Source organism: Streptomyces sp. NPDC047061 (genome assembly GCF_040643955.1).
GTDB lineage: Bacteria > Actinomycetota > Actinomycetes > Streptomycetales > Streptomycetaceae > Streptomyces.
Window position 1 is genome coordinate 57672 of the sequence record NZ_JBEYVI010000037.1, and the last position, 56680, is coordinate 114351.

A 56680-nucleotide genomic window follows, 5' to 3' on the forward strand; every position below is an offset into this window, starting at 1 on the left:
TCACCGCGCCGGCCGCGGAGGCGATGGCCTCGCCGACCCGCGCCACCGCGTTGACCATGGCCTCCTTGGGTTCGTCACCCGCACGCAGGCGTTCGCGGTACCGGAACATCAGGAACAGGAAGTAGTCCGTGCCCACGCCGAACAGCACGACGATCAGGATCGACGACACGGAACTGTTGGCCTGCAGACCGAACAGCTTGGTGGCGTACGCGATGAGCCCGTTGGCGATCGCGGACACCACGCCGATCACGACCAGCGGCAGGAACGCGAGGATCGGCGCCCGGAAGATGATCAGCAGGGTCACCAGGATGATCACGAAGGTGCCGATGCCGATCAGCGCCTCACCGCGCTTGGACGAGTCCTGCTGGTCGAGTGCCTGCGCGGCCGAACCGCCCAGCTTGACCTCCAGGTTCGTCCCCTTGGCCAGTTGCCTGACGTCGTCGCGCAGCACCTTGGCCGCGTCCGCCTGCACGGGCTGGCCGGCGTTCTTGCTGTCCATCTGCACCAGGATCAGGTCGTACCTGCCGTCCTTCGACGGCTGGCCGGGGACGACCTTCTGGACCTGGTCGATGTGCTTGCCGCCCAGCTCGGTGGCGAACCGGGCGACGTCCTTCTTGTCCTCGGCGGTGAGCCTGCCGCCGTCGGTGCGCTGGTAGAGCGCGATCGCGGAGGGGGTGAAGGCGCTGGGGAACGCCTTCGCCTGGAGATCGGCCGCTTTGATGGACTCGTAACTCTTGGGCAGGAAGCTGCTCTCGTCGCTGTTCGAGGGCAGGCTCGGGGCGGTGGCGACGATCGCCACCGCCGCGATCAGCCATGCCACGATCGTCCAGACTGGATGTCGGACGACGGCACTGCCAATTCGTCGGAACATGCGGAAGGTCCTCCTGGGTAGGAAGATCACCGCAGCCCGGGGAGCGGACCCTGGCATCGGCGACCCCGGCCGGCGCGCGTTCCGACGCGTCGGCCGCATGGTTGTCTTGACGCCATATGTTAGGGATCACCTGTGAAGATCGGTCCACTGGGTTTTCCGCGCCGCGCGCACCTGCGCCTTTCCCGGCGCCCGCCGGCGGCCCTGTCATCTGTACGGCGGCCGCCCGGTCGGCGACCATCGAAGACGTGATCGTGGCACCGTCGCCCGTCCCCGAAAGGGCCGAACCATGTCGATGATCGGTCAATGGCAGCTGCGGGCCGCGTTCGCGGTCCGGCTGTCGGAGATGTACGGCCGGGAGGTGCCCGCCTACACGACGCTGGTGGACGTCTCCCGCGAGGTCAACGAGGACGTCCTGCACGCCCGCGGAGCCGACGCCGAACGCCTCGGCTCCATCGGCAGGGTCACCGCCGAACGGCACGGCGCCATCCGCGTCGGCACACCGCGCGAACTGCGGCAGGTCGCCCGGGTCTTCGGCGCCCTCGGCATGCACCCGGTCGGCTTCTACGACCTGCGGGACGCCGCGGCCAGCGCCGTCCCCGTCGTCTCCACCGCCTTCCGGCCGGTCGACGGCGAGGAACTCGCCCGCAACCCCTTCCGGGTGTTCACCTCCCTGCTCACCCCGGCCGACCCCCGCTTCTTCGACGCGGACCTGCGCGCCCGCCTGGAGGCCTTCCTGGCCGCCCGCGAACTCTTCCCTCCGGAAGTGCTCGCACTGGCCGACCGCGCCACGGCCGACCGCGGACTGCCCGCGGACGACGCCGAACGCTTCCTCCAACTGGCCGTAAATGCCTTCGAGTTGTCGGCCGAACCGGTGGACCGGGCCTGGTACCGCACCCTGGAGAAGGTCTCCGCCGTCGCCGCCGACATCGGCGGTGTCCGCAGCACCCACGTCAACCACCTCACGCCACGCGTCCTGGACATCGACGAGCTGTACCGCCGGATGACCGACCGCGGCATCGAGATGATCGACACCATCCAGGGCCCGCCGGCCTGGAAGGGCCCCGACGTCCTGCTGCGCCAGACCTCCTTCCGCGCCCTGGCCGAACCCCGCGCGATGCGCACCGAGGACGGCGGCGTCGTCAGCGGCGCCCTGCGGGTGCGCTTCGGCGAGGTCGAGGCCCGCGGCATCGCCCTCACCCGGGCGGGGCGTGCCCTCTACGACGAACTCCTCGGCCGCGTCGACGAGCAGGCGGCCCGGCAGCCCGCGGCGGCCCGCGACGACATCGCGCGCGCCGTCTGGGAGCGGCACCTGCCCGGCAGCGAGGAGGAACTCGCGGCCCAGGGGCTGGCGTACTTCACCTACCGGCTCGCCGACGACCGGCCGCGCGACGGCCGCACACCGCCCACCGGTGTCAGCGAGCTGGTGCGGCAGGGCTGGGTACGCGCCGAACCCGTCGTCTACGAGGACTTCCTGCCCCGCTCCGCCGCCGGCATCTTCCAGTCCAACCTCAGCGGCGAGGGCACCCGCGACAACGACCGGCAGGGCACCGCCTACGACGCCGACTGGCTCTCCGGAGCCATCGGCCGCGAGGTCCTCGACCCCTTCGCCCTCTACGAGCAGCAGCAGAACGGCTCCCTCGCCCAGGTCGCCCGGGCCCTCGGCCTCACCGACCCCGTCCGCTGACCCCGCACCCCTCCGGAGGACCAGGATGACCAGCACCGCGCTGCCCACCACGGACGAGCTGCGCGCCCGCGCCCGGGCCTGCCTGCGCAGCATCGGCGCCGAGGTGGCCGAGGGCGACGACCTCGCGGCCCGCACCCCCGTCACCGGCGAGGACCTCTTCGGCCTGCGGGCGGCCACCGCCACCGACGTCGACGCGGCCCTCATGGCCGCCCGGAACGCCTTCCTCACCTGGCGTACCACCCCGGCCCCGCGCCGTGGTGACCTGGTGCGCCGCCTCGGCGAGCTGCTGCGCGAGCACAAGAGCGACCTGGCCGACCTCGTCACCGTCGAGGCGGGCAAGATCCGCTCCGAGGCGCTCGGCGAGGTCCAGGAGATGATCGACATCTGCGACTTCGCGGTCGGCCTGTCCCGCCAGCTCTACGGCCGTACGATCGCCTCCGAACGCCCCGGCCACCGGCTGGCCGAGACCTGGCACCCGCTCGGCGTGGTCGGCGTCGTCTCCGCCTTCAACTTCCCCGTCGCCGTCTGGTCCTGGAACACCGCCGTAGCCCTGGTCTGCGGCGACACCGTGGTCTGGAAGCCCTCCGAACTCACCCCGCTGACCGCCCTGGCCTGCCACCACCTGCTGGCCCGGGCCGCCGAGGAGACCGGCGCCCCGTGCGACGTGCACCGCCTCCTGCCCGGCGACCGCGCGGTCGGCGAGCGGCTCGTCGACGACCCGCGGGTGGCCCTCGTCAGCGCCACGGGCTCGACCCGCATGGGCCGCGAGGTCGGTCCGCGCGTCGCCGCCCGCTTCGGCCGCAGCCTGCTGGAGCTCGGCGGCAACAACGCCGCGATCGTCGCCCCCTCCGCCGACCTCGACCTCGCCGTCCAGAGCATCGTCTTCGCCGCGGCCGGTACGGCCGGCCAGCGCTGCACCACACTCCGACGGCTCATCGTCCACCGCGACATCGCCGACACCCTCGTCGAGCGCCTGACCGCCGTCTACGGAAAGCTCCCCGTCGGCGACCCGTTCGACGCCACGACCCTGGTCGGCCCGCTCATCACCACCGGCGCCCTCGACCGCATGCAGCACACGCTCACCCGCGTCCAGGCCGAGGGCGGCAAGCTCCTGGCCGGCGGGAACCGCTGCCTGGCCGAGGCGGCACCCGCGGCGGCCTACACCGAGCCCGCCCTGGTCCGCGTCCCCGAACAGAGCGACGTCGTACGGGAGGAGACCTTCGCACCGATCCTGTACGTCCTCGGCTACGACACCCTCGACGAGGCGATCGCACTCCACAACGACGTCCCGCAGGGCCTGTCGTCCAGCATCTTCACCCGCGACCAGCGGGAGGCCGAGCTCTTCCTGTCCGCCGCCGGCTCCGACTGCGGCATCGCCAACGTCAACATCGGCACCTCCGGAGCCGAGATCGGCGGCGCCTTCGGCGGCGAGAAGGACACCGGCGGCGGCCGCGAGTCCGGCTCCGACGCCTGGAAGGCGTACATGCGCTCCGCCACCAACACGGTCAACTACTCCGGCGAACTCACCCTGGCCCAGGGCGTCAGCTTCCTCTGACCACCTGTCAGGCATCCTCCCGGCCCGGTCCCCTGCACCGCCGACGACATCGCCTCCACGGCCGAGCCCGAACCGGTCCTCGCCCCGGGCCCGTCGGCGGACGGCTCCGGCCGCGGCGACCCGTACCGGGGCACCGTCGTCCCCGTCCAGTGCGTTGTCCCGGCTGAACTGGACCTCGACGTCCCGGTTGCCGTCGTCGCTCGACCAGTCGCAGTCCCATCCGGCGAACCCCCGGTCCTCGTCGCCGGCGTCGACACCGGGCACGCGGGCGAGGGCCGTCGCGTCGAGCAGGGTGCAGGCGTCGACGCACGCCAGGGAGTTCGCGGCCGGCGCCGAGGTGCGGCGGGGCACCGGGCCGTCGTCCAGGACGCCGACGACGTGCCCGCCAGACGACTCCCATCCCGCCCCGGCCGATCGCCTCCTGCAGAACGTACCGGCCGGAGATCCTGTCCCCGGCCTCCGGTTCCCAACGCCCCTCACGCCAGCGGGTCGTCGAACGCCCCGGCGTCCGAGTCGTCGCGCTCGTCCCCGGGCGCCTCGGCCGCTCCTTCGGGCAGCAGGAAGGCGGTGAGCGCGGCCGTGTCGTCCTGCAACTGGTCGTGGCTGTACTCCAGCAGGTCCTGATGGAGCCGTTCCAGCAGCTCCGGGGGCGGCATCGGGCCCCATGAACGCAGCCGCTGGAGCAGCGGGTAGAAGTCGCCGGCGGGATCCCGGGTCTCCGTGACGCCGTCCGTGTACAGCAGCAGCTGGTCGCCGGGGCCGAAGAGGTAGGTCTCGACGCGGTAGGGATCCCCGACGAGCATGCCGAGGTTCAGCGGCGGACCCGGCTGCCCCTGGTCCAGCTCGCTCACCTCGCCGGGGCGGATGAGCAGCGGCGGCGGATGGCCGCAGTTGACAATGCGGACGATCCTCCTGTCCTCGGGGATCTCGGCGAAGACGGCGGTGACGAACCGCTCGCCGAGCTCGGTCCCGCCCAGCCGGTCGGCCCGGCGGGTCATGCTGATGTCCACCCGGTCCACCAGCGCGTGCAGGTCGGGTTCGTCGTGCGCGGCCTCGCGGAACGCGCCCAGCATCGCCGCCGCGGTCTCCACCGCGAGCAGCCCCTTGCCGCGCACGTCACCGATGAGCAGCCGTACCCCGTACGCGGTGGGGACGGCCTCGAAGAGGTCGCCGCCGATGCGTGCCTCCGCGGCGGCGGACAGGTAGAAGCTCTCCAGCAGCAGGTTCCCGATCCGGTGCGGAACCGGTCTGAGCAGGACGCGTTGCGCGATCTCGGCCACGAACCGGACGTCGGCCAGGGTGCGTTCCCGGCGGGTCCGGTGGGCCGCCAGAATCGTGCCCAGGGCGCCCACCAGGGCCGTACACGCGTAGGCGGCCACGTAGTGCCGTTCCCAGATGTAGCCGACGGAGCGCCCCGCGCAGCACGGGGTTCCGGCCAGTAAAAGTTCCAGACCGATGGCGAAGACGGTGGCGACGGCGACGACGACGGGCGGGTGCGCGAAGGCGGTCACCAAGGGCAGGGCGATCAGTACGAAACTCACCGGCCACTCCACCGGGGTCACCGGTTCGATCAGCAGTACGGCGGCGACGTACAGGACCGGTAGCCAGCGCATCCACGCGGGGGGCGCGGGCAGTGGTGGGTTGGGACCGTCGTGCCTCACCCGGGACTCCTGGCATACGAATCTAGACAAGACACCCAGCCTCCCGGGCCGACGCCCGGCATGCCGGTGATTGCTCCACTCAGCGGCATGTTCCGATGCGCGCAGCAGCATTCGAGCCATCTATCGAAACATTCGGGATTTCTGGCCGCGCCAATGGATCTCTTCTGCGCCCCTCTCAGGGGTATTTGATCTTCAGCTCCCTTGATGCGTGCACAACCTGGGGTTATATTCCGCCGGGTTAACCGAAGGTTTCGAAATAATCACCGAAACTGTTGACAGCTGACATGGGCAGACCAAAACTCCCCACCAGGCCACACCCGCACAGGCCATACGAGGAGGCATCCCATGAACCCGCTCGACCACGCCCTGACCCGCAGGAGCGCCGGCGCGCTGCTGCTGGGCGCAGCCGCCGGACTGGTTCTGCCCGGCACCGCCCGCGCCGCCACGGTCGTCACCACGAACCAGACCGGCACCAACAACGGCTACTACTACTCGTTCTGGACCGACGCACAGGGCACGGTCTCCATGACCCTCGGCTCCGGCGGCACCTACAGCACCAGCTGGAGCAACACCGGCAACTTCGTCTGCGGCAAGGGCTGGAGCACCGGCGCCCGCCGGAACGTCACCTACTCGGGCGGCTTCAGCCCCTCCGGCAACGGCTACCTGTCCCTCTACGGCTGGACCTCGAACCCGCTCGTCGAGTACTACATCGTCGACAACTGGGGCACCTACCGGCCCACCGGCACGTACAAGGGCAGCGTCACCAGCGACGGCGGCACCTACGACATCTACCTGACGACGCGGTACAACGCCCCGTCCGTCGAAGGCACCAGGACCTTCAACCAGTACTGGAGCGTCCGCCAGGCCAAGCGGACCGGCGGCACCATCACCACCGGCAACCACTTCGACGCCTGGGCCAGGGCCGGCATGTCCCTCGGTAGCTTCAGCTACTACCAGATCCTCGCGACCGAGGGCTACCAGAGCAGCGGCAGCTCCACCATCACGGTCGCCTGATGCGCGCCGCAGCGGAACGCTCCTTACGTCCCCTGGCCGCGACCGCAGCCGCGGTCGCGCTGACCGCCGCGGGCACCCTCGCGGTCGGCGCCGTCCCCGCCCGCGCCGCCACCTGCACCGGCTACGTCGGCCTGACCTTCGACGACGGGCCGTCCATCGCCCACACACCCGGCCTGCTCGGCGCCCTGAAGGCGAACGGCCTGCGGGCCACCATGTTCAACGAGGGCCAGTACGCGGCCGCCTACCCGGCCCAGGTCAAGGCCCAGGCCGGCGCGGGCATGTGGATCGGCAACCACAGCTACACCCACCCGCACCTGACCCAGGAGACCCAGGCGCAGATCGACTCGGAGATCTCCCGCACCCAGTCGGCGATCGCCGCCGCCGGCGGCGGGACCCCGGTCCTGTTCCGGCCGCCGTACGGCGAGACCAACGCGACGGTGCGCGCGGTCGAGGCCAAGTACGGGCTCACCGAGATCATCTGGGACGTCGACTCGCAGGACTGGAACGGCGCGAGCACCGACGCGATCGTGCAGGCCGTCTCCCGGCTCACCGGCGGCCAGATCATCCTCATGCACGAGTGGCCGGCCAACACCCTGGCCGCGATCCCGCGCATCGCACAGACCCTCGCGGCCAAGGGGCTCTGCTCCGGCCGGATCTCCCCGCAGACCGGACGCGCGGTCGCGCCCTGAGCACCGACGGCACGCCTGGTCGCAGGCGGCCACGGGTGGCGCGGCGGTGTCCGTCAACCGCCGCGCCCCTCTCATGACTTCGGATGAACGGGAATCGTCCGTCCGGTCCGCGTCGGTAGGTTCGTCGCCGTGGACTACTACGACCTGGGCGGTCACAGCCGACGCGTGACGACGTCGTCCCCCGAGGCGCAGACCTGGTTCGACCGGGGCCTCAACTGGACCTACGCCTTCAACCACGAGGAGGCCGTCCGCTGCTTCGAGACGGCCGGCGCGGCGGACCCGGACTGCGCCATGGCCGACTGGGGCCTGGCCTACGCCCTCGGTCCCAACTACAACAAACCCTGGGAGTTCTTCGACCGGGAGGAGCTGACGCACACGGTGCGGCGGACGCACGCCGCCGTGGAACGTGCGCACGCCAAGGCCGCGCACGCGACGCCCGTCGAACGCGCCCTGATCGAGGCGCTGCGCGCCCGCTACCCGCAGGCCGCGGCCCCGGACGCGGCGGCCTGCTCGGTGTGGAACACCGGCTACGCCGACAGCATGCGCACCGCGTACGAACTGGCACCCGACGACCTCGACGTCGCCACCCTCCACGCGGACGCCCAGATGAACCTCACCCCCTGGCAGCTCTGGGACATCCGCAGCGGCCGGCCGGCCGACGGGGCCCGCACGGAGGAGGCCAGGGCCGTGCTGGAGCGGGGACTCGGGACCGACGCCGGCACCAGGCACCCCGGACTGCTGCACATGTACATCCACCTCATGGAGATGTCGCCCACGCCCGAGACCGCCCTGCCGGTCGCCGACCGGCTGCGCGACCTGGTGCCCGACGCCGGGCACCTCCAGCACATGCCCTCGCACCTGGAAGTCCTCTGCGGCGACTACCGGCGCGTCGTCTCCGACAACGCCGCGGCCGTCGCCGCCGACGAGAAGTACCACGCCCGCGCCGGCGCGATGAATTTCTACACCCTCTACCGCTGCCACAACCTGCACTTCGGGATCTACGGCGCGATGTTCCTCGGCCGCCTCCAGGACGCCCTCGCCACGGCCGAACGGCTCGAGGCCGCCGTTCCGGAGGACCTGCTGCGGGTGCAGAGCCCGCCGATGGCCGACTGGCTGGAGGGCTTCCTGGCCATGCGGGTGCACGTCCTGGTCCGCTTCGGCCGCTGGGACGACATCCTGCGCCTGCCGCTGCCCGCCGACCCCCTGCTGTACTGCGTGACCACCGCGATGCTGCACTACGCACGCGGTGTCGCCCACGCGGCCACCGGCCGGATCCCCGAGGCCGAGACCGACCGGGCCCGCTTCCGGGACGCGGTCGCCACGGTCCCGGAGACCCGCATGCTCTTCAACAACACCTGCGCCGACATCCTGGCGATCGCCTCCGCCATGCTCGACGGCGAACTCGCCTACCGCAAGGGCGACTTCGACAGCGCCTTCGCCGCCCTGCGCCGCTCCGTCGACCTGGACGACAACCTTCCGTACGACGAACCCTGGGGCTGGATGCAGCCCACCCGGCACGCCTACGGCGCCCTGCTCCTCGAACGCGGCCGGGTCGAGGAGGCCGAGGTGGTCTACTGCGCCGACCTCGGCCTGGACGACACCCTGCCCCGGCCGTTGCAGCACCCGGGCAACGTCTGGGCCCTGCACGGATTCCACGAGTGCCTCCGGCGGCTCGGCAAGGACGGCGAGGCCCGGATCGTGGCCCAGCAGCTGAAGCTCGCCGCGGCCACCGCGGACGTGCCGATCACGGCGTCCTGCTTCTGCCGCACGGAGTGCTGCGGCACGCGGTAAGCACCCGTTTCCGAGCTGTCCGCGCCCGTCGGACCGTCGGTTAGGGTCGTGGCAGTATCGATCTTGGCCGCGGTCGGGGAGGGTGCCGGTGTCGATGACGACGTTCGACAGGAGTGAGCGGCTGATGTGGGCGGGGCAGGGCGCCGCCTATGCCGGAAGCTTCGCCAAGCTGTGTGCGTATCCGGTGCCGCAGTTGCTCGACGCCGCCGGAGTCGGGCCGGGCGTGCGGATGCTCGATGTCGGGACCGGACCCGGGACGGTCGCCGCCGCCGCGGGTGCCCGGGGCGCGACGGTGACGGCCGTGGACGCGGAGCCGACCATGGTCGAGTTGGCCGGGCAGGCCGCACCCACGGCCCACGTGAGCGTGGCAGCTCTTCCCGAACTCCCCTTCGCCGACGGAGAGTTCGACGCCGTCGTCGCCAATTTCGTGCTGAACCACGTGGGCCGGCCCAAGGTGGCCCTGGCCGAGCTGCGCCGTGTCGTGAGGCCCGGCGGCCGGATCGCGTTGACGATCTGGGCGATGCCGCCGGCCGCGGGACAGGCCTTGATCGGCCGCGCGATTCAAGCCGGAGGCGCGGTGCGTCCACCACACCTGCCCGCGGGACTGGACCCCGACGACGAGTTTCCCCGTGACGAGAGCGGTCTCACGGAGTTGCTGGACGCGGCAGGGTTCCGCGAGGCGGAGTGCGAGACCCTGCGCTGGGACCACCGCGCGAGCGCTGACGAGTGGTGGAGCGGTCCTGCGAGCGGAGTGGCCTTCGGGGGGCGGATGCTGCTGAGCCAGACGCCCCGGATCCGGGCCGAGATCAAGCGCCACTTCGATCTCCTCAGCTCCGAGTTCGCGGGCGAGGACGGTCTGCTGTCGTTGCCGCACGCCGCCCTGCTCGCACGTGCGCGTCGCGGCCCGGGCTCCTGACGGGGCGCTAGAGCGCCCGGGCCACCAGCAGTGCCACGTCGTCGTGGTCGTCGGGGTGGCGCAGGCCGTGCAGGAGCAGGTCGCAGGTCTCCTCCAGCGGGCGGTGGGGTTCGTCGAGGAAGCCGAGGAGGACGTCCAGGCGGTCGTCGATGGGGTGGCGGCGGGTCTCGACCAGGCCGTCGGTGTACAGCACCAGCAGGTCACCCGCGTCGAGGCCGACGGTCGTGGTCTCGAAGGGAATGCCGCCCACGCCGAGCGGGGCGGCCGGCGGCAGCTCCAGCAGGGTCGGGGGCCGGCCGGCGTGCACCAGCGCGGGCGGCATGTGGCCCGCGTTGGCCATCTCGCAGCTCCTGGTGTGCGGGTCGTACACCGCGTACAGGCAGGTGACGATGTAGTGCTCCAGATCGCAGGTGATCCGGTCCAGGTGCCGCAGCACCGCGGCCGGGGGCAGCTCCAGGTCCGCGTAGGCGCAGGTGGCGGTGCGCAGCCGGCCCATGGTGGCGGCCGCGTCGATGCCGTTGCCCATCACGTCTCCGACGACCAGTGCGGTCCTGTCCTGCGACAGTGGGATCACGTCGTACCAGTCGCCGCCCACTTCGCTGGTCGCCTGGGCCGGTTCGTAGCGGGAGGCCAGTTCCAGACCGGTGTGCTCGGGCGGATGGTCGGGCAGGAGGCTGCGCTGGAGGGTGAGGGCGGTGTTGCGGACGCTCTGGAACCAGCGGGCGTTGTCGATGGCCACGGCCGCCCGGCCGGCCAGCTCGGTGGCGAGGACGACGTCGTCCTCGTCGAAGGGGAGCGGATTGCGGGTCCGTTTCAGGTCGAGGGCGCCCAGCACCTCGCCGTGCGCGATCAGCGGCACCACGAGGTACGAGTGCACGCCCGCCTGCTCCAGCAGGGCGCCGGCCTCCGGGCTGCGGGCGATGCGCGGGAGGTCGTGCTTGCCCACCCGCGGCACCAGCACCGGGCGGGCGGTGTGCACGCACAGCGTGACCAGCCGGTCGCCGTCGTAGGCGGCGAGGTCGCCGGGCGGGTCGGCGGCCCGCAGCGCGACCGTGGGATGGTCCGCCTTGAGGGCGAGGGCGCGGAACAGCTCCGGGCCGTTGTCCGGACGGCGCGAGCGGCGCAGGGCCAGCGCCGCGTCCAGCACGTCCACCGCGACCACGTCCGCGAGCACCGGGGTGGCGACCTCGGCCAGCTCGTGCGCCGTGCGCTCCACCTCCAGCGAGGTGCCCACCCGCGCCGAGGCGTCGGCGATCAGTGCGAGGCGGCGCCGGGCCCGGTCGGCCTCGGCGGCCGCGCGGTGCCGTTCCGTGACGTCCACGACCGACGTCGCGGCGCCCAGGACCCGGCCGCCGGGATCCTCAAGCCGGTAGAACGACAGCGACCAGGCGTGCTCGTTCTCCGGATCGGCCGGCGGACGGCCCACGTGGTACTGGTCCAGCAGCGGCGTGCCCGTGGTGAGCACCTGGCGCAGCGCCGACTCCACGGTGTCGATGTCCGGCAGCGGCAGCGTCTCGCGCAGGTGCCGTCCGATGTGCTCCTCGGCGGGAACGCCGTCGATCCGCTCCAGCGCGGGGTTCACCAGGAGGTAGCGCAGATCCGGGTCGAGCAGGGCCAGACCGATGGGGGACTGGCTGATCAGCCGCTCGCACAGCGCCAGGTCGGTCTCCACCCGCTGCAGCAGGGTGTGGTCGGCGACGATGCCCAGGGCGTAGACGTCGCCGAGATCGTCCAGCAGCCGCATGGTGCGGAACTCCATCAGCCGGCTGCTGCCGTCCTTGTGCCGGACCGGGAAGGCACCGGCCCAGCTGTGCCCGGTCTCCAGTACCTCCGTGAAGACGTTCACCGCGGCCTTCAGGTGCTCCGGGTGAACGAGCAGTCGCGCCGCGTTCTTGGTGAGGGCCTCCTCGGACGTGTACCCGAAGAGCTCCTCGGCCTGGGGGGTCCAGAACACGATCCGGCCCTGCGAGTCCAGCGCCACCGCGGCCACGCTCAGCACGTCCAGCAGACTGGTCGGACGCGGTCTGCCGGGGCCGCCGGCGTCACCGGACCGCAGGGAGTCCATTGCCATCCCTCAACCACCTCCACCGGCCGCCGGACCGATGCCGCTGCCACGGCCCTTCCATGCTGCCCCCGCCCGCCCGTCCCGGCAGCGTGTGGGCCGTGCGCAACGGGTGGACAAGCAGGAACATGGGGGTACGTACAGGATGTAGTCAATGGATTCTCCGCGAAAAGACCGAAAAGACCGAAAAGACCGAGAAGACCGAGAAGAGCGAGAAGGCCGAGAAGACTTCGCCGTGCCGACCACCGTGGGGCCGCACGACCTCCTGGACGCCTCCAGCGACGCCGCGGCGGTGCTGTCGGCTGAGGGCGACGTGATCGGCTGGACCCGGGGCGCCGAGACCCTGCTCGGCCATCCGGCCGCCGCGGTGCTGGGCCGCCCCGCGGCGCGGCTGCTCGCCATGCGCGTCGACCCGGCCCGGGCCGCCGGTGTCGCCGAGCGCTGCCGCTCCGGCATGGGATGGAGCGGGCTCGTCCCGGTACGGCACCACGACGGCCGCGGTGTCGTCGTGGACCTGCGGGTCTCCGCGTCCTTCCGGATCGCCGGCGAGGAGTGCTTCCTGCTCTCGGCGCGGGAGCAGCGCCCGCAGTGGACGGTGGGACAGTCCGTCCTCGACGGGTTCCTCATCCGCTCGCCGATCGGCATGGCCGTGATGGACCCGGACCTGCGCTACGTGTGGCTCAACGACACCCTGGAGCAGTTCGGCGGCGTCCCGCGCGAGCAGCGCCTGGGCCGCCGGCTGAGCGAACTGCTGCCCGGGCTGCAGGCGAGCACCATTGAGGGCCTGATGCGCAAGGTGCTGGCGACCCGGGAGCCGGTCACCGACTACGAGTACCTCGGCTGGAGCTGGTCCGACCCGCACCGCCAGCGCGCCTACTCGACGTCGTTCTTCCCCCTGGTCGACCCCGACGACTCCGTCACCGGGGTCTGCTACATGGTCTCGGACGTCACCGACCGCTGGAACGCCCGGCAGCTGCTGTCGCTGGTCAACGAGGCCGGCACCCGCATCGGCACCACCCTCGACGTGGTGCGCACCGCCCAGGAGCTGGCCGACTTCGCCGTTCCCCGCTTCGCCGACTTCGTCATCGTCGACCTCCTGGAACCCGTCCTCAGCGCCGAGAACGCCGAGAACGCCGAGAACGCCCAGGGACACGGCACCCGGCCGGCCGGCGCCGGCCCGGCGCCCGCCCGGCCGGTGATGCGGCGCGCCGCGCTGCGGACCGTCCGTGAGGGCAGCCCCGAGGCCGTGGCGCGGATCGGCGACCAGGTCGACTTCCTGCCTCCGCTGCACGGCGTCGACCTGCTCATCAGCGGCGACCCGGTCCTCGTCCCCGAACTCGACGCCGAGGACCGACTGTGGGCCACCCACCAGCCCGCGCGGACGGCCCGCATCCGGGAGTTCGGACTGCACACCCTCATCTCGGTGCCGATGCGGGCGCGCAACACCGTCCTCGGCCTCACCACGTTCGCCCGCTCGCTCAACCCGGTCTCCTTCGGACCGGACGACGTCCTGTTCGCGCAGGAACTGGTCGCCCGCGCCGCGCTCTGCGTCGACAACGCCCGCCGCTACACCAGGGAGCACACGGCGGCCGTCACCCTCCAGCGCAGCCTGCTGCCGCAGGCCCTGACCGGCGGCACGGCCCTGGACGTGGCCTCCTCCTACCTGCCCGCGGACGCGGCGGACGGCGTCGGCGGCGACTGGTTCGACGTGATCCCGCTGTCCGGCGCCCGGGTCGGCCTGGTCGTCGGCGACGTGGTCGGCCACGGCCTCACCGCGGCGGCGAGCATGGGCCGGCTGCGCACCGCCGTGCAGACCCTCGCCGACATGGAGATGCCCCCCGACGAGCTCCTCGCCCACCTCGACGACCTCGTGCTGCGGCTGGGCGAGGAGGAGAGCACGGGCGCGGTGGTGGAGGGCAGCACGGACACGTTCGTCGGGGCGACCTGCCTGTACGCCGTCTACGACCCGGTGACCCGGCGGTGCGCGATGGCCCGGGCCGGACATCCGCCGCCGGTCGTCGTCTCACCCGACGGGCACGCCCACTTTCCCGAGATCCCCGTCGGACCGCCGCTCGGGCTCGGCGGCATGGCCTTCGAGGCCACCGAGATCGAACTCGCCGAGGGCAGCCTGTTCGGTCTCTACACCAACGGCCTCATCGAAGGCGCCGACCAGGACGTCGAACTGGGCATGGCCCGCCTCCGGAGCGCACTGGCCAACCCCGGCGCCGACCTCGACACGCTGTGCACCTCGGCCGTGCACCAGCTGCTCCCCGTTCCCCAGCCCGACGACATCGCCCTGCTGCTGGCCCGCACGCACGCCCTGGGCGCCGGCCACGTCGTCTCCTGGGACGTGCCCGTCGACCCGGCCGCCGTCGCCGACGTCCGGGCCGAGGCGGTACGCCAGGTGACCGCATGGGGCTACGACGAGCTGGCGACGACCACCGAACTCATCGTCAGCGAACTGGTCACCAACGCCATCCGCTACGCCGAACCGCCCATCAGGCTGCGGCTGTTGCGTGACTCCCGGCTCACCTGCGAGGTCGCCGACGGGAGCAGCACCGCACCCCGGCTGCGGCACGCCCGCAGCACCGACGAGGGCGGCCGCGGCCTCTTCCTGGTCGCCCAGCTCGCCCACCGCTGGGGCGCCCGCTACACCGGAGAAGGCAAGATCATCTGGGCCGAGCAGGAGATCCCCGGGGAGTGACCGGGGCGGTACGGACCGTCGTTGCACCCTGTCGAATTCGCACGTTTGGCCGTACGCTGTCAATTCATAAGGATTCGGCAGCAATTGGGGGAGCCGCCATGTCCGGGGACGCGTACGGTCCGCACCAGCAACCGTCCGACCAGGGACCGCCGGGTCACGGCCTTCCGAACCAGGGCTTCCCGAACCAAGGGATTCCGAATCAGGGCTCTCCGGATCAGGGCTCTCCGAGCCAGGGGTTTCCGAACCCGGGTTTCACCGGCCCGGGTTTCCCGAATCCGGGCTCCTTCGTGCCGCCCATGCCGCCGGGTCCGCCGCCCGCACCGCCGGACGCCCTGCGCGCCACCGCCGTGGCCCTGCTCAACCTGAGCGGGCTCGGTCTCGGCTACCTGCTCCTGCGAAGATGGATCCCGCTGGCCGCGTGTCTGGCGGCCACCGTCGTCCTGCTCTTCGTGGCCCTGCCCGCGGACGCCGACGGCGTGTCCGGAGCCGCGGTCGTCCTGTACGCCGTGTTCCTCCTGCTGGCCGCCGTCCACGGCTGGTTCGCCGGTCTGCGCACCCGCCTGGTGTGGCCGGGACAGCGGCCCGTCGCACTCGTGCTGGGCGTCGTCCTGCTCGTGGTCCCCGTCGGCGGTGCGCTCTGGTACGACAGCGCGCAGAACGAAGCCGTCGAGCGCGCCCTCCTCGCCCGTCTCGACCGCGCCGACGAACAGGTCAGCGCCGCCGGCCGGCATGACTTCGCGACCGCCAAGTCCGGTTACCGGGACGCCCTGGCCGTCTACCGCGACCTCGCCGTCAACCACTCCGGCTCGCGTGCCGCCGCCCAGGTCCCCGACCGGCTGAAGACGTACTACACGACGGTCGCGGCGGCCTACAGCCACCGCGACTACTGCTCGGCCGTCGAGCCGCTCCAGTTCCTGCGGACGGTGCCCGACTCCATGCCGAACGACCAGCTCGGCACGCTCGCCCACTGGCCCGACGACCGGCTGGCCACCTCGCTCTACGAGTGCGGTGCGGACGGCCTCGCCGAAGGCGGGACCGGCTGGATCACCCAGTTCGGCGACCTGCTGAGCACCTTCCCCGACTCCGGCCAGGCCGCCAAGGTCGTACCCGCCGTGGACGCGGCCGAGAAGAAGGCCGCCAAGGCGGTCTCCGGCAAGGACCCCTGCACCGCCGTCACGAACCTGCACACGCTGAACACCCAGATCATCCAGCTGTCGAACGGAACGTCCGCACAGGCCGACAGGCTGACCGCGGTCGCCGGCCGGGCCGACCGCAGCGGTGACTCCGGGGAGTACGAGTGCGGCGTCAAGCAGTACCAGGACGGTGACTTCGAGCAGGCGCAGGAGACGATGCAGCAGTTCGCCACCGACAACCCGCACCACAGGAACCTCGCCCGGGCCCGGAAGATAGCCATCGGCGCCGAGGTCGCCCAGACCCTCCCGGCCGCCGGCAAGAAGCTGCCCACCACCGCCTCCGGCGGCGGCATCCCGGTGACCGTCAAGAACGACAGTCCCGACGAGATCACCGTCCTGTACACGGGCCCGGTCACCGGCAGCTTCACCCTGAAGGCGTGCGGCAGTTGCAAGGCGTACTCGTTCGCCAGCTCGCTCCTCAGCAGCTGGGATCCGTGCGGCGACAGCGGCAAGAACTACCCGCAGCGCACCATCAGCCTGCCGCCCGGCACCACGTACTTCGTGAACAAGCCGAAGAACGACAGCACCGTCACCGCGGGCTCCGACACCGCCAAACTCCGCTACGGCTACATCTACACGGAGTGCGCGTACACGACGCAGACGCTGGGGTCCAGTTACTGAGCGGGGCGGGAGGCTGTCGGCGGGGCCAACTAAGCTCCGGCGCATGAACGACGAGGGCAGGGACGACCCCGCGAGACGGGTCGTCGACGGACGGTTCGAGCTGGTGGCACGGCTCGGTGGCGGCGGCATGGGCATGGTGTGGCGGGCCAACGACCTGGTGCTGCGGCGCAGCGTGGCCGTGAAGGAGGTCCGGCCGTCCGATCCCGGGCTCGCCGAGTGGGACCCGGAGGCCGCGCGGCTGCTGCGGGAACGGGTGCTGCGGGAGGCCCGCGCCCTGGCGCGGGTCGACCACCCGAACGTGGTGACGATCCATCACATCGTCGACGGCGGCCCGGGGACCTACCCGTGGATCGTCATGGAACTCGTGACCGGCGGCTCGCTGGCCGACCGCCTCGCCGCCGGCCCGATGAACCCGGTCGAGGCCGCGCGCATCGGCCGCGAGGTGCTGGCCGCACTCCGCGCCGCCCACGCGGCGGGCATCGAACACCGCGACGTGAAGCCGGCCAACGTCCTGCTGCGCCCCGACGGCCGGCCCGTGCTCACCGACTTCGGCATCGCCGCCGTCCGCGAGGCCACCGCCCTCACCGCCACCGGATCGGTCATCGGCACCCCCGACTACATGGCGCCCGAGCGCGTCTCCGGGAAGGACGGCGGGCCGGCCGCGGACCTGTGGTCCCTCGCGATGATGCTGTACGTCGCCGTCGAGGGCCACCATCCGCTGCGCCGGGGCACGACCCTCGCCACGCTCGCCGCGGTCCTCGCCGAGGACGTCCCGCCACCGGTCCGGGCCGGGGTCCTGACGGACGTCCTCACCCGCGTCCTCGTCCGCGACCCGGCGGCCCGCCCCGACGCCGCCGAACTGGAGCGGATGCTGGCCCGGGCCGCCCGGCAGGCCGACTCCGTCACGTCCTTCCCGCTGCAACCCCCGTCCGTACCACCGCGGGACGTCCCGCCACAAGACGTCCCGCCACAGGTCGTTCCACCGCGGGACACCTCGCCGCAGGACGCGCCGCCCTGGGGCGCGGCAGCGCAGGACACGGCGCCCACGTCCCCCGGGTCCGCCCCGCGCCGCCGCCGGACCCTGCTCCTCCTGCCCGTGGCCGCGGTGGCCGTCGCCGGCGCGCTCGTGTGGCCGCTGCTGCCGGGCACGGACAACCACGGCTCAGGGGCCACGGACTCGGGCACCGCGCCCGCGACGGCATCGGCCTCGGCCTCGGCCGGGAGCACCGCCTCACCCAGCGGAGCGCGGACGGCCGCCACCACCGACCTGCTCACCCCGCAGGGCATCCGCACCGCCGCCGCGGCCTTCGAGAAGCAGACCGGCCGGGACCGGTTCGGCAAGTTCGCGGTGTACCCCGACTACGTCATCGCCTATGTGATGGTGAAGGGCAGCGACACCGCGTACGACATGTACACCTACCGCTCCGGGCAGGGCGTACAGAAGGACATCATCTCGGGCACCTTGCCCGGCGACGAGAAACCCGTCCGTCTCGACGGCTTCGACTGGGACAAGGTCCCCTCCCTGCTGGCCAAGGCCCGCAGGCAGCTGAAGGTGTCCGACCCGGACAGCCGCTACCTGGTCGTGGACCAGCCGGGCAACGCCTTCGGCGACCCCGTCGGGATGTCCGTCTACCTCAGCAACAAGTACAGCCAGAGCGGGTATCTCCAGACGGACGCGAAGGGCAAGGTCGTCAGGGTGGTGCCGTACGACGGCTGAGCGAACCCGCCCGCCGGGAGCGGTCGTCGACCGCGGCGATCAGGAAATGGCCCGGACCGGTGTTCCGGCCTGCCACGCCGCGATGTCCTCGACCGCGTCCCGGTAGAACACCTCGTACAGATCCCGGCTGACATAGCCGATGTGCGGGGTCACCACGGCGTTCGGCAGGGAACGCAGCGGGTGGTCGGACGGAAGGGGCTCGCGGTCGAAGACGTCCAGCGCCGCCGACGCGATCCCTCCCTCGGTCAGTGTCCTGATCAGTGCCGCCTCCTCCACCACGGGCCCGCGCGAGGTGTTCACCAGGATCGCCGTCGGCTTCATGAGGCCCAGCTCGCGGGCACCGACGAGGCCGCGGGTGCGCTCGCTGAGCACGACGTGGATGCTCAGCACGTCGGAGCGCTCGAACAGTTCGTCCCGGGCCACGTAGGTCACTCCCTTCGCCTCCGCCGCCGCGGGCGTCAGGTGCTGGCTCCAGGCGATGCACCGCATGCCGAAGGCGCGCCCCACCTCCGTCACCGCGGTCCCCAGCCGGCCGAGGCCCAGTACCCCCAGCGTGGCGCCCCGCAGACTCGTCCCGAGGCCCTCCTGCCAGCCGCCCCGGCGCACCGAGTCCACCTGCTGCGGGATCAGGCGCGCCGCGGAGAGGATGAGCCCCCAGGTGAGTTCCGCCGTTGGGTGGGAGAAGTACCCGGTACCGCAGACCGTGATTCCCAGCCGGCGGGCGGCGTCCACGTCGATCGCCGCGTTGACCGGCCCGGTCGTGACCAGCAGCTTCAGGTGCGGCAGCCTGCCCAGGGCCGACGCCGGAAAGGGGGTGCGCTCGCGCATGGCCACGACCACCTCGTGGTCGGCGAGCGCGGCGACGACCGCGTCCTCGTCCGCGAAGGCATCCGTGAAGACACGGACGTCCGCGCCGAGCGAATCCCAGTCCGCCAGGCCCAGTGCCACGCCCTGGTAGTCGTCCAGGATCGCGATCCTCATGCGCATGCCCCTCGCTCTCGGTTCCGGTGTCCAGGCTGGCACCCGGGCGGTGCCCGAGGCATCCCGCGCGGCACGTGGTCCGCGGGGCAGGCCGCGCCGATGCCTGCCATGCCGGAAACGGCAGAGCCCGGACGACGACACGGCCGAACGGCCCCTGGATGCGTCGTCCACTGTAGGACCTGGAACGATCACCTGAACGACGTGTCAGCCGACGTCCTGCAGCAGGAGATGCCTCGCGCTGAGCGGGCCGTCCAGCTGCATCAGCCGTCCGCCGTCCCGCAGACCGCCGAGGTCCAGGGCGGCGAACCCGAACGAGCCCAGCACCTCGGCCACGGACTCCTTCGCACCGGCGTCGTCGCCCGCGTAGAAGGCGACCTGGCGGCCCTCGGCATGCCGGGGGTCCGCGGCGATGAACGAGGCGAACATGGTGTTGAGCGCCTTCACGACCCGGGCGCCGGGAAGCTGCCGGGCGACCCACTCGCTGCCCGTCAGGTCACCGACGTCGTACCGGCCCCGCCAGGGGTTGGCCTCGGCGAACTGGTTGGTGGTGTCGATGACGACCTTCCCGGACCAGTCGGTGAGGCCGGTCAGTTCCGGAACGGCGAAGAACGGCACCGCGAGAAACACCAGCTCCGGCTGGACGGCCTCCTCCGCGGTCCCCGCGCGGGCCGTCGGCCCCAGCCCGCTGACGAGGGCCTGGAGGGAGGCCGGGCCCCGGGTGTTGCCGATGACCACCTCATGGCCGTTCCGGACGGCCTGGCCGGCGACCGCCCGGCCCACCTCGCCCGCGCCGAGGACACCGATGATGCTGTGCGTGGCCATGATGCTCTTCCTCCGTCGGTACGGGCGCCGGGGGTTGAGGTCCAGCCGGACCTCGCCGCCCTGCCGCAGGCGGGCGAGGGACTCCCGCCGCGGACACCTCGCCGCTCACCCACCCTGCCGTATGCGGCCCCGCGCCGCATCGCGTGCGGCCCGCGGTCCGCGGCCGCCCGGATCCCGTGCACCCCACCGGATCCGGTCAATGGACCCGAGATGCCCGCTGTGGTTCCATGGCGGGGTGTTGCCCAGCACTTACACGAATCAGGACTGCCCGCTGGCGCGCGCACTCGAGGTGGTCGGTGAGCGCTGGACGCTGCTGGTCATGCGCGACGCTTTCTACGGCGTCCGCCGCTTCAACGACTTCTCCGCCCACCTCGGCGCGCCCCGGTCGGTGCTGAGCGCCCGGCTGGCCGCCCTTGTCGACGCCGGCCTGCTCGAACGCCGCCCCGACCCGGAGCACGGCGGGCGCGGGCTGTACGAGGTGACGGAGAAGGGCAAGACGCTGTGGCCGCCGCTGTACGCCCTGCGCGCCTGGGGCGAGGCGAGTGCGGCCGGTGACCGCGAGCCCCGCCGGACGTTCACGCACGCACACTGCGGCGAACCGCTCGACCCCACCGCACGGTGTGCCGCATGCGACGTGGTCCCGGAGCCGCAGGACGTCATGGTGATCCCCCTGGGCACCCCGGGCGAGGGCGTGTACACGGATCCGGTCGAGCTCGGGCTGCGCGAGCCCCATCGCCTGCTCGATCCCCTCCCCGGCACGGGCACCCGGCCGGGAAAGCGACCCCGGGCCCGCTGACCGCGGACCGGGAAACCGGGGCGGTGTGGTCGCCGGTACGCACGGGAAACCGGGGGCGGTGCCGTCGCCGGGCGCACTTGGTCTGCACCATTGACATGTACGCGTTCCGGGGCCTTCAATGCGGCTCAGCCGGATATGTGTCCGGCGGTCACGTATGAGGAAGGCCCTCCGCATGATCACCCCCCACCCGCACCTCGCCTGGCCCCGCACCCTGTTAAGACTGTTCGCCCTGGTAGCGGTAATCCTCGGCATCCAGGCTGGCCCCGCCCACGACGCCCACGCCGCCACCACCGTCAACGTGATCGCCTTCTACGACGGCACGTACGACGCGGCACACATCAGCTTCGACCACGAGGCCAACACCTGGTTCCCGCAGGCCGGCGCGGCCAACGGCTTCACCTACACCGCGACCACGGACTGGAGCCGGCTCAACGCCTCGACCCTGGCCAACTACCAGGTCGTCATGTTCCTCGACGACTACCCGCACACCGCCTCGCAGCAGACCGCCTTCCAGAACTACGTGGCGGCCGGCGGCGGTTTCATCGGCTTCCACGTCTCCGCGTACAACGACAACACCAGCGACTGGCCCTGGTACCACAACACGTTCCTCGGCACCGGCACCTTCAGGAGCAACACCTGGGGACCGACGCAGGAGACCCTGCAGATCGACGACCCCTCGCACCCGGCGACCGCGAACCTGCCGTCCACCATCACGTCCTCGGTGAGCGAGTGGTACAGCTGGCAGAACGACCTGCGGCAGAACCCGGCCATCGACATCCTCGCCTCGATGGCCCCGTCCACCTTCCCGATCGGCACCGACCCCAACCAGACCTGGTACAGCGGCTACTACCCGATCGTCTGGTCCAACCGCAACTACAAGATGGTCTACAACAACTTCGGCCACAACGCGATGGACTACTCGACCAACACCACCCTGTCGTCGACGTTCGCGAGCGCCCAGCAGAACCAGCTGCTGCTCCAGGAGATCAAGTGGGCGTCCGGCCAGTCCGGTCCGGTCACCCCGCCCACGAACGCCACCGGCCCGATCCACGGATACGGCGGCAAGTGCGTGGACGTCGCGGGCGCGAGCAGCACCAACGGCACCGCCGTCCAGCTCTACGACTGCAACGGCACCACCGCGCAGGACTGGACGGTCGGCAGTTCCGGCACGCTCACCGGGCTCGGCAAGTGCATGGACGTCACCGGGGCCGGCACCGCCGACGGCACCAAGGTGCAGCTGTACGACTGCAACGGCACGGCATCACAGGTCTGGCAGGCCGGCGCCAACGGCTCCCTGGTCAACCCGCAGTCGGGCAAGTGCCTCGACGCCACCGGCCCGAGCTCGGCCAACGGCACCCGGCTCCAGATCTGGTCCTGCTCGGGAGCCGCCAACCAGAACTGGACGCTCCCTTCCTGAACCACCGAGCAGTCCCCTGAGACGCGGGCATGCCACCGGCACCACACGGCATGCCCGCGTCTCGCTTATGGCCCGGGACAGGGGCAGGCTTCAGCGACGTTCACCTTAGGTTGCAGGTCCAAGGGCATCTCCGCAGGCCGCACGTCGGTATACGGTCCGAAGCGCTGGCCCCGACAGAAGTGGCTGACGTCAATGGAGATTCCGGTCGAACCCGCCGCGCAGGCGCCGCGCGGACGGCAGCCGGGACCACCATGACACGGCTCCCGCTGTCGGTCCGGCGGTAGAGCCGCGGTGAACCCGTCGATCGGGAGTCGACAGGTCATCCAGCGTCGCCCCCCCCGTAAGTCGCCCTGTCACTCCACTGCTCCGAGGTGCCCTGTGGCCATGTCCTCTCCTGCCTCGTCCCCGTCCGCGCCGCCCGACACCGGCAACCGGCACATCACGGCCACCATCGTGCTGGCCTGCCTCGGCGTGTTCGTCTCCTACCTGCCGGTCGTCGGTGTCTCCGTCGCGCTCCCGGTCCTGCAGCAGGCACTCGACGCCTCCACCGAGGGCCTGCAGTGGATCACCGACGCCTTCATCCTGCCGACCGCGGCCCTGCTGCTGACCTGCGGCATGGTGGGTGACCTGTACGGCCGCAAGAAGACCTACCTGGCCGGGCTGACGCTGTTCGCCCTCGGCTGCGTGGTCTGCCTGACCGGCGGCAGCGTCGTGCAGGTCTGTGTCGGGCAGGCGCTCACCGGCATCGGCACGGCCGCACTGCTGCCGTCCACCCTCGCCCTGATCGGCCATGTCTGCCCCGACCCCCGCAAGCGTGCCCGGGCGATAGCCCTGTGGACGGCCGCCCTCGGCCTCGGACTGACCCTCGGTCCGGTGGTCAACGGCGTGATCGTGGAGCACACGAGCTGGCGGTGGATCTTCCTGCCCGCGCTCGTCCTCGCCGTGCTCACGGCCGTGGCCGGCGCCGCCCTGCTGACCGACTCCCGCGCCGAGCGCGAGCGTCATCTGGACCTCCCCGGTCAGCTCCTGGCCGTCGTCGCCATCACCGGACTGGTCTACGGCGTCATCGAGGGCGGCAGCGCCGGCTGGTCGTCGCCCCAGGTCGTGATCGCCTTCGTGGCCGCCGCCCTCGGCGCGGCCGGCTTCGTCCTCGTGGAACTCCGCTCCGCCTGCCCGATGCTGGACATGCGCCTGTTCAAGTCCCCGGCGTTCTCGGGAGCGGCGCTCGTCATGGCCGTCACCCTGTTCGCCCAGGTCGGCCTCGTCTTCGCGCTGAGCGAGTACTTCGGGCTCGTCCACCACGCCTCGACCCTGGACATCGGCATCCGCCTCATCGCCATCAACGGCTTCACGGTGGTGCTCAGCCCGCTGGTCGGGCGGCTGATGCACCGCGTGACACCCGGGCTGCTGCTGGTCACCGGTCTCGTGATCGGCGGCATCGGGGCCCTCGTCATGAACGTCTTCCAGGCCGACACGGGCACCGGAGAGGCCGCCCTGGTCATCGGCGTGTTCGGGATCGGCATCGCGCTCGCCATGGCGCCCATCACCACGATCGCCATGGACGCCCTGCCGCACCGGCTCGGTGGCACCGCCGCCGCGGCCAACAGCGCGCTCCGCCAGATCGGCAGCGCCCTCGGCCCCGCCGTCTTCGGTGTCATCCTCACCCACCGCACCCTGGCCACCCTGCCCGGACACCTCGCCGCGTCCGGGCTGAGCCCCGCCGACCAGGGGCAGGTGAACGGCATGGTGTCGAACGTCGGCATCCAGGCCGGTGCCTTCCTGCACCTGAAGACCGCCGAGAGCACCGGACAGGCCCTGGGCGCCTACGGCGCGAGCTTCACCGACGCCCTGCACACGTGCGCCCTCGTCGGCGGCATCGGGATGCTGGTGGCCGCGGTCATCGCCGTGGCGCTCATCGGGATCCGCCCGGCGCGGGCCGCGCAGACGGTACCGGAGACGGCGGCACACCCCGCCGGGGCCGCGAGCTGACACACCGACGTCGTCCTGACGTACGGCGGGGACCGGTCCCACGTCCCTTAGCGCGCGAGCAGTTCGAGCGTGTCGATCACCCGGTTCGAGAAGCCCCACTCGTTGTCGTACCAGGCCACCACCTTGACGTGGCGGCCGTCGACGCGGGTGAGGGCCGAGTCGAAGATCGACGAGGCCGGGTTGCCGGTGATGTCCGACGACACCAGCGGGTCGTCCGAGTACTCCAGGACACCGGCGAGCGGACCCTCGGCCGCCGCACGGTACGCGGCCAGCACGTCCTCGCGCGTCACGTCACGGGACACGGTCGTGTTGAGCTCGACGATCGAACCCACCGGGACCGGCACCCGGATCGAGTCGCCCGACAGCCTGCCGTCGAGGTTCGGCAGCACCAGGCCGATCGCCTTGGCGGCGCCCGTCGTGGTCGGCACGATGTTGACCCCGGCGGCACGGGCGCGCCGGGGGTCGCGGTGCGGGCCGTCCTGCAGGTTCTGCTCCTGCGTGTAGGCGTGCACCGTGGTCATGAACCCGTGCTCGATACCGGCGAGTTCGTCGAGGACGGCGGCCAGCGGCGCGAGCGCGTTGGTCGTGCACGAGGCGTTGGAGACGATCGTGTGCAGCTCCGCGTCGTAGGCGGCGGTGTTCACGCCGTACGCCAGCGTCACGTCCGCACCGTCCGACGGCGCGCTGACCAGCACCTTGCGGGCACCGGCGTCGAGGTGCGCGCGGGCGGCCTTCGCCGAGGTGAAGCGGCCGGTCGACTCCAGCACGATGTCCACGCCGAGGTCGGCCCACGGCAGCTGGGCCGGCTCACGCTCGGCGAGCACCTTGATGCGCCGGCCGTCGACGACGAGGGTGTCCCCGTCGACGCTCACCGGGCGGCCGAGGCGGCCGGCCGTCGAGTCGAAGGCGAGCAGCCGCGCGAGGGCGGCCGGCTCCGTGAGGTCGTTGACGGCGACGATCTCCAGGCTGCTGTCCCGCTCCAGCAGGGCCCGCAGCACATTGCGTCCGATGCGGCCGAATCCGTTGACGGCGATACGAGTCATAAGTGGTGTGTCCCTTCGCTACGCCACCAGGTTCGCGGCCCCCGCCCGCCCGGGACAGCGGCGAGAACGCCATGGTTCGAAAGGATCCCGCCAGGATCCCGCCGGCCTCACCCGGTAGGCCCTACTCGCCCTTGGTGAAGGTGCGCCGGTAGTCGCTCGGTGTCGTGCCGAGAATCCGCTGGAAGTGCAGCCGCAGGTTCGCCCCGGTGCCGAGGCCGACGTCGTCGGCGATCTGCTCGACGCTCCGCTCCGACCGTTCCAGGAGCTCCCGGGCCAGGTCGATCCGGGCGCGCATCACCCACTGCATCGGCGTGTACCCGGTGTCCTCCACGAACCGCCGCGAGAAGGTCCGCGCCGACACCCCCGCGTGCCGGGCGAGCGCGTCCAGGGCGAGCGGCTCGCCGAGCCGGTGCAGCGCCCACTCGCGGGTCGCGGCGAACCGCTCACCGAGCGGCTCGGGCACACTGCGCGGCACGTACTGCGCCTGACCGCCGCTGCGGTAGGGGGCCGCCACCAGCCGCCGCGCCGCGTGGTTGGAGGCGGCCACGCCCAGGTCGCCGCGCAGGATGTGCAGGCACAGGTCGATTCCCGAGGCCGCGCCGGCCGACGTCAGCACGCTGCCCTCGTCGACGAACAGCACGTTCTCGTCGACCTCGACCAGCGGATGCCGCTCCGCGAGGGCCCGCGTGTAGTGCCAGTGGGTGGTGGCGCGCCGGCCGTCGAGCAGCCCGGTCGCGGCCAGCGCGAAGGCCCCGGTCGAGATGGCGGCCAGCCGGGCGCCCCGCTCGTGCGCGGCGAGCAGCGCGGCCACGACCGCCGGCGGCGGATCTTCCCGGTCCGGGAACCGGTACCCGGGCACGAACACGATCTCCGCCCACTCCAGCGCGTCGAGGCCGTGGGCGACGTGGTACGACAGCCCGTCACCGCCCGCGACCAGACCGGGCGCCGCGCCGCACACCCGCACCTCGTACGGCATGCTCGCCCGGGTCGTGAACACCTGCGCCGGGATACCGACGTCGAGGGGCTTCGCCCCCTCCAGCACAAGGACGGCGACGCGATGCAGGCGGACGGGAGGCACATCGAACAGGGTACGAGCACCGGCCCCGGGCCCGGCGCGCACCGCCCACCGGCCTCGGCACCCGTTCGGGTGGCGGCCCGCGGGGGACGATTGCGGTCGGCCGCCGGCACCGGATGATGGAGCCATGTCTGGAGCGGACGCAGAGGTGCCGGTACTGATCGTCGGCGGGGGACCGGTCGGGCTCACCGCGCGGGCGCTGCTGGCGCGCTGGGGTGTGCCGGCCCTGCTGGTCGAGAAGCACCGGGAGCTGTCCCCGTTTCCCCGGTCCCGCCTGGTCAACGTGCGGTCCATGGAGATCTTCCGGCAGCTCGGGATCGCCGCCGGGGTGGCGGCGGACGCGTTCGCACCCGAGTACGGCCGGGTGCGCTTCCGGGACACCCTGTACGACCCCGACTTCGCCACCGCCGCGATGGTCGGGGTGCGCGCCCCGGTCGCAGAGAGCCCGGTCGTCGGCGTGGTCACCTCGCAGGACCGGCTGGAACCCACCCTGCTCGCCGCCGCCGGGGGAGAGGTGCGGTTCGGGACCGAGCTCGTCGACCTGGAAGAGGACGCGGAGGGCGTCCTCGCCGTGCTCGCCGACGGCGCGGACGGCGCACAGACCCGCGTCCGGGCCCGGTACGTGGTCGCCGCCGACGGCGCGAACTCCACCGCCCGCGAGCGGCTGGGCATCGCCGGCACCGGCCCCGGAGCGCTCGGCGACTACACCACCGTCGTGTTCGACGCCGACCTGACCCGCTGGTGCGCGGACCAGCCGGCCGGGGTCTACTTCACCACGTTCGGCACCTTCACCCCGCTCTACCCGGAGGGCGGCTGGGCCTGGTTCGGCGCCACACCCGACGGCAACGGGCAGACCGACTGGTCCGGCCGTGTCTCGCACGCGCTCGGCCCCGGTGCCGATGTCCAGGCCGAGGTGGTGCGGGTCCAGCACTGGTCGATGACCGCGTACGTCGCCGAACGCTTCGGGCGGGGCCGGGTGCTGCTGGCCGGTGACGCCGCGCACGCCGTCCCGCCGATCGGCGGCCTCGGCATGAACGCCGGCGTCGCGGACGCGCACAACCTGTCCTGGAAACTGGCCGGCGTGCTCCAGGGCTGGGCCGACCCCGCCCTGTTGGAGACGTACGAGACCGAACGGCGGCCGGTGGCCCACGAGACCCTCCGCCAGGCGGTCGCCAACACCCACCTCCTGCTCCAGGTGCAGGACCTGCGCAAGGAGCAGCTCCGCAGCGGCTCGTCGGCGCAGGTCGAACTGCCCTGGTCGGAGCGGTACTTCGCACAGCTCGGCCTGGTGCTCGGCACAGCCTACGACTCCGCCGCCGTCCTCGGCCGTGCCGGCGGCCCACCCGAGGCCGCCGGCACCGAGTACGTGCCCACCGCGGCGCCGGGCCACCGCATGCCCCACCACTGGCTCACCCCCGGCCGCTCCACCCTCGACGCGTGCGGCGAGTGGTTCACCGTGCTCACCCCGGACCCCGGCCGCTGGTGGCAACAGGCCACCGGGCCATGGCCGTTGCGCGTCGAACCGCTGCCCGGCGAACCCGCAGAGGCCTACGGCCTGAGCCCGCACGGCGGCGCGGTCCTCGTCCGCCCCGACGGCCACATCGCCGCCCGCTGGGCCGACCCGCCGCCGGCCGGCTCGGCCCTCCACGACGCCCTGACCGCCGTCACGACGCGCGCGGCGGAGCAGTGCTCTCCCTGACCACCAGCCGGGCCGGGACGAGGTCGGTGCCGGGCCGGGAGTCGTCGCCGGTGCGGATCTGGCGCAGGACGCCCTCCACACAGCGGCGGCCGACCTCGGCGAAGTCCTGGTGGACGGTGGTGAGGGGCGGGATGAAGAACGCCGCGTCCGGGGTGTCGTCGAAGCCCACCACACTGATGTCCGCCGGGACGGACCGGCCCCGTTCGTGGAAGGCCCGCAGCAGGCCCAGGGCCATCTGGTCGTTGGCCGCGAACACGGCGGTACAGTCCGGTTCTTCGGCGAGCGCCAGTCCGGCCGCGTAACCGGACTCGGCCGACCAGTCGCCGCGCCGGGGCGCCGGAACCGGACACCCCGCCTCCGCCAGCACCGCCCGCCAGGCCTGGGCACGGCGCTGGGCCGCGTACGAGGACTCGGGGCCCGCCACGTGCCACACCGTCCGGTGGCCCAGATCCAGCAGGTGCCGTACGGCCCGCCGCGCGCCGTCGGCCTGGTCGGTGTCGACCACGCCGTAGCGGTCCCCGGCGTCCGAGTCCACGACCACCACATGCACACCGGGCGGCAGTTGCACGGTGGCCGAGTCGAGCAGATGGATCTCCATGATGACGATGACGGCGTCCACCGCCAGCTCGCCCATCCGCGTGAAGGCGCCCAGCACGTTGTCCTGCGTGGCCACGTCGATGGGGATGAGGGTGATCGCGTACCCCTCGGCGGCGGCATGCGTGGCGATCGCCTCCACGGTGCGGCTGCTGCCCGTGGAGGACAGGCTGAACAGGATCACGCCGATGGTGTGGAACCGGCCGTAACGCAGGGCGCGCGCCGCGCTGTTGGGCCGGTAGCCGAGCTCCCGCATCGCAGCCAGCACCTGCTCCCGGGTGGCAGCGATCACCCCGGGATGCCCGTTGGAGACCCGCGAGACCGTCTGCGAGGAGACCCCGGCGAGTTGGGCGACGTCCGCCATGGAGACCCGCTGCTTGCGGCGCCCGCCGGGCACCCCCGACCCGCCGCGCCGCGCACCGCCCGCGGCCGGTGCGACCTGCTGCTCCGGCCCGTTCAGGTCCATCGCCTCACCCCTCAAGTCTCCTTCGCACACCGGATGTTACGGAGCGGGAAACCTTGACGGCCGCTGGGGCGGATGCCACGATTCCGACGCTTTCGAGTTTACGTAAACATCGCCGCGTGACCAGCCCCGACGGAGATCCCGTCGGCACGGTCGCCGAGGCGATGTTCACGTGAACATGCCGCGTCGATGTTTACGTAAACACGCGGTCGGGCCGCCAGCCCGTGCGTCGAGCCGCCGTCTTCCGAAAGGGCACGTTGATGCGCAAGACCCCCGCCAGCACCCGGATCACCCCCCGCACCCGAGCCGCCCTCGCGGCGGTCGCGGTCGCCGCGGTCGGCGCCACCACCCTCACCGGCGGCCCCGCCTCGGCCTCCGCCGCCGTACCGGGCCACGGCACCAGCCAGTTCAAGGGCGTCAACTGGGCCGACCCGCGCGACAACTACGCCGACGACCCCGTGGTCCTGTCCGGCCTGTCGCTCTCCGACAGCTACGCCCAGACCTATGCCAAGGCGACCCGGGTGATCGCGGCCTTCCGCGCCAACCTCGGCGCCAACACCGTCCGGCTGCCCATCAACCCGTACACGGTGAACGGCTCCTACTGGAAGTCGTACCGCGGGGTCATCGACGCGGCCTCCGCGCAGGGCTTCAAGGTGATCGTCTCCTACTGGGAGGGCACCGGCGCCGACAAGGACGGTTTCATCGACGACGAGGCCACCTACTGGCCCATGTGGGACACCGTCGTGAAGGCCTACCGGCACGACCCGCACGTCTACTTCGAGCCGATGAACGAGCCGCACGGCTACACCGACGCCGAATGGGCCGACCTCGCCGCGAAGTGGCTGGCGACCTACCCGTCCGTGCCGCACGACCGCGTCTTCGTCAGCGGCGCCGGCTACAACGACCACGTCACCACCGTCTGCGCCGACCCGCGCCTGAAGGGCACCTACCTCTCCCTGCACCACTACGGCTTCTGGAAGAGCTACGCCACCTACGACCAGTGGGTGGCCGACCTCAAGGAACGTCTCGGCGACTGCGCGAACCGCACGGTCGCCGACGAGTTCGGCGCCCCCATGACCACGGGCCTCGACTACAACGTGCCGACGCCCGACGACAACTCCGTCAACTTCATCCAGGCCGACACGGACACGTTCCGCAAGCTCGGCATGGGCTCGGTGTACTGGCCGGGCCTGCGCACCGACGACACGTACTCCATCCAGAAGCTGATCGGCGACGCGTCCCGCCCCTGGCTGGCCACCACCAACCAGTCCGGCGCCGACCGCCTCGCCTGGGCCTGGGGCCGCGGCAGGCCGGTCAACGGCTGACCGACTCCACGGCGGCCGCGGTGTCCACGAGCACCGCGGCCGCTGTGAAGCAGGCGGCTCGACAGCGCCCCGACAGGGGCGCGGGGAACTGCGCGACCAGCCACGACGGCGCCGCGGACGAACGACGGCGCATGCCGGTAACTCCAGCAGAGCCCTTACGGCTGGAGGCGGAGCTGATACGTCACCGCCGGCCGACCGTTCAGCCGTGTCTCACCGGTCACGGTGAACCCGGTCCGGGCCAGGACCGCCCGCGACGCCGCGTTGCAGAGGGCGGCGGCGGCCCGCAGGGTGGTCAGTCCGTAGGTGTCGACGGCGCGACGGCACACCTCCCGTACACCCCAGGTGGCGAGCCCCCGCCCGGTGGCCCGCTCCGCGATCCGGTACCCCAGGTCGGCGGCGCCGTCCTCGACGTCGATCAGATTCACCCGCCCCAGCACCGCGCCCGCCGGGTCGACCAGCACATGGAAGTAGCAGATCCCGGCCTCCTGTTCGGCCAGCAGCGACCGGTGCCGCTCGTCGAACCGGGCGAAGTACTCGTCGCCGCGGTCGGGGATGGCCGCCGCGAAATAGGCGCGGTTCTCCAACTCGAAGGCGAGCACGGCCGGGGCGTGGTCCGGGCGGAGCAACTGGAGTTCGGGCATGGGGAGGACGGTAGGCAGCCCGGCCGTCGGCCCGCCAGCGCATTAGGACTTGCGCAGGTCCTTCACCCGGCGGATCTTGCCGACCGAGCGCTCCAGCGTCTCCGGTTCGACGACGGCGACCTCCACGGAGACCCCGACGCCGTCCTTGATGCCCTGGGCGATGGTCCGGACGGCGGCCTCACGGTCGGCGGGGCCGGCGTCGGGCCGGGCCTCCACCCGGACCGTCATGTGGTCCATCCGCCCGCGCCGGCTGATCTGGATCTGGAAGTGCGGGGCCACCCCCGGCGTCCGCAGCACGATCTCCTCCACCTGGCTGGGGAAGACGTTCACGCCCCGCAGGATGATCATGTCGTCGCTGCGGCCGGTGATCTTCTCGATCCGGCGGAAGCCGGGCCGCGCCGTGCCGGGCAGCAGCCGCGTCAGGTCCCGGGTGCGGTAACGGATGATGGGCAGCGCCTCCTTCGTGAGCGAGGTGAAGACCAGCTCGCCGCTCTCGCCCTCGGCCAGCACCTCGTCGCCCAGCGGGTCCACGACCTCCGGGTAGAAGTGGTCCTCCCAGACGTGCAGCCCGTCCTTGGTCTCCACGCACTCCTGGGCGACCCCGGGGCCGATGACCTCGGACAGGCCGTATATGTCGACCGCGTGGATGTCCATGCGGTCCTCGATCTCGCGCCGCATCTCCTCCGTCCACGGCTCCGCGCCGAAGATGCCGACCTTCAGGGAGGTGGAGCGCGGATCGACGCCCTGGCGCTCGAACTCGTCGAGCAGGGTCAGCATGTAGGAGGGCGTGACCATGATGATCTCGGGGCGGAAGTCCTGGATGATCTGCACCTGGCGGGCGGTCATGCCGCCGGAGGCGGGGATGACGGTGCAGCCGGCGCGCTCGGCGCCGTAGTGGGCGCCGAGGCCGCCGGTGAACAGGCCGTACCCGTAGGAGACATGGACCTTGTGCCCCGGGCGGCCGCCGGCGGCCCGGATGGAACGGGCGACGACGTCCGCCCACATCGACAGGTCGTTGTCGGTGTAGCCGACCACGGTGGGGCGGCCGGTGGTGCCGCTGGAGGCGTGCACGCGCCGCACCTCGGACATCGGCACGGCGAACATGCCGAAGGGGTAGGTGTCCCGCAGGTCCGCCTTGGTCGTGAAGGGGAAGCGGGCGAGGTCCGCGAGGGTGTGGCAGTCGTCCGGGCGCACGCCGGCCGCGTCGAACTTCCTGCGGTACAGCTCCACGTTGTCGTACGCGTGCCGCAGCGTCGTGCGCAACCTGGTGAGCTGGAGCGCCCGGACCTCCTCGCGGGACATCCGCTCGGCCTCGTCAAGCAGTGCCTCGGGGAGCGGCTCTCCCCGGCGGGTGCCCCTGGGCCCGGACACGGTCACTTCGCTGCTCATTGCGGCTCCTCGTTCTGCGTGCGGAGCGTGCGACTGCGGCCGCGGAACTCCGCGATCACCTCGTCGCCGCGCACGACACTCACGTCGTAGACACCGCTGCGGCCGAACCGGACGCGCTCCCGCGCGGTGGCGACCAGCACGTCGCCCTCGTAGGCGGGCGCGACGAAGTCGATGTCGGCCCCGGCGGCGACGGTCACCGGACCGTGGCTGTTGCAGGCGCAGGCGAACGCCGTGTCGGCGAGCAGGAAGACATGCCCGCCGTGGGCGATCCGGTCTCCGTTGACCTGCGAGGCGGTCACGGTCATCCGCAGCACGGCCGTCCCCTCGCCGTGCTCCAGCAACTCGATCCCCAGCCGCCTGGACGCCTCGTCCGCGGCGAACATCGTCTCGACGGGGCCAGGTGTCGTCCCGGGTACCTGGGTCGTCATTTCCACCACCTTGTGGCCCGACCGAACATTCGGTTAGCGTGCGGCGTGGTCAAGTAATCCAGCAACACACCTGCATGTCAAGAGGTGGAAACGCGGGCCGCGGACGTGCCCGCGCCACCCCGTCCGGCCCCCGTCGCCACCGGCCGCCGCGCCGTCCCGCGGCCGCGGCGGACCGCGCACCCCGAAGCCGAGGAGACCGCCCGATGCCCGACGTCTACCTGATCGACGGGGCCCGCACCCCGCAGGGCCGCTACGGCGGCGCCCTGGCCGCCGTACGGCCCGACGACCTGGCCGCTCTCGTCGTCGGCGAGGCCGTCCGGCGCTCCGGTGTCCCCGGTGAGGCCGTGGACGAGGTCGTCCTGGGAGCAGCCAACCAGGCGGGCGAGGACAACCGGGACGTGGCCAGGATGGCGGTGCTGCTCGCCGGACTGCCGCACACCGTGCCCGGCTACACCGTCAACCGCCTGTGCGCCTCGGGCCTCACGGCCGTCGCCTCGGCCGCCCAGACGATCCGCGCCGGCGAGGCGGACCTCGTGGTCGCCGGGGGAGTGGAGTCCATGACCCGGGCGCCCTGGGTGATGGAGAAGCCCGGCACCCCGTGGGCCAAGCCCGGGCAGGTCCACGACACGGCACTCGGCTGGCGGTTCACCAACCCGCGCTTCACCGCCGCCGACCGCGCCGTGCCCGGGGACGCCGGACCCGAGACGGTCAGGGTCACGCTCTCCATGGGCGAGACCGCGGAGGAGGTCGCCGCCCTCGACGGCATCACCCGCGCCGACTCCGACGCCTTCGCGCTGCGCAGCCACCAGCGGGCCGTGGCCGCCCAGCAGGCGGGCCGCTTCGACCGCGAGATCGTGCCCGTCCCGGTGCGCGACGGCGAGGTCACCCGGGACGAGGGCCCCCGCCCCTCCACCACCCTGGAGAAGCTGGGCTCCCTGCGTACCGTCTTCCGCGCGGACGGTGTCGTCACGGCGGGCTCGTCCTCGCCGCTGTCCGACGGTGCGGCCGCCCTGGTGGTCGCGAGTGCCGAGGCTGTCGAGCGGTACGGCCTCACCCCGCGGGCCCGGATCGTCGCCTCGGCCTCCGCCGGCGTCCAGCCCCACCTCATGGGTCTCGGGCCGGTCCCCGCCACCGAGAAGGCCCTGGCCCGCGCCGGCTGGCAGACCGGCGACCTGGACGCCGTGGAGCTCAACGAGGCCTTCGCCGTCCAGGCGCTGGCGGTGATCCGCCGCCTCAAGCTCGACGAGGACAAGGTCAACGCGGACGGCGGGGCCATCGCCCTCGGCCATCCGCTCGGCTGCTCCGGCGCCCGCATCCTGCTCACCCTCCTGGGCCGCCTCGAACGGGAGAACGGCCGCCGCGGCCTGGCCACGCTCTGCGTCGGCGTGGGCCAGGGCGTCGCGCTTCTCGTGGAGCGGGTGTGACCACCTGACCGGCCACGGCGGGGTCCTCGCGGACGGCGCCGACATCGCCGTGCTGCTGAAATGCGGCCGGGACGAGGCACTGCAGGGCATCAACAGCCGACTGTTCGAACGCGTCCGGCGGTTGCCCATGCCCACCGTGGCCGCCGTCGACGGCTGGGCCCTGGGCGGCGGAGCCGAGCTGGCCTACGCAAGGGCGTCGCCCCACCCGAGGCCATCGACTACGCCACGCGGCTCGGTCACAAGCACCTCATGGGCCCGCTGCGCCTGACCGACCTGGTCGGACTCGACGTGCGGCTCGCCATCGCCGAGTACCTCCACTAGACCCTCAGCGACCACTTCGCGCCGCCGCGGCTGCTGCGCGACAAGGTGGCGGGCTCGGTCACAAGACGGGGTGGGGTCAGGGCTTCTACACATGTTGACTGCTCCTCTCCCTGAGGGGAGGGGATTCCTGGCTCAGGCTGCTTCCGGGAGCTGCGCTCCCGGAGGTCTTACGCCCTCTGCGCCAGCCGGGTTCAGACCTGCCCGGACGAGCATCACGCGGGCGGAGTTCTTGTCTCTGGGGGAGACGGCTCCGCACGCGGTGCAGGTGTAGGTGCGTTCGGACAGCGGCAGTGCGTGCTTGATTCTCGCTCCGCACGATGCACAGTCCATTGTGGTGTGCGCGGGGTGGACGAGGCGGATGTCCCGCCCGTGCTTGCGGCCCATCTCGATCAGGGCCTTCTTCGTGGCCCCGATCGCCGCGTCGGCGGCCTTGCGTGCCATCGAGGACTTGGCGAGGAACTTCGGGCGGAAGTCCTCGACGGCAATGACGTCGTGATCGGTCACGACCTTCTTGGCCCACTTGCGGCCGGTGTCCTGCCGCTGCCGGGCAATCTTCGCGTAGGTCTTCGCCCGCCACTTCTTCGCCTCGCGGTAGCCCTTCGAGGCGACCTGCCCCTTCTTCGGTCTGCGGCGGGACATCATCCGGTCGTACCGGGTCAGCCTGGCCTGGGCCTTACGGCCGTGCTGACCGTGCGGGAGGTCATGGGCGTCCGAGGTGGTGGTCGCGGTCTGCGTCACTCCCCAGTCCACGCCGAGCACCTCGCCGGTCTCAGGCAGCGGTTGTACCTCGGTGGGGACCACGAACGAGCAGTACCAGTGCCCGATGCTGTCCTGGTACACGCGCACCGAGGAGGGTTCGGTGGGCAGGTCCCGCGACCACACCACCGTCACCGCGATCCCGCCCGCCAGATGCAGGCGATCGTCCTTCAGCCGGAAACCGCGCTTCGTGTAGTTCAGCGTAGGCAAGGCTTCGCGCTTCTTCTTCCACTTCGGCATGCCGGCCCGCTGCCGCTGAGGCAGGCGTTCCCGGATGTCCTTGTGCGCCTTGGCGCGGGACTTGCCGAAGTCCCGGATCAGCTGCTGCTGCGCAACGCTGGAGCCCTCGCGCAGCCACGGCGTTCGGTCCCGTGCCGCGGTCAGCATTTTGTCGAGCTGTGCCGGGCCACAGGTCCGCTTCCCGGCCTCGTCCTTGTTGCGCAGGTGGGTTGCCCTGGACTTGGCAACGCACTCGTTCCAGACCCACCTGCAGCGGTCCCACTCCGCCAGCAGTGCCGTACGGGCGGCCGACGACATACGAAGCCGGTACGTGTACCGGGCGTGCCCGCCCTCGTCGGCTTCGCTTGGCGTCATCATGATGCCAAAGTAACGTCATGATTCGTTTCTCACTCCGGATTCCGGCAGACCTACACGAACGGGTGACCGCCCAAGCGTCTGCGGACAGGCGGTCCGTCAACTCCGAGATCCTCCACCTCCTGGAGGTCGCCCTCAGCTCTCGCGTGGTGGACGCCGGATCACCTGGCGGCGATCCGACTTCCCCTGCCTCGCTACACGGGAAACCGGATTCCTCCCCGGCCTGACGGCCGGGGCATCCTCCGGGGGTCCCGGTGACCGAAGCGGAGCGGACGCCGTTCTACGGACCCCGGTCGGGCGAGGCCCTTGCCAGACCGGGGAGGGCGCACCTTATGATGAACCGAACGAATGGTCGGTTGGGAGTTGGTGGAGATGACAGAAGCGGCCGGAAGGGACGCCGAGCACGATCTGGAGTCCCGTTTCGAGGCGACGATCTCGCGTGACCAGCGGATCGAGCCGCGCGACTGGATGCCGGAGGGCTACCGCAGGACGCTGATCCGGCAGATCGCCCAGCACGCGCACTCGGAGATCATCGGCATGCAGCCGGAGGGCGAGTGGATCACCCGGGCGCCCTCGCTGCGCCGCAAGGCGATCCTGTTCGCCAAGGTCCAGGACGAGGCCGGCCACGGCCTGTACCTGTACTCGGCAGCCGAGACCCTGGGCATCGACCGCGCGGACCTCACCCAGCGCCTGCTCGAAGGCCGCCAGAAGTACTCGTCGATCTTCAACTACCCGACGCTCAGCTACGCGGACGTCGGTGTCATCGGCTGGTTCGTCGACGGCGCGGCCATCTGCAACCAGGTGCCGCTGTGCCGCAGCTCCTACGGCCCCTACGCCCGCGCGATGGTGCGGATCTGCAAGGAGGAGTCCTTCCACCAGCGGCAGGGCTACGAACTGCTGATGACCATGATGCGCGGCACCGACGCCCAGCGGGAGATGGTGCAGGACGCCGTGGACCGCTGGTGGTGGCCCTCCCTGATGATGTTCGGCCCGCCCGACGACGACTCGCCCAACTCCGCCCAGTCGATGGCCTGGAAGATCAAGCGGCACAGCAACGACGAACTGCGCCGGCGGTTCGTCGACATGACCGTTCCGCAGGCCGCCAGGCTCGGCGTGACCCTGCCCGACCCCGAGCTGCGCTGGAACGAGGAGCGCGGCCACCACGACTTCGGCACCCCCGACTTCTCCGAGCTGAAGGAAGTCATCAGCGGCAACGGCCCGTGCAACGCGGAGCGGATGGAGCGCCGGCGGGCCGCCCACGAGGAAGGTGCCTGGGTGCGTGCGGCCGCCAGCGCCCACGCCGCCAAGCAGGCCGCCCGAGCCCGCGAGGAGGCAGTGGCATGAGCGACTCCGAGAACTGGCCCCTGTACGAGATCTTCATCCGCGGCAAGCGCGGCCTCAACCACGTCCACGTCGGCTCGCTGCACGCGGCCGACGACGAGATGGCCCTCACCCACGCCCGCGACCTGTACACCCGGCGCAACGAGGGCGTCAGCATCTGGGCCGTGCGCTCCGAGCACATCGCCGCCTCCACCCGGGACGAGAAGGACCCCTTCTTCGCCCCCAGCGCCGACAAGGTCTACCGGCACCCGACCTTCTACGACATCCCCGACGATGTCCCGCACATCTAGGAGCCGGTGATGAGCGACGACCACGTCTACCTGAGCCTGGCCGAGGGCCACGACGACAGCGACGCGCGCTGGGCGTTCGGCACCGGCTTCGAGGACCCGCTGCACGGCGTCGACACCGCCGTCCCCGAGGGCGTCGACGCCGCCGCACTCGCCGCCGGCTGCCTGGCGCTCGGCGACGACGCCCTGGTCCTGGCCCAGCGGCTCGCCGAATGGGTCACCCGCGCCCCCGAACTGGAGGAGGAGGTCGCGCTGGCCAACATCGGCCTCGACCTGCTCGGCCAGGCCCGCCTGCTCTACTCCCGCGCCGGCCAGACCGACGGCACCGGCCGCACGGAGGACGCCTACGCCTACTTCCGGGACGCCGCAGACTTCCGCAACGTACGCCTCGTCGAACTCCCCAACGGCGACTTCGCCTTCTCCGTGCTGCGGCTCCTGGTGTTCGCCAGCTGGCGGCTCGCCCACTTCACCGAACTGGCCGCCACGCCGGACCCGGTGCTCGCGGCGATCGCCGCCAAGGGCGTCAAGGAGCTCACCTACCACCGGCAGTACGCCGCCGAGTGGGTCGTACGCCTCGGCGACGGCACCGAGGAGTCCCACGCCCGGATGCTGACGGCCCTGGAGGCACAGGCCCCGTACTGGGAGGAACTCCTCGCCGCGCAGGACGTGCGCGACGCGGTGCTGGCGGATCTCCACCAGGTCCTCGACGCGGCCGGACTCCCCGTGCCGGCCGTCCCGACGCTGTCCGGCCAGGGCCGCGACGGCGAGCACACCGACCATCTCGTCCCACTCCTCGCCGAGTTGCAGAGCGTGGCCCGCGCCCACCCGGAGGCGACATGGTGACCGTCCTGACCGACGCCCGGCGGGCCCGGCACATCGCCGAACAGGTGCCCGACCCGGAACTTCCCATGCTCACCCTCGCCGACCTCGGCGTGCTGCGGGACGTCAGCGTCGAGCCGGACGGCACGGTGGTCGCCGACCTCACCCCGACCTACTCCGGCTGCCCCGCCATGGCCGAGATGCGCGCCGGGGTCGCCGCCCGCCTGCGGGACGCCGGCTTCGGCCGCGTGCAGATCCGCACGGTCCTCGACCCGCCGTGGACCAGCGACTGGATCACCTCCGAGGGTCGCCGCAAACTCGCCGACCACGGCATCGCACCGCCGGACACCGCGCCCCGGCGACCCGCGGGGCCCGTCCCGCTGGACCTGTCGCCGACCCGGCGCACGGTTCCGTGTCCCCGCTGCGGATCGGCCGCCACCGAGGAGACCTCCCGGTTCGCGGCCACCTCCTGCAAGGCACTGTGGCGCTGCCTCAGCTGCCGGGAGCCGTTCGAGTACGTCAAGGAGATCTGATGGCAGAGCTGACGGCACCGACCGCCGGTGCCCCCGCGACGACAGCCCGCCGGCGCCGCCCTGCCTTCCACCCCCTGCGCGTCGCCGCCGTCCAGCCCCTGTGCGAGGACGCGGTGGCGGTCACCTTCGACATCCCCGCCGCCCTCGTGGAGGAGTTCGCGTTCGGCCCCGGCCAGTCGCTCACCCTCCGCCGCGAGGTCGACGGGCGCGACGAGCGGCGCTCCTACTCGATCTGCTCGCCGGCCGGCACCGCGCCCCGCATCGGCGTCCGCGAGGTGCCCGGCGGACTCTTCTCCTCCTGGCTGGTCCACGAGGTACGCCCGGGCGACACCGTCGAGGTGATGGCGCCCACCGGAGCCTTCACCCCCGACCTCACGGTCCCCGGCCACCACGTGCTCATCGCGGCCGGCTCGGGCATCACCCCCATGATGTCCATCGCCGAGTCGGTCCTGGCCGCCGACGACCGCTCGAAGGTGACGCTGTTCTACGGCAACCGGCGCACCGACACCGTGATGTTCGCCGACGAGCTGGCCGACCTGAAGGACGAGTACCGCACCCGCTTCCACCTCGCCCACGTCCTCTCCCGCGAACCCCGCGAGGCCGAGCTCCTCTCCGGCCGCCTGGACGGCGACCGCCTCGGCGCGCTCGTCGACGGCCTGGTCGACGTCGAGGGCGCCGACCACTGGTGGCTGTGCGGCCCGCACGGCATGGTCCTCGACGCGCAGAAGGTGCTCGCGGAGCTGAGCGTGCCCGCCGACCGGATCCACCAGGAACTCTTCTTCGCCGACGAGCCGATCGAGCCTGTCCGGCACGAGGAGGCGGTGGCGACCGGTCCGGCCAGCGAGGTCACCGTCACCCTGGACGGCCGCTCCACCACCGCACGGCTCCCACGCGGGCGCACCATCCTCGACTCCGCCGCGCGCATCCGCCCGGACCTCCCGTTCGCCTGCAAGGGAGGCGTCTGCGGAACCTGCCGGGCCCGCATCACGGACGGCGAGGCCGACATGCGCCGCAACTACGCCCTGGAACCCGCCGAGGTGGCCGCCGGCTACGTCCTGACCTGCCAGTCGTACCCGGTCTCCGAGTCGCTGACGGTCGACTACGACAGCTGACCGGCCCCGGCGCGCCGTGCCGTGAGGGGGACGGAAATCCGTCGCGCCCCGCGCGTGCGGGCCGTTAGCCTCCGCCTGGGCGAAGCCGGACGGCCGCCCGCGGAGGGAGCCAGACATGGGGACCGGACGACTGGGCCTGCTGCTGGACCAGTTCGACACCACCAGGGAACGGGCCCAGGTGCGGCTGACCGGGCTCGGCGACGAGGAGTACCTGTGGGAGCCGGTCCCCGGCTCCTGGTCGATCCGGCGCCGGAAGGAGGCGACGACACCCCGGGCGTACGGTCCCGGCGACTGGGTCATCGACAAGGGCGCGCCCGACATCCCGGCCGGCGAGTACGCCGAGGTGTCCCGGCAGGCCGCCGCGGGCATGACCGTCGCCAAGATCGCCGACGACTGGAGCGTGAGCGTCGAACGGGTCGAGCAGATCCTCGGACGCACGGGCCCGCCGGAGCCCGACCGGACCGCGGTGACGACGATCGCGTGGCGGCTGGGGCATCTGCACTCGCAGTTCGCGGGCGGATGGGAGTGGACCTTCGGCGAACGCCGCCGGGACCCGAGGCAGATGGTCGACTTCACCCCGAGCGCCGCCCTGGCCCTCGACCGGTTCTGGGCGGACGTGGACTGCTGGCGCGACAGCGTCGCCGGGGTCACCGACGAGCAGCTCGACACCGTCGGCTTCTCCCAGTACCCGTACGGGTCCGATCCCGACGACCCCTTCGTCGACGTACTGTGGGGCACCAACCTCGAGTTCATCCACCACATGGCGGAGATCGCCCTGCTCCGCGACCTGTGGCAGGCCCGCGGCTCCTCCCGCGCCTAGCCCTGCGGTGGCGCCGGCCGCACCAGGCCCATCGCCTGTTCCACCAGCTCGTCGCTGAGGCTGGGCGTCGTCAGCGGAAGGTCGTCCGGGCGTTGCCGGAGGCCGTTCAGGATGATCTCCATGTAACGGCGCCAGATGTCGGGCCGCCGGCCCTGGGTGAACTGGGCGGCGGCGCCGAGCATCTGCTGGATGACGGGGATGTCGGAGGCGGTCACCTCCGGCCGCAGCTGCCCGCTGTCCTGGGCCCGCCGGATCAGCGCCTCCAGGTAGGGGAGCAGGCCCCCGCGGGCCGTCTCGAAGGGCTCGGAACTGTGGCTCCCCAGCACGATGACCTCGTGCAGGCCGCGGTTCTCGGCGAGATCGGCCGTCATCGTCATGAGGAAGTCGACGAGCCCCTGCCACGGATCGGGATGGGCGAGGGCATGCTCCGCGGACTCCTGCCGCATCGCCAGGTCCTGCTCGAACACGGCCCGTACCAGAGCCTCCTTGGTGGGGAAGCGGCGGTACATCGTGCCGACGCCGACCCCGGCGTGCTTGGCCACGTCGTCCAGGGTCACTCCCAGCCCCCGGCGGCCGAAGACCTCCCGCGCCGCCAGCACGATCCGTTCCCTGTTGCGGGCGGCGTCGCGCCGCAACGGACGCTCGCCGTCCTTCGACGTGCTCTCCTGGGAACCCTCGGCCATGGGCACATCGTAGCCCTGTGGATCATGCATGCCGAGGGGCTGCCGCCCGGGCGGCGGGAAGCGGGGCCCGCCGCCCCCCGGTACGGCCGCCCGGTCAGGATCCGCCGCGCTCGCGCGGGATCTTCTGACCGGCCTCGACCGCCACCGGCAGCCGGTTCCCGGCCGGCGGCAGCGGGCAGGTGGCCAGGTCCGTGTAGGCGCACGGCAGGTTCGCGGCGCGGTTGAAGTCCAGGACCACCGTGCCGTCGCCGGCGGGCGGTTCGACGGTCAGGACGCGGTTGGCGGCGTAGGTGGTGACCCCGGAGGTCGCGTCGGTGAACAGCACCGTCAGCCCGCCGGGAGCGCGTCCCGGGAACGCGGTCAGGGACAGCTGCCGCCCCTCCAGCTCGAACTCGACCCGGCCCGGGGCGTCGTACACGTGCTCGAGGCCCTCCACCGCGGCACCCACGGTGGTCGGCCGCGGCTCGTCGAAGGCCACGTACCGGCCCGTCACGGCCCAGCGCGGGTCGGGGGAGTAGGCGGGCGTTCCGGTGAACGTGGTGCGCAGCGGGGCGTCCGGGTGCCGGGGGCGCACGATGTCGTTGCCGCCGCGCTTGGCGACCTCGATGACGGCGTCGCCCCAGACCGCGTCGACGCCGCTGCGCTCGGCCAGCACGCCGAAGCGGTGTTCGCCCCGGACCGGCGTTCCGTCGACGACCAGTTCCTCCCCTTCGTCCAGGGCGACGACGACCCCGTCGGGGCCGGTGCGCCAGGCGCCGGGAGCGTCGGGGAAGCGCTGCGGCCGGTCGTCGAGCCAGTGCAGACCGGTGATGGCCAGGAAACCGTGCGGGGCGGAGATCCGGTCCTCCTGGGCGCGGTGCCAGTCCAGCCAGCTCTCGGTGAAGACCTGCGAATCCGTCGTGGTGGCCTCAGTCGTCATGCGTCCTCTTTCGTCGGGCGAGGCTCTTCAACTGCCGTGCCAGTCAGAACGGGGGTGGGCGAACCCGCATTCCGGTCCACGTGTGACAGCTTCTCGTCAGTCGTGTGACAGGGGGTCCAGGCGTCGGGACCCGGGCCGCGGTCCGGCCGTTCAGGACGCCGGCCCCCAGGAGCTGTCGTTCGGGTGTGCCGTGCCCGGTGACGTCAGGGGCAGGTTGACGAACGACGCGGCCTCCGCCGACCGCTCGACCGTGTACAGACCGCCGGCCAGGGAGACCCGGATGCGGTACCCGGCGGGGATCCTCGTGAGGCTGGGCAGGAGCGAGATGTCGTACCGGGTCGTCCTGCCCGGGGTCACGGGACGTTCCGAGGCCTGGGCGAGGCCGCGGGCGGCTGCCACGCGAGGGGCTGCGCGGTCGGGGTGGCCGTCTGCCCCGCGACCACCAGCGCCAGCGCGGCCGAACCGCCGGTCAGCGCTGAGACGGTGGGAGAGGACCTGAACCGGTAACGGGCCTTGCTCTTCGTCATGCGGGTTCCTTGGGGTGGGGGATCTCCGTCTGAGCCGCACCACGGCCATGAGTCAATGACCGAATGGTCGGTAGTCCGGGGAGCGCCCGCAGGGCTGTCAAGGTCCGCGAAGAGGGGAGGAGTGCGGCCCTCCGGAGGTTTCCGCCCGGGCCTAAGTGGAGATACTCTCTCCGACTTGAGGTGGCCGGGTCGGGCTCGGCGGAGAGCCCGTGGAAGCGGGCGGACACGGGTGGAGGCAGCACGCCGAACGGGCCGCGGTGCCGACACTCTTGCGGCCCCGTGCGGAAGTTGCCACGCTGGTCCTTCAACCGCTTGCTCCGGCTCTCACCACGGCGTTCGCGAGACCGCCGGCCCCGACCAGTCCCGGCTCGATACGCACGTGCGCGCTGCTCTCCCTCCCGGCGCTGATGCGCGTACACCGCGCCCGAGCACCACAGCGACCGGCCGGACAGCCGCCGCCTCACCTGTGGAGCACACCATGGACACGAGCGAGGAGGCCGCCCGCGGCCTGACCGACATCCAGGACTTCCTGTACCAGCAGGCCCATCTACGAGCGGCGCGCCGGCGCGTCTCGGACTTCGTCGCACGGGAACCGGGGCTGACCCAGGAGCAGAAGTCGGACATCGAGCGCTGGTATCTCAAGGAACAGGCCTATGTCGCCCACATGGTGACCGAGCACATCGCCGCCAGCGTCAGCGCGGTGGAACAGCGGCATCACGCCCGCTTCGGACACTGGCTGCGCGGAACGCTGACCGCGATGCTCCTGATCACCGCGGCGATGGCGGTGTGCGTGACCGTGGTGCTGGTCGGCGCGTCGTAGGCCGGGGGCGTACGGCGGGGCAGGGGCTTGCGGAGGGCCCACGGCTCAGCAGGGGGCCCGGCGGGTGCGCCGGGCCCCTTCGCGGCCTACTGCTGCCGGGCGAGCCAGTCGGCGAACCCGACCTCGCCGTGCTGCGCGTCCGGGCCCGGCAGGAGCGTGTCCTCCTGGAGTTCGGCACCCCAGTACGTCGCCCGCGGGTCCGTGACGATCTTGCGGGAGTCGTTCTGGGCGGCGAGCCCCATGCGGACGAACTCCTCCAGCTCGAACACCTCGGGGCCGCCGACCTCCACCACGCCGTTCACCGGGGCGCCGACCGCGGCGCGTCCCACGGCCGCGGCCACGTCGTCGGAGACGATGGGCTGGATCCGGCCGGCGGGCAGGTGCACGGTGTCGCCCTCGGTGAGCCCGTCGGCGAGCCCCTTCGCGAACTCGAAGAACTGGGTCGCGTGGACGATGGAGAAGGGGATGCCGGACGCCTTGATCAGCTCCTCCTGGACCTGCTTGGCCCGGAAGTACCCGCTCCCCTGGAGCCGGTCGGTACCCACCACGGACAGCGCCACATGGTGCCGCACACCCGCCTCGGCCTCCGCCTCGAGAACGTTGGCCGTGGACGTGCGGAAGAAGTCCATGACGGCCTGGTCCTCGAACGACGGGGAGTTGGACACGTCGACCACGACCGGCGCGCCCGCCAGGACCTCGGCCAGGCCCTCGCCGGTGAGTGTGTCGACGCCCGTGCTCGGCGAGGCGACCACCGTCTCGTGCCCCTGCTCGACGAGCCTGCGGACCAGCTTCGAGCCGATGAGTCCGGTGCCACCGATCACTACGACCTTCATGACGGAATTCCTCTCGGGATCTTTCTGGTGCTTCCACTCGAAGAGACCGGACAGCCTCCCCGTGTGTGACACGCGGCCCGAGAAGCCGGGAGAACGACGGCCTCACCCGTCCAGCGACGCCACGTAGGGAGCCAGCTTCGCGGGGTTCATCACCCACATGAGGCGTTCGATGCCGCGCTCCGACACGTCGGCGGTGAGCAGGGCCAACGGGTTCCCCGAGGCCGAGACCAGGACGGCCGGCCTGCCGTTGGCCTCCACCCAGCGCACCTGCGACTGCGGCCAGAAGCGCGGGGCGAAGGCGGCGAGGTACCGGGAGACGTGCGGCCGCCCGACCACCGGGATCTTCGACGCCCCGCGGATTCCGCCCCCGTCGGCGTAGCTGACCACGTCCTCGGTGAGGACCTCCTCCAGCACCGGCAGATCGCCGTGCTGGGCCGCGGCGAGGAACACCTCGAGAAAACGCCGGTGCTCGGCGGAGCCGACCGGCTCCCTGCGCTCCGCCGTCAGCCGCTTGCGGGCCCGGCTCACCAGCTGGCGGGCGTTGGCCTCGCTGGTCTCCACGATGTCCGCGATCCGCCGGTAGGTGTAGTCGAACGCCTCCCGCAGCACGTACGCGGCCCGCTCCACCGGGTTGAGCTTCTCCAGCAGGAAGAGGACCGCCATGTCGAGGGCCTCCGCGCGCTCCGCGCCCAGCTGCGGATCCCCGCTCGTGTCGACGGGCTCGGGCAGCCAGGGGCCGACGTAGGACTCCCGGCGCACCCGTGCCGACTGCGTGAAGTTGATCGCCAGCCGGGCGGTCACCGTGGCGAGGAAGGCAGCCGGCTCACGGACACCGGCACGGTCGGTGTTCTGCCACCGCATCCACGCCTCCTGGACGATGTCCTCGGCCTCCGCGGCGCTGCCGATCACACGGTAGGCGATACCGAAGAGCTGCGGCCGCGCCGCGATGAACTCCTTGGTCGCCCGGTCGAGGGAGTCGGCGTGGTCGGCGGCGTGCATCGATGTCCTCCAGGGTCGGACCAGCATGCTACAAGCCGGTCCGGGCCTGCCCGGCACACCGCCGCCGGGGTGTCGGCGGCTCCCCGGAGGTCGTGTCGGCGGCCCTCCGGAGGTCAAGGAGGAGTCGGCGGCCGGTAAAGGGACGGGCACGTGTCGGTCTTGTCGGCGTGATGCCTGACGCGTGATGGCCAGGTGGTCATGTGGTGTTCATGTGGCGGCAGTTGGGCCGGGCAAGGGTGCGGTCGTTGTCAGCTCAGCTGCATGTCGGGAGGGCGTCATGACCACACACACAGAGTCGACAGAGGACAGACCGGCGGGGGGCCAGGAGGGACTCAGCCGTCGTCACGCGCTGGGCCTGCTGGGAACCGCGGGGGCGGGCGCCGCCGCCACCGGCCTGCTGGGGGCGGGCACGGCACAGGCCGCGCCGCTCGACGCTCCGGCCTTCCACCTCACGGCGGACTCCTCCGGCGCACCCCCCGTCCAGGGCCTGCACCTGACCTTCGGGGCGGACCCCCGCACCCAGATGACGGTGTCCTGGATCACGGACCGTCCGGTGACCAAGCCCGTCGTGCGCTACGGCACCCTGGAGCACGGCTTCGGCTCCAGCAAGAAGGCCCGGACCGTCACCTACGTCGACGGCACCTCCAACCGCACCGTCTACGTCCACCACGCCCCGCTCAAGGGGCTCACCCCGGACACGGACTACCTGTACCTCGCCACGCACGAGGGAGCGACCCCCGACAGCGGCACGTTCCGCACCGCTCCGCAGGGACGCCGGCCGGTCACCTTCACCAGCTTCGGCGACCAGTCCGCCCCGCAGGTCACCTGGGCGGCCGACGGCACCGTCGGCCTGGACGCCAACTCCACGCCGGCGACCAAGGACATCGTCACCGGCATCGAGCAGGTCGCCCCGCTGTTCCACCTGCTCAACGGCGACCTCTGCTACGCCAACCTGGACGTCGACCGGGTGCGCACCTGGAACAACTTCTTCACCAACAACAGCCGTTCGGCGCGCTTCCGTCCCTGGATGCCGGCGGCCGGCAACCACGAGATCGAGAAGGCCAACGGCCCGCTCGGCCTCGGCGCCTTCCAGACGTACTTCTCGCTGCCCTCCACCGAGACCGACGCCGAACTCGCCAACCTGTGGTACGCGTTCACGGCCGGTTCGGTCCGGGTCATCGTGCTCCAGAACGACGACAACTGCCTCCAGGACGGCGGCGACGTCTACATCAGCGGCTACTCCGGCGGCCGCCAGCTCGCCTTCCTGGAGAAGGAACTGAAGGCGGCGCGCTCCGCCAAGGACGTCGACTGGGTGGTCGTGGCCATGCACCAGGTCATGGTCAGCTCCTCCGACGCCAACGGCGCCGACCTCGGTCTGCGCGAGAAGTACGGCCCGCTGTTCGACCGGTACGGCGTCGACCTGGTGCTCTGCGGTCACGAGCACAACTACGAGCGTTCGCTGGCCGTGCGCGGCGTCGTGAACGGCAGCGAGACGCTGACGCCCAACCCGGTCTCCCAGGCCACCGACGACATCGATGCCGACCTGGGCACCGTGCACATGATCCTCGGCGGCGGCGGTGTCTCGGGCACCACCAACCAGAAGTTCTTCAACGACGGCACCGGCAAGGTGATCACCGCGGTGTCGGCGACCGCCGGGTCGAACGGCAAGCGCACCTCCACCTACGTGCAGGAGAAGGCCGTGTGGGTGGGCGTCCGGGACGTCGAACACCCCTATGGCTTCGCCGCCTTCACCGTCGACCCCGGCCGGCACGCCGGTGACACGACCCGGATGCACGTCACGTACTACAACGTGAACAAGCCGAACGGCGAACTGTCGGTCTTCGAGACCTTCAGCCTGCACCGCAAGCGCTCCGACGGCTGATCGCACGACGGACGGGACACGCGGGCCGGGCGGCAACCGCCCGGCCCGCACCCGGATCCCCGGTGTCAGCCGATGCTCACGTCGTCCACGTAACCGCGGTAGCCACCCGTGGCCCCCGAGCGGTCGAAGCCCAGGAGCACCTTGGCGACCGCCTGCCCCGCCTCGACCGCGCCGAGGCCCACGGTCACGTGGTTCCAGGTGTCCGGCGTGAGGTGACCGCACTGCCGGGCCGGATGGATCCCGTTGCCGGACTGGTCGGTGGCACCGGAGTCCCGCAGGGCGCTGCCGTCGGTGAAGACCAGGTCGACGGCGACGCAGGTGCTGTTGTCCGAACCGGCGTCCACCCACGGGGTCGTGGCGTCGGACTGCGGGAAGATCCAGTAGCTGAGCGTGGTGTCCCTGCGGACGGTGAGCGGCGCGCCGTTGAAGCCGTAGACCTGCAGGTAGGCATGGTCGTACAAACCGCCGTTGGCATAGCCCGAGTACATCAGCGAGGCGTCGCCCGTGTGGGCCTGTTCGCCGGTGCGCACGGCCGCCTGGGGCCCGGTGAGGCCGCAGCACAGGCCGGTCACCCCGTAGTTGCCGTCTCCGTGGGTGTCGGCGTTGTCGACGGTGTCGGTCCAGGTCGGCTGGGTCTGCCCGGTCTCGAAGCCGGTGGTGAGCGAAGCGGTCGCCGCGGACTGGGCCGGCTGGGACAGCTCGTGCTGGACGGTCGCCCGACTGGTGCCGGCCGGGGCGAGGTCGATGGTCTCACCGACCGTGGTGTGCAGCTTGATGGTGGTGCCCGAGAGGGTTCCCTTGTGGACGCCGTCCACGTAGTACTCCATGGCGTTGCCGGGCCAGGGGTTGGTGAAGGTGAGGTTCCGGCCCGACCGACCGGTGATCCGGACGTACTCCACGGCGTTGTTCCGGATGCTGCTGGAGACCAGGAAGTTGTCGTAGGCGAGCAGGCCGCCGAACTTGGCGTTGGAGTTCGCGGGCCAGTTCGGGAACACCTTGATGTCGTGCTGGTAGGACTGCAGGAGCATCTCGTCGAGCCCCGAGGTGGTGACGTTGAGGTTCTCGATGCCGCCGCCGTAGTGGTGCACGGCCATGTTCGGGTACGAGTAGGCGGTGGCCTCGGCGTGCAGCTCGTCCATCAGCGTGCTGGGGTTGTAGCCGACCATCGCCGCGGCCGCGTACAGGGTGGCCGGGGAGTTGTCGCTGTGCCAGTTGTCCAGCTGCGCGACGGTGTTCTGCGCGGTCCGGAGCAGGTCGGCGGAGTCGTTCAGCCCGACCTGGAGGCCGGGGTAGACGGCCTGGATGGCGACGTCGTTGCCGTCGGTCACCCGGCCGGAGCCCTCGGAGGTCTGCCGGAAGACGGTCTGGCCGTTCCTCGACATCGTCGGCAGCGGCGCCAGGTTCTTGTCGATGTGCTGCCAGGTGGGCACGAGCGAGTCGTTGATGTGCAGGTCCTTGCTCATGTCGATCAGGCCCTGGAAGAGCAGGTGCACAAGGCCGAGCGAGAGGATGCTGTTGGTCTGGGGATAGACCCCGCCTTCCTGCGGCGCGTCGTTCTCGATGGTGTACGTCCCTGTGGCCGCGTCCCAGGTCAGGTAGTGCTGCCAGAACAGCCCGACCTGTTCGAGGTACGGCAGGACCTTGCGCGCGTAGGAGGCGCTGCGGGTGTACTCGTACTTCATGACCATGTCGCTGGCGAAGTTCACGGCGTCGGACTTCTGGTTGTACAGGTCGTCCGCGGCGCTGGTCCCGTTGGGCGAGAGGCCGACGGGATAGAGGACACCCTGGTACCCGGCCGCGGCGGCCTTTGCCCTGCCCCTGGGTATCCAGTCCAGGATCGGGTCGTCGTAGGAGCCCATCTGGGCGATGTGGTTGGTGGACAGCGCCGGGTAGAACGCCGCCTCGTAGTTGTAGTTGGCGTGGTAGTCGCCGTACCAGTTCATGGCCCCGGTGATCCAGTTGCCCCACAGCCCCGGGGCGTACTTCCCGGCGCGCGAGACCGAGCCGAGCAGGTAGAGCGAGCCGTACCAGCTCTTCTCCACCGCCTGGTCGGGGATCTGCACGAACGACCGGGACCAGTACTCCCGCCACCAGGACTCGTGGGCCGCGTACAGCCCGGCAAGGGAGCCGCCGGTCAGCGCGGTGGCCGCCGCGTGGGCGGCGGACCGGTAGCGGGGTGTGTCATGGCTGCTCTGTACGGCCGCGGCGACGGTGTAGGTCACGCCGGGCCTGAGGGTCAGGCTGATCCGGTTGCCCGACACGCTCGCGGCGGTGCCGCGCACGCTCGTCGCGATCCGCGCGTGGGGGTTGCCCGGCGCGTCGGTGGTGCCGGCCTGCACGTCCGCGTCGAGCACGCCGTTCTCGCTCGACGTCGCCGGCGTCCTCCCGAGGCCGTCCTGCACGGTGACGGTCGCCTGCTGCGGCCGCGAGCCGGACAGCCGCAGGGTGGTGACGAACAGGTTCCGGGTCGCCGACACCCAGCTCGTGGACGAGAGTTGCTCGCCGGCGAGCGTGTAGGTGCCCTCGACCTGCGCCTGCGCGATGTCCTGTACGACGTGGTAGTCCGAGCCGGCCAGCCCCGGGACGGACAGCACGATCCGGCCCAGCGGTTCGATGCCGTTGGTGGCGGTGGAGAAGAAGTCGTTCTTGCCGAGGTAGAAGGTCTGGTCGTCCACGGAGCCGCCGACCGCGACGCCGACATCGCCGTTGCCGAGCAGCGGGGCGTCGACGGTCTCGCCGTTCGCCAGATCGGTGGGCGGGGAGTTCCAGACGCCCTGGAACCGGGCCACGGTGGACAGGGCCTGGGCGGCGGTGGGATCGCCGAGGGGCTGTGCGGCGGCGGGTGTGCCGCCCTGGAGGGTGGTCAGGCCGAGGGCCACGAGGGCCGTGGCCATCAGGTCGCTGATGCGTCTCCGGTGGCGGGGTGAGGCTGTCACGGTGCGGTGACCTTTCTCTCGCGGTGTCCCGCTCCGCTTGGGCGGGGGTGTCTCAGCGGGGTGCGGCAGGGCCGGACGGCCGTTGGTGGTGGCGAGACCCGCCCGGGACAGCGGGACGAGGTCGCGATGGGGGCCTCTCTGCGGTGCGGTTTCCCGGGCGGGTGCGGCCCGGGTCGCTCAGGCGGCCGGGCCGAGATGCGTGAGCGTCCCGACGCCCTCGACGGACAGCGCGGCGGGCAGTCCTGCGGTGCGGCCGGTCCCGAACGTCGGGTTGATGTCGAACAGGGCCGACAGCACCGCCTCGGCTCCGGCCGCGCCCGCGATGTTGTCGCGGACGGAGGTACCGCGTTCGGCCACCCGGGCCCGGTGCGTGCCGTCCGGCCCGGTCACGATCTCCATGGCCTGTCCCCACAGACCGCCCGAGGCGGCGGACGAGAGGCCGCGCAGGAGAGCGATCGCCCGGTCGCGACGGCCGAGGCGCGCCAGGCCGTGGGCGGTGACACCGGGCCAGGCCGCGAAGGCACCGGCCGCGCCGTGGTCGGGACGGTCGGAGGCGGCGGCGATCGGATCGGCGGGGCTCAGCGCCCGCATCCAACCGCCCACCAGCAGACGGCCGGTGACGAAGTCGGCCATCTCCCGCCGTACCCGCTCCGGGAGTTCACGGTGCAGGGCCGCCGCGACCAGACCGAAGTCCAGGCAGTGCCCGATCGTGTCGGTCCCGTCCGGGCGGAGGATCCGCCAGCGGCCCGACCCGGCGTACAGGTCCAGCAGCGCCTCGGCCAGCCGACCGGCCTCGGCCTCGGCCCGCTCGGCATCCCCCGGACGGCCGAGCCGCCGGTACAGCCCGGCCAGCGAGCGCGTCGAGGCGACGTAGGCGGCGTTGAAGGAGGCGACGACACCGGTGTAGGTGGGCACACACTCCAGCAGCTGCCACGGATCGGCACCGAAGTCGGCCAGCACGCCGCCGGTGGCCGCGCTGCGCCGCTCGCGCCACCCCAGCCCGAGCCGCTCCGCATGCGCGAGGACGGTCGCCCCGCCGGTCGTCTCTTCGAGGAGGGCGAGGTCGCCGGTGATGCAGACGTAGTGCTCGATGAGCCTGAACAGGGCGTAGTCGGTGGAGCTGTAGGCGTTGCCCAGCGGCCCGCCGCCGAGGTTCTCCACGCCGAAGGAGTCACGGTAGGGGCCGGCCAGGACCCGCAGCAGCCAGGAGCGCAGGCCGGCCGGTTCCAGCAGGGCGTACAGGCGGCTCCACTCGCAGTGGTCCCAGAAGTAGGTGGTGGTCGGCCCGAGCCGGGGGCCGCCGGTGAGGAACACCGGTTCACCGGGCCGGATCCGGGTGGTGCGCAGGTACAGCGCCTGCAGGGCCCCCGTGTAGTAGGTGCGGGCGAGGCCGGCGTCCTCGGTGGTGAAGGTGGGCAGGTGCCCGGAGAAGTCGTCGTTGCCCGGGGTGAACACGGCGGCCCACAGCCGACGCCAGCCGTCCTGCCCGGCCCGCAGCGTCGCCTCGAAGTCGTCGGCCGCGCCACGGGCCTGTGCCGCGACGGCGCCGGCGTCGGTCCCGTACGCACAGGCGATCCCGATGACCACGCTCCCGCCGGGTTCGACCCGGCAGGTCCAGGTCGCCCGGCGGCCGGCGCCCGCGGCCCGCAGTGCGCCGGACGGCCCGGCGAAGGCGTAGGCGGCGCGGGCCGGCGACCGGGTGTCGGCGAAGGCGACCGGGCCGTCCTCGGTGCGGGACACCCAGCGGCGCGACTCGGTCCAGTGCCGGGTACGGGCGATCTCGGCACCGGCGAGAGACAGCACGACCTCGTCCGCCGCCATCTGTAGGCGGACGCGGTGCCAGATCCCGGCGGCGAGCGCGGTGTCGGTGAGCTCGCGCTCTCCGGTGACGCCGAGCCACAGCCGGCCGTCCTCGACGCCGATCTGGAGCGAGTCGGGGTGGTTGCCGTGGGTGAGGACGGTCCCGGACTGCCCCGCCGCGTCGAGCCGCAGCTCGAACCCGATCGTCAGGCCGGGGGAGAGCACGAAGGGGTCCAGGCTCGTCTCGCCGCCCGGTGTCAGCGCGATGGTCCCGTCGGCCCGCAGGATCACCTCGCCGTCGGCCCCGGCCACCCCGAGTCCGCGCACAGCCCCGGCCACGCCGGCCCGCGGCTCCGGCTCCTTGTCGTGGCTGACGTGCGCCGGGAGCGCGTCGTCCAGGAGCATCGGACCGTGGTCCTCGTCGCGCTGGATCCCCGGTACCCGGGGCCTGCCCAGCCTGAGCCGGCGCGCCGCCGGCGACAGCAGGTAGTGCGGCGCGCGGCCGCCCGTGGTGGCCCGGATGCGCTCCAGCGCCATGAAGTCGTGGTGCATGCCGTGGTTCCACGGCCCGTCGTACAGCCAGCCGTATCCGGCCTCGGCGTGGGCGGCCATCGCGAACAGGTCCTGGGTCAGCTCGACCGTCCGGGCCTCGTCGCTCTCGTTGGTGACCTCGATCCGCCACAGGAGCAGGTCCCGGGACAGCGCCATCCGGGTGTCGGTGGTCAGCAACAGGCCGTCCGGGCGGCGGTGTTCGCGCCGCACTCCCCACGGCTTCCACAGGAAGCGCTGCGCGGCCGGGACCACGCCGTCCACGCGCAGCTCACCGGTGTGGTAGCCGAACGTGAACGGCGGTGCGGCCAGCCAGGACAGGGAGGTCAGGTCGTGGTTGACATGCGCCTGGCCCTGCTGGTTGCGCAGCGAGGGCAGGTGCGCGATCTCGTCCGCGCCGACCCAGTGCCCGGCGACGTCCGCCAGGTCCGGCACACCGGTCCGGCCGATGTCCACGGCTCCGGCGGCGGTTTCCATGGTCACTTGGTGGCTCCCGAGGTCAGTCCGGCGATGAACTGCTTCTGCAACGCGAGGTATCCGGAGACGGGAACGACCGCCGCCAGCAGCATCACGCCGAACAGCTGGGCGTAGTCGGTGGAGAACTGACCGACCGACTGGTAGATCCCGGTGGTGATCGTCTGGCCGTGCAGCGGGCCGAGGATGAACTGCGGGTTCATGAAGTCGTTCCAGATCCACAGCGACAGGAAGATCGCGACGGTCGCCGTGGCCGGGCGCAGCAGGGGCATGACGATCGTCCACCAGACCCTGAGGCTCCTGGCGCCGTCCACGGTCGCGGCCTCGACGATCTCGGCCGGGACCGACCGCAGGAAGCCGGAGTAGACGAACACCGCGAACGACAGGTAGCCGCCGCCGACGTTGGCGAGGACCAGCCCCGGATAGGTGTGGTCCAGATGCAGGAACTCCAGGATGCGGATGGTCGGCAGCAGCACCACCGCGGGCGGGATCATCAGGCCGGCGCCGAAGCACGCCAGGACGGTCCGGCGCAGCCCTGCCGGGCGCCGGGAGAGCCAGAAGCTGAGCGCCGCACCCAGCGGGATGAGCAGCAGCACCGAGGCGACGACCGTGACCGCGGAGTTGGTGAGCCCGATCTGGACGATCCGGTCGGACCGGGCCAGGGCGTCCGTGAGGTTGCCCGTCGTCGGCGGCGCGGGCGGCGCCGCCGGGTTCCGGATGATCTGGTCCTGCGACTTGAAGGCGTTGACGACCGTCAGGTAGACGGGGCTGACGAAGGCCAGCGTGAGCAGCCCGGCCGCCGGCAGGTGTCCCCGCGAGGACCAGGCCCGGCGGCGCTCCCGCCCCGGTACGGGAACGGCACCCAGTACCGCTGGCCGCCGCCGGACGGCGGGCCGTTGCGAGGTCGACGTGCTCACAGGTCCACCTCCCGGCGGCGCAGCACGGCGGTCACGGACAGCGCGATGACGACGGAGACCACGAGCAGGAGCATCGCGACGGCCGAGGCGTAGCCGTAGCGGTCGTCCGTGAAGGCCAGCTGGATGATGTACAGGGCGGTGGACCGGGTGGAGTCGGCCGGGCCGCCGGAGGTCAGCACCGCGATGATGTCGTACAGCTTCAGCATCGTGATCAGCGAGATGGTGACGCTGATCGTGGTGCCCGGGGCCAGCATCGGGAACGTGATCCGGCGGAACCGCTGCCAGCGGCCGGCTCCGTCGACCGTCGCGGCCTGGTAGAGCTCGACGGGGATCGACTGCAGCGCGGCCAGGTGGACGACGGTGGTGAACCCCGTCAGCACCCAGGCGGCCACGATCCCGACCGACAGCACGGCCAGGTGCGGACTGCCCAGCCAGGTGATCGGCTTGTCGATGACGCCCAGCGAGAGCAGGGCGTTGTCGAGGATGCCGTCCCGGGCCAGGATGTAGCGCCAGACGTAACCGACGATGACACCGGACAGCACCTGCGGCAGGAACGCGACGGTACGCATCAGCCGGAAGCTCAGCGACGTCCTGTCGAGCAGCATCGCGAACCCGATGCCCGCGGCGTTGGCCACCAGCGTCACCGCGCCGGCCAGCAGGAGGGTGAAGCCGAGACTTCCGGCCAGGGCGCTGTCGTGCGCCATCTCCCGGTAGTTGGACAGACCGACGAAGTCGGCCCGCGCCAGCAGCGGGTTCTCGTTCGTGAGGCTCTTCCAGGCGCTCATGATCACGGGAACCACGATGAACAGGGCGTACAGGCCCAGCGCGACGAACGCGATCGATCCCAGGGCGGGGTCGCCACGGCGCGGGCGGACTCGGATGGACACGGCTCGGGTGGTCATGGCTCTTCCCTCGGAGGAGATCTGCGGCCCCGGATCCGGCATGCCCGGGGCCGGCGAGGCGGCTTACTTGGTCGCCGAGTCCCAGGCGGCATCCAGCTTGGCCAGCCGGCCCTCGACGTCGTCGGAGGAGAACAGCGCCTGACTGGCCGAGTAGAAGGCGTTGTTGAGCCCGGAGGGCATGGAGTCGTCGTTGGTCGCCCAGCCGAACGACGAGACCTTCCTGTTCTTCTGGGTGACGTAGGAGTACGAGTCCTTGAAGACCTTGGTGACGTTGACGCCGTAGTCGTCCAGGGTCTTGTTCTTCAGCATCGGGAACGCGCCGTCACCCTCGATCAGGGCCTTGTAGTTGCCCGGGTCCAGCGACCAGGCCTCGGCGAACGCGGTCGCCTTCGCCGGGTCGGAGGTCCTGGCGCTGATCGCCATGGAGCCGCCCACCGAGAACGGCACCACGAGCGACCCGTCCTCGGTCGGGGTGAGGAAGGCGCCGAAGTCGTCGGCGTGGTCCTTGGGCACCGAGCCGAGGAACCAGCTGCCCATCATGTACATCCCGGTCTTGCCGGACGTGAAGTCCGTGATCGAGTCGGCGTACTTGACCCCGAGGGCGCCGTCCTCGAAGTAGCCCTTCTTCACCATCGTCCGGTACTTGGCCACCGCCGCCCTGACGTTGGCGTCGGTGAAGTGGACCTTGCCGGCGTAGCGCTTCTGCAGCCAGCTCGGGTCTTTGCCCAGCACGTCGGCGGAGAGGATGCCCACCAGCGGCATGGACGCCGCGAACGGGTCGCCGCCGCCCAGCTCGACCGGGGTGATCCCGGCGGCCTTGAGCTTGGCGCACACCGCCATGAACTGCGACCACGTCTTCGGGGCCGCACTGATGTGGGCCTTGGCGAACAGCTTCTTGTTGTAGAAGACCTCGGGGATGATCTGCGAGTTGGTCGGCGGGATGTAGACCTTCCCCTTGTAGGCGTTGCCCTGCGGCAGCAGGAAGTTGGCGTCCACCCACTTCTGGTCGTACGGCCTGAGCAGCCCGGCCGTCGCGAACGTCGACGGGGTGATCGACTGGAGCAGGTCCGGGAACTGCCCCGACGCCTGCAGCTGCTTGGCGTACGCGTCCCGGTCGGTGCTCGGCGCGACGATCTTCTTCACCGTCACGCCCGGCACCTTCTTCTCGGCGTCGGCGATCGAGGTGTCCCAGAACTTGGCGGTCAGGCTGGGGGTTTCGAAGGTGAGGTAGGTCAGGGAGCCGCCGCCCTTCCCGCTCCCGGTCGACGCCGCAGAGCATCCGGTGAGGGCGA

General features: G+C 71.7%; 48 protein-coding genes and 2 pseudogenes (2 of these 50 only partly in view). 26 read left to right on the forward strand and 24 right to left on the reverse strand.

What is annotated here, in order from left to right; all coding sequences use genetic code 11:
• Positions 1-871 carry the 5' portion of an MMPL family transporter gene (locus ABZ887_RS38510; protein ID WP_361300508.1) on the reverse strand. It extends 1313 nt beyond the left edge of the window, so only the first 871 of its 2184 coding nucleotides appear in the window; the start codon lies at positions 869-871; the stop codon falls past the left edge of the window.
• A 292-nt stretch (positions 872-1163) separates the two neighbouring features.
• Between ABZ887_RS38510 and ABZ887_RS38515 the strand changes: the two genes are divergently transcribed.
• Both ABZ887_RS38515 and ABZ887_RS38520 read left to right on the forward strand, forming a co-directional pair.
• Complete coding sequence (locus ABZ887_RS38515; protein ID WP_361300660.1) at positions 1164-2555, forward strand: VOC family protein; 1392 nt, start codon at positions 1164-1166, stop codon at positions 2553-2555.
• A gap of 25 nt (positions 2556-2580) precedes the next feature.
• The gene (locus ABZ887_RS38520) at positions 2581-4110 is read left to right on the forward strand and encodes an aldehyde dehydrogenase family protein (protein WP_361300510.1); all 1530 of its coding nucleotides are present in this window, start codon (positions 2581-2583) and stop codon (positions 4108-4110) included.
• 476 nt (positions 4111-4586) lie between these two features.
• On the opposite strand, the gene ABZ887_RS38525 is transcribed toward ABZ887_RS38520, so the two are convergent.
• Complete coding sequence (locus ABZ887_RS38525) at positions 4587-5771, reverse strand: PP2C family protein-serine/threonine phosphatase (RefSeq protein WP_361300513.1); 1185 nt, start codon at positions 5769-5771, stop codon at positions 4587-4589.
• 345 nt (positions 5772-6116) lie between these two features.
• Here ABZ887_RS38525 and ABZ887_RS38530 point away from each other — a divergent pair, with 345 nt between their 5' ends.
• From ABZ887_RS38530 to ABZ887_RS38545, 4 genes and pseudogenes are all read left to right on the forward strand, one after another.
• Complete coding sequence (locus ABZ887_RS38530; protein ID WP_361300516.1) at positions 6117-6785, forward strand: glycoside hydrolase family 11 protein; 669 nt, start codon at positions 6117-6119, stop codon at positions 6783-6785.
• Positions 6785-7471 (forward strand): annotated as a pseudogene (locus tag ABZ887_RS38535) (polysaccharide deacetylase family protein); the annotation flags it as partial. The gene ABZ887_RS38530 and the pseudogene ABZ887_RS38535, both read left to right, overlap by 1 nt.
• A 132-nt stretch (positions 7472-7603) precedes the next feature.
• Entirely contained in the window at positions 7604-9265 is a 1662-nt protein-coding gene (locus ABZ887_RS38540; RefSeq protein ID WP_361300519.1) for a hypothetical protein, read from the forward strand.
• 94 nt (positions 9266-9359) lie between these two features.
• Entirely contained in the window at positions 9360-10181 is an 822-nt protein-coding gene (locus ABZ887_RS38545) for a class I SAM-dependent methyltransferase (protein ID WP_361300522.1), read from the forward strand.
• Positions 10182-10188: 7 nt separating this feature from the next.
• Here the strand turns inward: ABZ887_RS38545 and ABZ887_RS38550 are convergent, their stop codons facing one another.
• Positions 10189-12252 carry a SpoIIE family protein phosphatase gene (locus ABZ887_RS38550; RefSeq protein WP_361300525.1) on the reverse strand — a complete coding sequence of 688 codons (2064 nt, stop codon included), beginning with the start codon at positions 12250-12252 and terminating at the stop codon, positions 10189-10191.
• A 226-nt stretch (positions 12253-12478) separates the two neighbouring features.
• Here ABZ887_RS38550 and ABZ887_RS38555 point away from each other — a divergent pair, with 226 nt between their 5' ends.
• From ABZ887_RS38555 to ABZ887_RS38565, 3 genes are all read left to right on the forward strand, one after another.
• The gene (locus ABZ887_RS38555) at positions 12479-14947 is read left to right on the forward strand and encodes a SpoIIE family protein phosphatase (RefSeq protein WP_361300528.1); all 2469 of its coding nucleotides are present in this window, start codon (positions 12479-12481) and stop codon (positions 14945-14947) included.
• 296 nt (positions 14948-15243) lie between these two features.
• Positions 15244-16761, forward strand: a complete 1518-nt coding sequence (locus tag ABZ887_RS38560) for a hypothetical protein (RefSeq protein ID WP_361300531.1) — start codon at positions 15244-15246, stop codon at positions 16759-16761.
• Between the two features lie 43 nt (positions 16762-16804).
• Complete coding sequence (locus ABZ887_RS38565; protein ID WP_361300534.1) at positions 16805-18478, forward strand: protein kinase; 1674 nt, start codon at positions 16805-16807, stop codon at positions 18476-18478.
• Between the two features lie 39 nt (positions 18479-18517).
• On the opposite strand, the gene ABZ887_RS38570 is transcribed toward ABZ887_RS38565, so the two are convergent.
• Positions 18518-19459, reverse strand: coding sequence for a D-2-hydroxyacid dehydrogenase family protein (locus ABZ887_RS38570; RefSeq protein WP_361300537.1), 942 nt, complete (start codon positions 19457-19459; stop codon positions 18518-18520).
• A 204-nt stretch (positions 19460-19663) separates the two neighbouring features.
• Positions 19664-20281, reverse strand: coding sequence for an NADPH-dependent F420 reductase (locus tag ABZ887_RS38575; protein WP_361300540.1), 618 nt, complete (start codon positions 20279-20281; stop codon positions 19664-19666).
• Positions 20282-20480: 199 nt separating this feature from the next.
• Here ABZ887_RS38575 and ABZ887_RS38580 point away from each other — a divergent pair, with 199 nt between their 5' ends.
• From ABZ887_RS38580 to ABZ887_RS38590, 3 genes are all read left to right on the forward strand, one after another.
• A complete protein-coding gene (locus tag ABZ887_RS38580; protein ID WP_361300543.1) occupies positions 20481-21077 on the forward strand; it encodes a helix-turn-helix domain-containing protein in 597 nt (198 codons plus the stop codon).
• A 172-nt stretch (positions 21078-21249) separates the two neighbouring features.
• Positions 21250-22494: a ThuA domain-containing protein gene (locus ABZ887_RS38585; RefSeq protein ID WP_361300546.1), complete on the forward strand. Its 1245-nt coding sequence runs from the start codon at positions 21250-21252 to the stop codon at positions 22492-22494.
• Between the two features lie 384 nt (positions 22495-22878).
• Entirely contained in the window at positions 22879-24483 is a 1605-nt protein-coding gene (locus ABZ887_RS38590; RefSeq protein ID WP_361300549.1) for an MFS transporter, read from the forward strand.
• A gap of 47 nt (positions 24484-24530) precedes the next feature.
• Here the strand turns inward: ABZ887_RS38590 and gap are convergent, their stop codons facing one another.
• Positions 24531-25526 (reverse strand): type I glyceraldehyde-3-phosphate dehydrogenase, encoded by a 996-nt coding sequence (gap, locus tag ABZ887_RS38595; RefSeq protein ID WP_361300552.1) that lies wholly within the window; start codon positions 25524-25526, stop codon positions 24531-24533.
• A gap of 121 nt (positions 25527-25647) precedes the next feature.
• Entirely contained in the window at positions 25648-26604 is a 957-nt protein-coding gene (locus ABZ887_RS38600) for a helix-turn-helix domain-containing protein (RefSeq protein WP_361300555.1), read from the reverse strand.
• 124 nt (positions 26605-26728) lie between these two features.
• On the opposite strand from ABZ887_RS38600, the gene ABZ887_RS38605 reads away from it, so the two are divergent.
• Entirely contained in the window at positions 26729-28300 is a 1572-nt protein-coding gene (locus tag ABZ887_RS38605; RefSeq protein ID WP_361300558.1) for an FAD-dependent monooxygenase, read from the forward strand.
• Here the strand turns inward: ABZ887_RS38605 and ABZ887_RS38610 are convergent.
• Positions 28266-29258, reverse strand: coding sequence for a LacI family DNA-binding transcriptional regulator (locus ABZ887_RS38610; RefSeq protein WP_361300663.1), 993 nt, complete (start codon positions 29256-29258; stop codon positions 28266-28268). The two genes, ABZ887_RS38605 and ABZ887_RS38610, sit on opposite strands and share 35 nt — an antisense overlap.
• A 359-nt stretch (positions 29259-29617) precedes the next feature.
• On the opposite strand from ABZ887_RS38610, the gene ABZ887_RS38615 reads away from it, so the two are divergent.
• Positions 29618-30682, forward strand: coding sequence for a cellulase family glycosylhydrolase (locus ABZ887_RS38615; protein WP_361300561.1), 1065 nt, complete (start codon positions 29618-29620; stop codon positions 30680-30682).
• On the opposite strand, the gene ABZ887_RS38620 is transcribed toward ABZ887_RS38615, so the two are convergent.
• Genes ABZ887_RS38620 through paaI form a run of 4 tightly spaced genes read right to left on the reverse strand, consistent with a single transcriptional unit; the run spans position 30672 to position 33140 of the window.
• The gene (locus ABZ887_RS38620) at positions 30672-30815 is read right to left on the reverse strand and encodes a hypothetical protein (protein WP_361300564.1); all 144 of its coding nucleotides are present in this window, start codon (positions 30813-30815) and stop codon (positions 30672-30674) included. The two genes, ABZ887_RS38615 and ABZ887_RS38620, sit on opposite strands and share 11 nt — an antisense overlap.
• Before the next feature lie 22 nt (positions 30816-30837).
• Positions 30838-31323: a GNAT family N-acetyltransferase gene (locus ABZ887_RS38625; RefSeq protein WP_361300567.1), complete on the reverse strand. Its 486-nt coding sequence runs from the start codon at positions 31321-31323 to the stop codon at positions 30838-30840.
• 42 nt (positions 31324-31365) lie between these two features.
• Positions 31366-32712: a phenylacetate--CoA ligase PaaK gene (gene paaK, locus ABZ887_RS38630; RefSeq protein ID WP_361300570.1), complete on the reverse strand. Its 1347-nt coding sequence runs from the start codon at positions 32710-32712 to the stop codon at positions 31366-31368.
• The gene (gene paaI, locus ABZ887_RS38635; protein WP_361300573.1) at positions 32709-33140 is read right to left on the reverse strand and encodes a hydroxyphenylacetyl-CoA thioesterase PaaI; all 432 of its coding nucleotides are present in this window, start codon (positions 33138-33140) and stop codon (positions 32709-32711) included. Before paaI ends, paaK begins: the two co-directional genes overlap by 4 nt.
• 203 nt (positions 33141-33343) lie before the next feature.
• Here paaI and ABZ887_RS38640 point away from each other — a divergent pair, with 203 nt between their 5' ends.
• The 3 genes and pseudogenes from ABZ887_RS38640 (at position 33344) to ABZ887_RS38650 (ending at position 34885) form a co-directional block, all read left to right on the forward strand.
• A complete protein-coding gene (locus ABZ887_RS38640; protein WP_361300576.1) occupies positions 33344-34564 on the forward strand; it encodes a thiolase family protein in 1221 nt (406 codons plus the stop codon).
• Positions 34565-34568: 4 nt separating this feature from the next.
• A pseudogene (locus ABZ887_RS38645) lies at positions 34569-34780 on the forward strand (enoyl-CoA hydratase-related protein); the annotation flags it as partial.
• Positions 34778-34885 (forward strand): 3-hydroxyacyl-CoA dehydrogenase family protein, encoded by a 108-nt coding sequence (locus tag ABZ887_RS38650; protein ID WP_361300666.1) that lies wholly within the window; start codon positions 34778-34780, stop codon positions 34883-34885. The pseudogene ABZ887_RS38645 and the gene ABZ887_RS38650, both read left to right, overlap by 3 nt.
• A gap of 132 nt (positions 34886-35017) precedes the next feature.
• On the opposite strand, the gene ABZ887_RS38655 is transcribed toward ABZ887_RS38650, so the two are convergent.
• The gene (locus ABZ887_RS38655; RefSeq protein ID WP_361300579.1) at positions 35018-36238 is read right to left on the reverse strand and encodes a transposase; all 1221 of its coding nucleotides are present in this window, start codon (positions 36236-36238) and stop codon (positions 35018-35020) included.
• Between the two features lie 17 nt (positions 36239-36255).
• Between ABZ887_RS38655 and ABZ887_RS38660 the strand changes: the two genes are divergently transcribed.
• From ABZ887_RS38660 to ABZ887_RS38690, 7 genes are all read left to right on the forward strand, one after another.
• Positions 36256-36462: an Arc family DNA-binding protein gene (locus ABZ887_RS38660; protein ID WP_361300582.1), complete on the forward strand. Its 207-nt coding sequence runs from the start codon at positions 36256-36258 to the stop codon at positions 36460-36462.
• Between the two features lie 145 nt (positions 36463-36607).
• Positions 36608-37579 (forward strand): 1,2-phenylacetyl-CoA epoxidase subunit PaaA, encoded by a 972-nt coding sequence (gene paaA, locus ABZ887_RS38665; protein ID WP_361300585.1) that lies wholly within the window; start codon positions 36608-36610, stop codon positions 37577-37579.
• Positions 37576-37866 carry a 1,2-phenylacetyl-CoA epoxidase subunit PaaB gene (paaB, locus tag ABZ887_RS38670; protein ID WP_361300588.1) on the forward strand — a complete coding sequence of 97 codons (291 nt, stop codon included), beginning with the start codon at positions 37576-37578 and terminating at the stop codon, positions 37864-37866. Before paaA ends, paaB begins: the two co-directional genes overlap by 4 nt.
• A gap of 9 nt (positions 37867-37875) precedes the next feature.
• Positions 37876-38706, forward strand: a complete 831-nt coding sequence (gene paaC / locus ABZ887_RS38675; protein WP_361300591.1) for a 1,2-phenylacetyl-CoA epoxidase subunit PaaC — start codon at positions 37876-37878, stop codon at positions 38704-38706.
• Positions 38700-39215: a 1,2-phenylacetyl-CoA epoxidase subunit PaaD gene (paaD, locus tag ABZ887_RS38680; protein WP_361300594.1), complete on the forward strand. Its 516-nt coding sequence runs from the start codon at positions 38700-38702 to the stop codon at positions 39213-39215. The genes paaC and paaD overlap by 7 nt, the downstream gene beginning before the upstream one ends.
• A complete protein-coding gene (paaE, locus tag ABZ887_RS38685) occupies positions 39215-40327 on the forward strand; it encodes a 1,2-phenylacetyl-CoA epoxidase subunit PaaE (protein WP_361300597.1) in 1113 nt (370 codons plus the stop codon). Before paaD ends, paaE begins: the two co-directional genes overlap by 1 nt.
• Positions 40328-40442: 115 nt before the next feature.
• Positions 40443-41147: a DinB family protein gene (locus ABZ887_RS38690; protein WP_361300600.1), complete on the forward strand. Its 705-nt coding sequence runs from the start codon at positions 40443-40445 to the stop codon at positions 41145-41147.
• Here ABZ887_RS38690 and ABZ887_RS38695 read toward each other — a convergent pair.
• From ABZ887_RS38695 to ABZ887_RS38710, 4 genes are all read right to left on the reverse strand, one after another.
• Complete coding sequence (locus tag ABZ887_RS38695; protein WP_361300603.1) at positions 41144-41830, reverse strand: TetR/AcrR family transcriptional regulator; 687 nt, start codon at positions 41828-41830, stop codon at positions 41144-41146. The two genes, ABZ887_RS38690 and ABZ887_RS38695, sit on opposite strands and share 4 nt — an antisense overlap.
• 94 nt (positions 41831-41924) lie before the next feature.
• Positions 41925-42749 carry a DUF1684 domain-containing protein gene (locus tag ABZ887_RS38700; RefSeq protein ID WP_361300606.1) on the reverse strand — a complete coding sequence of 275 codons (825 nt, stop codon included), beginning with the start codon at positions 42747-42749 and terminating at the stop codon, positions 41925-41927.
• Positions 42750-42899: 150 nt separating this feature from the next.
• Positions 42900-43148 carry a CocE/NonD family hydrolase C-terminal non-catalytic domain-containing protein gene (locus ABZ887_RS38705; RefSeq protein WP_361300609.1) on the reverse strand — a complete coding sequence of 83 codons (249 nt, stop codon included), beginning with the start codon at positions 43146-43148 and terminating at the stop codon, positions 42900-42902.
• Positions 43103-43276: a hypothetical protein gene (locus tag ABZ887_RS38710; RefSeq protein ID WP_361300612.1), complete on the reverse strand. Its 174-nt coding sequence runs from the start codon at positions 43274-43276 to the stop codon at positions 43103-43105. The genes ABZ887_RS38705 and ABZ887_RS38710 overlap by 46 nt, the downstream gene beginning before the upstream one ends.
• Positions 43277-43754: 478 nt before the next feature.
• Between ABZ887_RS38710 and ABZ887_RS38715 the strand changes: the two genes are divergently transcribed.
• Positions 43755-44096: a hypothetical protein gene (locus ABZ887_RS38715; RefSeq protein ID WP_361300615.1), complete on the forward strand. Its 342-nt coding sequence runs from the start codon at positions 43755-43757 to the stop codon at positions 44094-44096.
• A gap of 86 nt (positions 44097-44182) precedes the next feature.
• Here the strand turns inward: ABZ887_RS38715 and ABZ887_RS38720 are convergent, their stop codons facing one another.
• Positions 44183-44929 (reverse strand): SDR family oxidoreductase, encoded by a 747-nt coding sequence (locus ABZ887_RS38720; RefSeq protein ID WP_361300618.1) that lies wholly within the window; start codon positions 44927-44929, stop codon positions 44183-44185.
• A gap of 102 nt (positions 44930-45031) precedes the next feature.
• Positions 45032-45928, reverse strand: coding sequence for an RNA polymerase sigma-70 factor (locus tag ABZ887_RS38725; protein WP_361300621.1), 897 nt, complete (start codon positions 45926-45928; stop codon positions 45032-45034).
• Positions 45929-46205: 277 nt separating this feature from the next.
• On the opposite strand from ABZ887_RS38725, the gene ABZ887_RS38730 reads away from it, so the two are divergent.
• The gene (locus tag ABZ887_RS38730) at positions 46206-47810 is read left to right on the forward strand and encodes a metallophosphoesterase family protein (protein ID WP_361300624.1); all 1605 of its coding nucleotides are present in this window, start codon (positions 46206-46208) and stop codon (positions 47808-47810) included.
• A gap of 65 nt (positions 47811-47875) precedes the next feature.
• Here the strand turns inward: ABZ887_RS38730 and ABZ887_RS38735 are convergent, their stop codons facing one another.
• The 5 genes from ABZ887_RS38735 to ABZ887_RS38755 form a co-directional block, all read right to left on the reverse strand.
• Positions 47876-50746 (reverse strand): hypothetical protein, encoded by a 2871-nt coding sequence (locus ABZ887_RS38735; RefSeq protein WP_361300627.1) that lies wholly within the window; start codon positions 50744-50746, stop codon positions 47876-47878.
• A 177-nt stretch (positions 50747-50923) separates the two neighbouring features.
• A complete protein-coding gene (locus tag ABZ887_RS38740; RefSeq protein ID WP_361300669.1) occupies positions 50924-53572 on the reverse strand; it encodes a hypothetical protein in 2649 nt (882 codons plus the stop codon).
• A gap of 2 nt (positions 53573-53574) precedes the next feature.
• The gene (locus ABZ887_RS38745) at positions 53575-54486 is read right to left on the reverse strand and encodes a carbohydrate ABC transporter permease (RefSeq protein ID WP_361300630.1); all 912 of its coding nucleotides are present in this window, start codon (positions 54484-54486) and stop codon (positions 53575-53577) included.
• On the reverse strand, positions 54483-55388 hold the full coding sequence (locus ABZ887_RS38750) for a sugar ABC transporter permease (protein WP_361300633.1): 906 nt from the start codon (positions 55386-55388) through the stop codon (positions 54483-54485). The genes ABZ887_RS38745 and ABZ887_RS38750 overlap by 4 nt, the downstream gene beginning before the upstream one ends.
• Before the next feature lie 63 nt (positions 55389-55451).
• Positions 55452-56680, reverse strand: the 3' portion of a protein-coding gene (locus ABZ887_RS38755) for an extracellular solute-binding protein (RefSeq protein ID WP_361300636.1). The gene runs 43 nt beyond the window's last position; 1229 of the gene's 1272 nt are visible here — the last part of the coding sequence; its start codon lies beyond the right edge, outside the window; its stop codon occupies positions 55452-55454.

What these genes read in the sequence shown, in the direction of transcription:
- ABZ887_RS38530 (WP_361300516.1), top strand. Translation starts at nt 6,117, where the DNA reads ATGAACCCGCTCGACCACGCCCTGACCCGCAGGAGCGCCGGCGCGCTG.
- ABZ887_RS38710 (WP_361300612.1), bottom strand. Translation starts at nt 43,276, where the DNA reads ATGACGAAGAGCAAGGCCCGTTACCGGTTCAGGTCCTCTCCCACCGTC.
- paaI (WP_361300573.1), bottom strand. Translation starts at nt 33,140, where the DNA reads ATGACGACCCAGGTACCCGGGACGACACCTGGCCCCGTCGAGACGATG.
- paaK (WP_361300570.1), bottom strand. Translation starts at nt 32,712, where the DNA reads ATGAGCAGCGAAGTGACCGTGTCCGGGCCCAGGGGCACCCGCCGGGGA.
- ABZ887_RS38605 (WP_361300558.1), top strand. Translation starts at nt 26,729, where the DNA reads ATGTCTGGAGCGGACGCAGAGGTGCCGGTACTGATCGTCGGCGGGGGA.
- ABZ887_RS38725 (WP_361300621.1), bottom strand. Translation starts at nt 45,928, where the DNA reads ATGCACGCCGCCGACCACGCCGACTCCCTCGACCGGGCGACCAAGGAG.
- paaE (WP_361300597.1), top strand. Translation starts at nt 39,215, where the DNA reads ATGGCAGAGCTGACGGCACCGACCGCCGGTGCCCCCGCGACGACAGCC.
- ABZ887_RS38550 (WP_361300525.1), bottom strand. Translation starts at nt 12,252, where the DNA reads ATGGCAATGGACTCCCTGCGGTCCGGTGACGCCGGCGGCCCCGGCAGA.
- ABZ887_RS38580 (WP_361300543.1), top strand. Translation starts at nt 20,481, where the DNA reads ATGGACCCGAGATGCCCGCTGTGGTTCCATGGCGGGGTGTTGCCCAGC.
- ABZ887_RS38715 (WP_361300615.1), top strand. Translation starts at nt 43,755, where the DNA reads ATGGACACGAGCGAGGAGGCCGCCCGCGGCCTGACCGACATCCAGGAC.
- ABZ887_RS38585 (WP_361300546.1), top strand. Translation starts at nt 21,250, where the DNA reads ATGATCACCCCCCACCCGCACCTCGCCTGGCCCCGCACCCTGTTAAGA.
- ABZ887_RS38625 (WP_361300567.1), bottom strand. Translation starts at nt 31,323, where the DNA reads ATGCCCGAACTCCAGTTGCTCCGCCCGGACCACGCCCCGGCCGTGCTC.
- ABZ887_RS38515 (WP_361300660.1), top strand. Translation starts at nt 1,164, where the DNA reads ATGATCGGTCAATGGCAGCTGCGGGCCGCGTTCGCGGTCCGGCTGTCG.
- ABZ887_RS38695 (WP_361300603.1), bottom strand. Translation starts at nt 41,830, where the DNA reads ATGGCCGAGGGTTCCCAGGAGAGCACGTCGAAGGACGGCGAGCGTCCG.
- ABZ887_RS38730 (WP_361300624.1), top strand. Translation starts at nt 46,206, where the DNA reads ATGACCACACACACAGAGTCGACAGAGGACAGACCGGCGGGGGGCCAG.
- ABZ887_RS38565 (WP_361300534.1), top strand. Translation starts at nt 16,805, where the DNA reads ATGAACGACGAGGGCAGGGACGACCCCGCGAGACGGGTCGTCGACGGA.
- paaA (WP_361300585.1), top strand. Translation starts at nt 36,608, where the DNA reads ATGACAGAAGCGGCCGGAAGGGACGCCGAGCACGATCTGGAGTCCCGT.
- ABZ887_RS38750 (WP_361300633.1), bottom strand. Translation starts at nt 55,388, where the DNA reads ATGACCACCCGAGCCGTGTCCATCCGAGTCCGCCCGCGCCGTGGCGAC.
- ABZ887_RS38545 (WP_361300522.1), top strand. Translation starts at nt 9,360, where the DNA reads ATGACGACGTTCGACAGGAGTGAGCGGCTGATGTGGGCGGGGCAGGGC.
- ABZ887_RS38620 (WP_361300564.1), bottom strand. Translation starts at nt 30,815, where the DNA reads ATGCGCCGTCGTTCGTCCGCGGCGCCGTCGTGGCTGGTCGCGCAGTTC.
- ABZ887_RS38655 (WP_361300579.1), bottom strand. Translation starts at nt 36,238, where the DNA reads ATGATGACGCCAAGCGAAGCCGACGAGGGCGGGCACGCCCGGTACACG.
- ABZ887_RS38740 (WP_361300669.1), bottom strand. Translation starts at nt 53,572, where the DNA reads ATGGAAACCGCCGCCGGAGCCGTGGACATCGGCCGGACCGGTGTGCCG.
- ABZ887_RS38640 (WP_361300576.1), top strand. Translation starts at nt 33,344, where the DNA reads ATGCCCGACGTCTACCTGATCGACGGGGCCCGCACCCCGCAGGGCCGC.
- ABZ887_RS38700 (WP_361300606.1), bottom strand. Translation starts at nt 42,749, where the DNA reads ATGACGACTGAGGCCACCACGACGGATTCGCAGGTCTTCACCGAGAGC.
- ABZ887_RS38615 (WP_361300561.1), top strand. Translation starts at nt 29,618, where the DNA reads ATGCGCAAGACCCCCGCCAGCACCCGGATCACCCCCCGCACCCGAGCC.
- ABZ887_RS38560 (WP_361300531.1), top strand. Translation starts at nt 15,244, where the DNA reads ATGCCGCCGGGTCCGCCGCCCGCACCGCCGGACGCCCTGCGCGCCACC.
- paaC (WP_361300591.1), top strand. Translation starts at nt 37,876, where the DNA reads ATGAGCGACGACCACGTCTACCTGAGCCTGGCCGAGGGCCACGACGAC.
- paaD (WP_361300594.1), top strand. Translation starts at nt 38,700, where the DNA reads ATGGTGACCGTCCTGACCGACGCCCGGCGGGCCCGGCACATCGCCGAA.
- ABZ887_RS38660 (WP_361300582.1), top strand. Translation starts at nt 36,256, where the DNA reads ATGATTCGTTTCTCACTCCGGATTCCGGCAGACCTACACGAACGGGTG.
- paaB (WP_361300588.1), top strand. Translation starts at nt 37,576, where the DNA reads ATGAGCGACTCCGAGAACTGGCCCCTGTACGAGATCTTCATCCGCGGC.
- ABZ887_RS38570 (WP_361300537.1), bottom strand. Translation starts at nt 19,459, where the DNA reads ATGAGGATCGCGATCCTGGACGACTACCAGGGCGTGGCACTGGGCCTG.
- gap (WP_361300552.1), bottom strand. Translation starts at nt 25,526, where the DNA reads ATGACTCGTATCGCCGTCAACGGATTCGGCCGCATCGGACGCAATGTG.
- ABZ887_RS38690 (WP_361300600.1), top strand. Translation starts at nt 40,443, where the DNA reads ATGGGGACCGGACGACTGGGCCTGCTGCTGGACCAGTTCGACACCACC.
- ABZ887_RS38720 (WP_361300618.1), bottom strand. Translation starts at nt 44,929, where the DNA reads ATGAAGGTCGTAGTGATCGGTGGCACCGGACTCATCGGCTCGAAGCTG.
- ABZ887_RS38520 (WP_361300510.1), top strand. Translation starts at nt 2,581, where the DNA reads ATGACCAGCACCGCGCTGCCCACCACGGACGAGCTGCGCGCCCGCGCC.
- ABZ887_RS38610 (WP_361300663.1), bottom strand. Translation starts at nt 29,258, where the DNA reads ATGGCGGACGTCGCCCAACTCGCCGGGGTCTCCTCGCAGACGGTCTCG.
- ABZ887_RS38590 (WP_361300549.1), top strand. Translation starts at nt 22,879, where the DNA reads ATGTCCTCTCCTGCCTCGTCCCCGTCCGCGCCGCCCGACACCGGCAAC.
- ABZ887_RS38575 (WP_361300540.1), bottom strand. Translation starts at nt 20,281, where the DNA reads ATGGCCACGCACAGCATCATCGGTGTCCTCGGCGCGGGCGAGGTGGGC.